This window comes from Streptomyces sp. NPDC055506 (genome assembly GCF_053643595.1).
This window is the reverse complement of record NZ_JBSHKH010000069.1, coordinates 1-43,457: the sequence shown is the minus strand read 5'-3', so window position 1 is coordinate 43,457 and position 43,457 is coordinate 1. Positions and strand designations below refer to the sequence as shown.

At 71.8% G+C, this 43,457-nt stretch carries 46 protein-coding genes and 2 tRNA genes; 30 read left to right on the top strand and 18 right to left on the bottom strand.

Features of this window, described 5'->3' with window-relative positions:
- Window positions 1-419: 419 nt before the first annotated feature.
- The 12 genes from ACWIF2_RS24730 (at window position 420) to ACWIF2_RS24675 (ending at window position 9,665) form a co-directional block, all read left to right on the top strand.
- Window positions 420-2,429 carry a sensor histidine kinase gene (locus ACWIF2_RS24730; protein WP_454362826.1) on the top strand — a complete coding sequence of 670 codons (2,010 nt, stop codon included), beginning with the start codon at window positions 420-422 and terminating at the stop codon, window positions 2,427-2,429.
- 68 nt (window positions 2,430-2,497) lie between these two features.
- The gene (locus ACWIF2_RS24725; RefSeq protein ID WP_382591125.1) at window positions 2,498-2,932 is read left to right on the top strand and encodes a roadblock/LC7 domain-containing protein; all 435 of its coding nucleotides are present in this window, start codon (window positions 2,498-2,500) and stop codon (window positions 2,930-2,932) included.
- Between the two features lie 2 nt (window positions 2,933-2,934).
- The gene (locus ACWIF2_RS24720; RefSeq protein WP_382486274.1) at window positions 2,935-3,306 is read left to right on the top strand and encodes a DUF742 domain-containing protein; all 372 of its coding nucleotides are present in this window, start codon (window positions 2,935-2,937) and stop codon (window positions 3,304-3,306) included.
- Window positions 3,284-3,913 carry a GTP-binding protein gene (locus ACWIF2_RS24715; protein WP_382486272.1) on the top strand — a complete coding sequence of 210 codons (630 nt, stop codon included), beginning with the start codon at window positions 3,284-3,286 and terminating at the stop codon, window positions 3,911-3,913. The genes ACWIF2_RS24720 and ACWIF2_RS24715 overlap by 23 nt, the downstream gene beginning before the upstream one ends.
- A 61-nt stretch (window positions 3,914-3,974) precedes the next feature.
- A complete protein-coding gene (locus ACWIF2_RS24710) occupies window positions 3,975-4,547 on the top strand; it encodes a GAF domain-containing protein (protein WP_454362825.1) in 573 nt (190 codons plus the stop codon).
- 181 nt (window positions 4,548-4,728) lie between these two features.
- Entirely contained in the window at window positions 4,729-5,757 is a 1,029-nt protein-coding gene (gene tdh, locus ACWIF2_RS24705; RefSeq protein WP_454362824.1) for an L-threonine 3-dehydrogenase, read from the top strand.
- 34 nt (window positions 5,758-5,791) lie between these two features.
- Complete coding sequence (locus ACWIF2_RS24700; RefSeq protein WP_454362822.1) at window positions 5,792-6,994, top strand: glycine C-acetyltransferase; 1,203 nt, start codon at window positions 5,792-5,794, stop codon at window positions 6,992-6,994.
- 26 nt (window positions 6,995-7,020) lie between these two features.
- Window positions 7,021-7,938 carry a LysR family transcriptional regulator gene (locus ACWIF2_RS24695; RefSeq protein WP_454362820.1) on the top strand — a complete coding sequence of 306 codons (918 nt, stop codon included), beginning with the start codon at window positions 7,021-7,023 and terminating at the stop codon, window positions 7,936-7,938.
- A gap of 46 nt (window positions 7,939-7,984) precedes the next feature.
- Window positions 7,985-8,563 carry a helix-turn-helix domain-containing protein gene (locus ACWIF2_RS24690; RefSeq protein ID WP_454362818.1) on the top strand — a complete coding sequence of 193 codons (579 nt, stop codon included), beginning with the start codon at window positions 7,985-7,987 and terminating at the stop codon, window positions 8,561-8,563.
- Entirely contained in the window at window positions 8,560-9,093 is a 534-nt protein-coding gene (locus ACWIF2_RS24685) for a GNAT family N-acetyltransferase (RefSeq protein ID WP_454362816.1), read from the top strand. Before ACWIF2_RS24690 ends, ACWIF2_RS24685 begins: the two co-directional genes overlap by 4 nt.
- 30 nt (window positions 9,094-9,123) lie before the next feature.
- Window positions 9,124-9,483 (top strand): MmcQ/YjbR family DNA-binding protein, encoded by a 360-nt coding sequence (locus tag ACWIF2_RS24680; protein ID WP_454362814.1) that lies wholly within the window; start codon window positions 9,124-9,126, stop codon window positions 9,481-9,483.
- A 108-nt stretch (window positions 9,484-9,591) separates the two neighbouring features.
- Window positions 9,592-9,665 (top strand) — tRNA-Pro (locus ACWIF2_RS24675).
- 54 nt (window positions 9,666-9,719) lie between these two features.
- Here ACWIF2_RS24675 and ACWIF2_RS24670 read toward each other — a convergent pair.
- The 7 genes from ACWIF2_RS24670 to ACWIF2_RS24640 form a co-directional block, all read right to left on the bottom strand.
- Window positions 9,720-10,721, bottom strand: coding sequence for a glycoside hydrolase family 43 protein (locus tag ACWIF2_RS24670; protein WP_454362812.1), 1,002 nt, complete (start codon window positions 10,719-10,721; stop codon window positions 9,720-9,722).
- A 31-nt stretch (window positions 10,722-10,752) separates the two neighbouring features.
- On the bottom strand, window positions 10,753-11,289 hold the full coding sequence (locus tag ACWIF2_RS24665; RefSeq protein WP_215117242.1) for an NUDIX hydrolase family protein: 537 nt from the start codon (window positions 11,287-11,289) through the stop codon (window positions 10,753-10,755).
- Window positions 11,290-11,365: 76 nt separating this feature from the next.
- Window positions 11,366-12,505, bottom strand: a complete 1,140-nt coding sequence (locus ACWIF2_RS24660) for an amidohydrolase family protein (RefSeq protein ID WP_454362810.1) — start codon at window positions 12,503-12,505, stop codon at window positions 11,366-11,368.
- 1 nt (window position 12,506) lies between these two features.
- Window positions 12,507-13,910, bottom strand: coding sequence for a glutamine synthetase (locus ACWIF2_RS24655; protein ID WP_454362808.1), 1,404 nt, complete (start codon window positions 13,908-13,910; stop codon window positions 12,507-12,509).
- Between the two features lie 16 nt (window positions 13,911-13,926).
- Window positions 13,927-14,739 carry an SAM-dependent methyltransferase gene (locus ACWIF2_RS24650; protein WP_454362806.1) on the bottom strand — a complete coding sequence of 271 codons (813 nt, stop codon included), beginning with the start codon at window positions 14,737-14,739 and terminating at the stop codon, window positions 13,927-13,929.
- Window positions 14,740-14,879: 140 nt separating this feature from the next.
- Complete coding sequence (locus tag ACWIF2_RS24645; RefSeq protein WP_454362804.1) at window positions 14,880-15,704, bottom strand: hypothetical protein; 825 nt, start codon at window positions 15,702-15,704, stop codon at window positions 14,880-14,882.
- A 110-nt stretch (window positions 15,705-15,814) separates the two neighbouring features.
- Window positions 15,815-16,552 (bottom strand): response regulator, encoded by a 738-nt coding sequence (locus tag ACWIF2_RS24640; protein ID WP_454362828.1) that lies wholly within the window; start codon window positions 16,550-16,552, stop codon window positions 15,815-15,817.
- A 192-nt stretch (window positions 16,553-16,744) separates the two neighbouring features.
- On the opposite strand from ACWIF2_RS24640, the gene ACWIF2_RS24635 reads away from it, so the two are divergent.
- The 8 genes from ACWIF2_RS24635 (at window position 16,745) to ACWIF2_RS24600 (ending at window position 24,972) form a co-directional block, all read left to right on the top strand.
- Window positions 16,745-17,929, top strand: coding sequence for a sensor histidine kinase (locus ACWIF2_RS24635; protein WP_454362802.1), 1,185 nt, complete (start codon window positions 16,745-16,747; stop codon window positions 17,927-17,929).
- 99 nt (window positions 17,930-18,028) lie between these two features.
- On the top strand, window positions 18,029-18,667 hold the full coding sequence (locus ACWIF2_RS24630; RefSeq protein ID WP_454362800.1) for a helix-turn-helix domain-containing protein: 639 nt from the start codon (window positions 18,029-18,031) through the stop codon (window positions 18,665-18,667).
- A gap of 52 nt (window positions 18,668-18,719) precedes the next feature.
- Window positions 18,720-20,057, top strand: coding sequence for a M24 family metallopeptidase (locus tag ACWIF2_RS24625; RefSeq protein ID WP_454362798.1), 1,338 nt, complete (start codon window positions 18,720-18,722; stop codon window positions 20,055-20,057).
- Complete coding sequence (locus ACWIF2_RS24620; RefSeq protein WP_454362796.1) at window positions 20,057-21,034, top strand: thiamine pyrophosphate-dependent dehydrogenase E1 component subunit alpha; 978 nt, start codon at window positions 20,057-20,059, stop codon at window positions 21,032-21,034. The genes ACWIF2_RS24625 and ACWIF2_RS24620 overlap by 1 nt, the downstream gene beginning before the upstream one ends.
- Window positions 21,022-22,002, top strand: coding sequence for an alpha-ketoacid dehydrogenase subunit beta (locus tag ACWIF2_RS24615; protein ID WP_454362794.1), 981 nt, complete (start codon window positions 21,022-21,024; stop codon window positions 22,000-22,002). The genes ACWIF2_RS24620 and ACWIF2_RS24615 overlap by 13 nt, the downstream gene beginning before the upstream one ends.
- A 44-nt stretch (window positions 22,003-22,046) precedes the next feature.
- A complete protein-coding gene (locus ACWIF2_RS24610; protein ID WP_454362792.1) occupies window positions 22,047-23,408 on the top strand; it encodes an amidohydrolase family protein in 1,362 nt (453 codons plus the stop codon).
- Window positions 23,405-24,286 carry a cupin domain-containing protein gene (locus ACWIF2_RS24605; RefSeq protein ID WP_454362790.1) on the top strand — a complete coding sequence of 294 codons (882 nt, stop codon included), beginning with the start codon at window positions 23,405-23,407 and terminating at the stop codon, window positions 24,284-24,286. Before ACWIF2_RS24610 ends, ACWIF2_RS24605 begins: the two co-directional genes overlap by 4 nt.
- Window positions 24,283-24,972 (top strand): SDR family oxidoreductase, encoded by a 690-nt coding sequence (locus ACWIF2_RS24600; RefSeq protein WP_382486229.1) that lies wholly within the window; start codon window positions 24,283-24,285, stop codon window positions 24,970-24,972. The genes ACWIF2_RS24605 and ACWIF2_RS24600 overlap by 4 nt, the downstream gene beginning before the upstream one ends.
- A gap of 25 nt (window positions 24,973-24,997) precedes the next feature.
- Here the strand turns inward: ACWIF2_RS24600 and ACWIF2_RS24595 are convergent, their stop codons facing one another.
- From ACWIF2_RS24595 to ACWIF2_RS24580, 4 genes are read right to left on the bottom strand one after another with little or no spacing between them, the layout of a single operon-like run.
- Complete coding sequence (locus tag ACWIF2_RS24595) at window positions 24,998-25,645, bottom strand: endonuclease (RefSeq protein ID WP_454362788.1); 648 nt, start codon at window positions 25,643-25,645, stop codon at window positions 24,998-25,000.
- A gap of 2 nt (window positions 25,646-25,647) precedes the next feature.
- Window positions 25,648-25,992, bottom strand: coding sequence for a DUF3140 domain-containing protein (locus ACWIF2_RS24590; protein ID WP_454362786.1), 345 nt, complete (start codon window positions 25,990-25,992; stop codon window positions 25,648-25,650).
- Between the two features lie 35 nt (window positions 25,993-26,027).
- Complete coding sequence (locus ACWIF2_RS24585) at window positions 26,028-26,510, bottom strand: Dps family protein (protein ID WP_454362784.1); 483 nt, start codon at window positions 26,508-26,510, stop codon at window positions 26,028-26,030.
- On the bottom strand, window positions 26,507-26,764 hold the full coding sequence (locus ACWIF2_RS24580; protein ID WP_454362782.1) for a WhiB family transcriptional regulator: 258 nt from the start codon (window positions 26,762-26,764) through the stop codon (window positions 26,507-26,509). The genes ACWIF2_RS24585 and ACWIF2_RS24580 overlap by 4 nt, the downstream gene beginning before the upstream one ends.
- 116 nt (window positions 26,765-26,880) lie before the next feature.
- Here ACWIF2_RS24580 and ACWIF2_RS24575 point away from each other — a divergent pair, with 116 nt between their 5' ends.
- Both ACWIF2_RS24575 and ACWIF2_RS24570 read left to right on the top strand, forming a co-directional pair.
- Window positions 26,881-28,068 (top strand): thiolase family protein, encoded by a 1,188-nt coding sequence (locus ACWIF2_RS24575; RefSeq protein WP_454362780.1) that lies wholly within the window; start codon window positions 26,881-26,883, stop codon window positions 28,066-28,068.
- A gap of 73 nt (window positions 28,069-28,141) precedes the next feature.
- Window positions 28,142-28,915 (top strand): sulfite exporter TauE/SafE family protein, encoded by a 774-nt coding sequence (locus tag ACWIF2_RS24570; protein ID WP_382486218.1) that lies wholly within the window; start codon window positions 28,142-28,144, stop codon window positions 28,913-28,915.
- Here the strand turns inward: ACWIF2_RS24570 and ACWIF2_RS24565 are convergent.
- Genes ACWIF2_RS24565 through ACWIF2_RS24555 form a run of 3 tightly spaced genes read right to left on the bottom strand, consistent with a single transcriptional unit; the run spans window position 28,901 to window position 31,124 of the window.
- Window positions 28,901-29,701 carry an HAD-IIA family hydrolase gene (locus ACWIF2_RS24565; protein WP_454362778.1) on the bottom strand — a complete coding sequence of 267 codons (801 nt, stop codon included), beginning with the start codon at window positions 29,699-29,701 and terminating at the stop codon, window positions 28,901-28,903. The two genes, ACWIF2_RS24570 and ACWIF2_RS24565, sit on opposite strands and share 15 nt — an antisense overlap.
- A gap of 18 nt (window positions 29,702-29,719) precedes the next feature.
- Window positions 29,720-30,490, bottom strand: coding sequence for a precorrin-6A synthase (deacetylating) (gene cobF / locus ACWIF2_RS24560; RefSeq protein ID WP_454362776.1), 771 nt, complete (start codon window positions 30,488-30,490; stop codon window positions 29,720-29,722).
- Between the two features lie 49 nt (window positions 30,491-30,539).
- The gene (locus tag ACWIF2_RS24555; RefSeq protein ID WP_454362774.1) at window positions 30,540-31,124 is read right to left on the bottom strand and encodes a DUF309 domain-containing protein; all 585 of its coding nucleotides are present in this window, start codon (window positions 31,122-31,124) and stop codon (window positions 30,540-30,542) included.
- Window positions 31,125-31,224: 100 nt separating this feature from the next.
- Between ACWIF2_RS24555 and ACWIF2_RS24550 the strand changes: the two genes are divergently transcribed.
- The 7 genes from ACWIF2_RS24550 (at window position 31,225) to ACWIF2_RS24520 (ending at window position 38,189) form a co-directional block, all read left to right on the top strand.
- Window positions 31,225-31,298: transfer RNA gene (locus ACWIF2_RS24550), tRNA-Pro, on the top strand.
- Window positions 31,299-31,970: 672 nt separating this feature from the next.
- Complete coding sequence (locus ACWIF2_RS24545; protein WP_454362827.1) at window positions 31,971-33,476, top strand: B12-binding domain-containing radical SAM protein; 1,506 nt, start codon at window positions 31,971-31,973, stop codon at window positions 33,474-33,476.
- Window positions 33,477-33,539: 63 nt separating this feature from the next.
- Window positions 33,540-34,016 carry a hypothetical protein gene (locus tag ACWIF2_RS24540; RefSeq protein ID WP_454362773.1) on the top strand — a complete coding sequence of 159 codons (477 nt, stop codon included), beginning with the start codon at window positions 33,540-33,542 and terminating at the stop codon, window positions 34,014-34,016.
- Window positions 34,017-34,018: 2 nt separating this feature from the next.
- A complete protein-coding gene (locus ACWIF2_RS24535) occupies window positions 34,019-34,813 on the top strand; it encodes a hypothetical protein (RefSeq protein WP_454362771.1) in 795 nt (264 codons plus the stop codon).
- On the top strand, window positions 34,810-36,129 hold the full coding sequence (locus tag ACWIF2_RS24530) for an MFS transporter (RefSeq protein ID WP_454362769.1): 1,320 nt from the start codon (window positions 34,810-34,812) through the stop codon (window positions 36,127-36,129). The genes ACWIF2_RS24535 and ACWIF2_RS24530 overlap by 4 nt, the downstream gene beginning before the upstream one ends.
- A 263-nt stretch (window positions 36,130-36,392) precedes the next feature.
- Complete coding sequence (locus ACWIF2_RS24525) at window positions 36,393-36,830, top strand: hypothetical protein (RefSeq protein WP_454362767.1); 438 nt, start codon at window positions 36,393-36,395, stop codon at window positions 36,828-36,830.
- Window positions 36,831-36,884: 54 nt separating this feature from the next.
- Window positions 36,885-38,189, top strand: a complete 1,305-nt coding sequence (locus ACWIF2_RS24520; protein WP_454362766.1) for a DUF2087 domain-containing protein — start codon at window positions 36,885-36,887, stop codon at window positions 38,187-38,189.
- 69 nt (window positions 38,190-38,258) lie between these two features.
- Here the strand turns inward: ACWIF2_RS24520 and ACWIF2_RS24515 are convergent, their stop codons facing one another.
- Together ACWIF2_RS24515 and ACWIF2_RS24510 are read right to left on the bottom strand one after the other, a co-directional pair.
- On the bottom strand, window positions 38,259-39,257 hold the full coding sequence (locus tag ACWIF2_RS24515) for an MASE1 domain-containing protein (RefSeq protein WP_454362764.1): 999 nt from the start codon (window positions 39,255-39,257) through the stop codon (window positions 38,259-38,261).
- Between the two features lie 77 nt (window positions 39,258-39,334).
- Window positions 39,335-40,669 (bottom strand): PP2C family protein-serine/threonine phosphatase, encoded by a 1,335-nt coding sequence (locus ACWIF2_RS24510; RefSeq protein WP_454362762.1) that lies wholly within the window; start codon window positions 40,667-40,669, stop codon window positions 39,335-39,337.
- A 130-nt stretch (window positions 40,670-40,799) separates the two neighbouring features.
- Here ACWIF2_RS24510 and ACWIF2_RS24505 point away from each other — a divergent pair, with 130 nt between their 5' ends.
- Entirely contained in the window at window positions 40,800-41,615 is an 816-nt protein-coding gene (locus ACWIF2_RS24505) for a DUF427 domain-containing protein (protein WP_454362760.1), read from the top strand.
- A gap of 9 nt (window positions 41,616-41,624) precedes the next feature.
- On the opposite strand, the gene ACWIF2_RS24500 is transcribed toward ACWIF2_RS24505, so the two are convergent.
- Both ACWIF2_RS24500 and mmsA read right to left on the bottom strand, forming a co-directional pair.
- Entirely contained in the window at window positions 41,625-42,410 is a 786-nt protein-coding gene (locus tag ACWIF2_RS24500) for a GntR family transcriptional regulator (RefSeq protein WP_454362758.1), read from the bottom strand.
- A gap of 20 nt (window positions 42,411-42,430) precedes the next feature.
- The coding region (mmsA, locus tag ACWIF2_RS24495; RefSeq protein ID WP_454362757.1) for a CoA-acylating methylmalonate-semialdehyde dehydrogenase at window positions 42,431-43,457 on the bottom strand (1,027 nt) is incomplete at its 5' end.

The following is a 43,457-nucleotide window of genomic DNA, read 5'->3' as shown; positions in this document are numbered from 1 at the left end:
GGCGAGAGGCTCCCCGGCCCTCGCCGTTTCCGTGCGACCGCTTCTGACCAGGTCAGATCGAAACGTGTCCGTTCGTGGTCGGGTACGGGGCGGAGTTATCGGTCTGTCGTACGAGGCCTCATACCAGAGCAGGACGCTCACCGTATGAGTTTGTCAACTGCCCACCGCACATGATGCGCTGGCGACTACTGTCAGTGGCCGTCGGGAAACAGGGCGGATCAGGGAGCGGGGACCGGCACGTGCAGGCGCAAGGCGGACGAGGGAGTCGACGCGACGGGGATCCCCGCCGCCCGCGCACCACCGACGCCGGTACGTCCAGGCAGGCGGCCCGGAGGGCGCGGAAGCGGCCGCGCGAGCCCGATCGCCCGCCCGCGAGCCCCCCTGGCACCCAGCACCGACGGACCAGTACGAGGACACCGATGTCTCACCTCCGCGCCCCGGCCACACGCGCAGACCGCCGTGAGGGCGGGCGGCACGGAAGGCCTGCCGCCCGCACCGCACCCGCGCTGCCCGAGACCCACATACGGCCCCAGCTGCTGCGTCTCGCGGTGCTGCCGCCCGTCGCCGTCGCCCTCAGCGGCTGTGCCGCCGTCCTCTTCACCGTCCGGTCCACCGGAGCGCGGCCGGGCCTCACCCTGTGGGCCGTGCTCGCCGGGGCCGTCTCGGTCACCCTCGTCGGCATCGTCGTCGCCGCGGTGGCCGCCAACCGGGCCGCCCGGTCCGTGCACGACCGCATCGGCATCCTGCGCCGCGCCACCGCGCGGCGCGAGGCCGACCTGCGCGGCCTGGTCGAGACGCTGCGCCGCGGCGACGGCCCGCCACGGCTCGGTCCCGACGAGCAGCGCGGCGGTCCCGTCGAGGACGCCGACGACTTCGACCTGCTCTCGGCCGACCTCACCCGGGCGCACGACGGCGCCCTCACCGCCGTCGTCGAGGCCGCCCAGCTCTCCAGCCACGCGGGCAGCGAACAGAAGCTCGAGGTGTTCGTCAACCTCGCCCGGCGCCTGCAGTCACTGGTGCACCGCGAGATCTCCATCCTCGACGAGCTGGAGAACGAGATGGAGGACCCCGAGCTGCTCAAGGGGCTCTTCCACGTCGACCACCTCGCCACCCGCATCCGCCGGCACGCGGAGAACCTCGCCGTGCTCGGCGGGGCGGTCTCCCGCCGCCAGTGGAGCAACCCCGTCTCCATGACCGAGGTGCTGCGCTCGGCCATCGCCGAGGTCGAGCAGTACTCGCGGGTCAAACTCGTGCCGCCGATCGACGGCACCCTGCGCGGCCACGCCGTCGCCGACGTCATCCACCTGCTGGCCGAACTCGTCGAGAACGCCACGGTGTTCTCCGCCCCGCAGACCCAGGTGCTGCTGCGCGCGGGCCTCGTCACCTCCGGGCTCGCCGTGGAGGTCGAGGACCGCGGACTCGGCATGCCGGTCGAGGAGCAGAAGCGGATGAACGCTCTGCTCGCCGACCCGGACCAGGTGAACGTCGGCCGGCTCCTCGCGGACGGCCGCATCGGCCTGTTCGTGGTCTCACAGCTCGCCCGGCGGCACGGCATCAACGTCCGCCTCCAGACCAACATCTACGGCGGAGTGCAGGCGGTGCTCGTCGTGCCGCAGGCACTGCTGGGGCCGGAGCCTGGTGCGCCGACGGGCGCCGGGCAGCCGGAGGGCAGGCAGGCCGGGGCCGGAGCCGGAGGCGAGGCCGGGACCGGAGGCGGCGCCCGGACGGCGCCCGAGCTCGGAGCCCGAGCGGACTCCCGGAAGTCGTCCACGGCCGAGGCGTCGGTCCCCGTCGGCGTCGGCCCCGGCGCCACGCCCGATTCCGGATCCGCGCCCGCGGCAGGGCCCTCGACGATGTACGGGTTCTCGTCCGTGTCGGGTGCCGCTTCCGAGGCACGGCCGCCGGTTCCGCCCTCCGCACCCTCCGCGTCCCGAGTCCTCCAGCGCGACACCGAACCGGACTCGGGCGGAACCCCGAAGAACGGCCACCCCGCGCCCCTGCCCGTGCGCGGGACCCACCGGGAGCGCCCCACCCCGGCCGAGGCGCGTCCCGGGATCAGCCCGGACGACCGGCGCATCCTCGCCGGGAACGTGACCGAGCCACCCACCCCCCGCAACGGCTCCGTGCGCGGCACCATGGGCAAACCTCAACTGCCCCGCCGCCGCGCCCAGGAGCACATCGCACCCCAGTTGCGCGACGGTCCCACGCCGCGCCAGGACCCCGAGTACCTCGTCGGCCACGACCCCGGTCTGATGGCGGCCTTCCAGCGCGGCATCAGCCTCGCCGAGGCGCAACAGCACATGGAGTCCGGGGACCTGGGCCGGGGCGACAGGGAGCAGCCGACGCACATCCAGCCGGCACACCTTGAGCCGGTGCACACCGACCACAGCACCACCACCCGGCGGGACGGGAGCGCACCCGCCGGATGACCACCCCCGTTTCCACCCCCACGCCCAGCGCTCCCGCAGACCTTCGTACCCCAAGGAGTCGATCCACCATGGCGAGTGATGCGCCGACCGCGCAGGTATCCGATCTCGACTGGCTGATGAGCGGCCTCGTGCAGCGCGTACCGCACACGAACGCCGCCGTGCTCCTGTCCTGCGACGGACTCGTGAAGTCCGTCCATGGCCTCGACCCGGACAGCGCCGACCACATGGCCGCCCTGGCCTCCGGCCTGTACTCCCTCGGCCGCAGCGCCGGCGTCCGCTTCGGCGACGGCGGCGACGTACGGCAGGTCGTCGTCGAACTCGACTCGACCCTGCTGTTCGTCACCACCGCCGGCTCCGGGACCTGCCTGGCCGTGCTCGCCGGCCGCGAGGCCGACGCGGCCGTGCTCGGCTACGAGATGGCGATGCTCGTCAAGAGCGTCCGCCCCTACCTGGTCACCGCTCCCCGGCAGCAGTCCGTCGAATCCCCGGCGATGAGGCCTTGACCGTGACGGCGGCCGGTGACGGGCCCTGGCTCGACGACGCGGCCGGGCGGCTGGTGCGCCCGTTCACCGTCAGCAACGGCCGCACCCGTCCCACCGTCGCGCTCGACCTCATGTCGCAGCTGATGGCCACCGGGGCGACCCCCCTCGGCTACCTCGGGCCCGAGCACACCCAGGCGCTCGACCTGTGCCGCGCGCCCGTCGCGGTCGCCGAGGTCGCCGCCCATCTCAAACTGCCGGTGGCCGTCACCAAGGTGCTGCTGGCGGACCTCGTCGATTGCGGGGCGCTGACCACCAAGCCCCCCGCGTTCTACCACAACCCGACGGACCGGGCTCTTCTGGAGGCAGTGCTCGATGGACTACGACGACAGCTCTGACTACGCCGACGGACCGCGCGGCAGCGCCGATCCGTTCCCCACCGCGCTCAAGATCCTGGTCGCGGGCGGCTTCGGCGTGGGCAAGACGACCTTCGTCGGCGCGGTCAGCGAGATCGCGCCGCTCAGTACAGAGGAGCTTCTCACCACCGTCAGTGCCGCGACCGACAACCTCGACGGCATCGAGAACAAGGTCGAGACGACCGTGGCCATGGACTTCGGCCGCATCACCCTCGACCCCGCACATGTGCTGTACCTGTTCGGCACACCCGGCCAGGAGCGGTTCTGGTTCATGTGGGACGAGTTGTGCGAGGGCGCGCTCGGGGCGGTCATCCTCGCCGACACCCGTCGTCTGGAGGAGTGTTTCGCGGCGGTCGACTTCTTCGAACAGCGCGGCCTCGGCTTCATCGTCGCCGTCAACGAGTTCGACGGCTCTCACCGCTACGACCCCGAGGAGGTGCGCGCGGCCCTCGACCTGACGGCGGACGTCCCCGTCGTGTGCTGCGACGCCCGGATCTCCAGCTCCGGGGTCCGGACTCTGCTGACCCTGGTGCGCCACCTCATCGCCCACACCCCGGCCCCCACGACGGGGTACGGCGCCCATATGTGACCCCATAACACCTGCCACGGAGCCCATATATGACGCATGCCCACACTTCGCGAGTACGCCCATGAGCTACGACCCGCCGCGCCCGGCCGGTCGTCTGCTGCTCACCCCCGAGGACAAGGAGGCCCCCGCCCGCACCGACCGACTGCGCCGGCTGGGCCTCGGGGAGCGTCCCGAACCCGCCCTCGACGCCTTCGCGTACCGCCTCGCCGAGCTCACCGGGGCGCCGTACGCCATGGTCAACTTCCCCGACGAGCAGCGGCAGTTCTACGCGGGCCTGTACGTCCCGGCTGTCGCGCCGGTGGTGCGCGGTGACGGCACCAGCCCTCAGGTGGGCCGCGCCCTACCGCGCGACCATGGCTTCTGCCCCCATGTGGTGGCGCGACGCAAGGCCCTGGTCCTGGAGGACGTCCGCGACTATCCGCGGTTCGCGGGCAATCCGGTGGTCGACGAGTTCGGCATCCGCTCCTATCTGGGGGCGCCGCTCCTCGACGGCACGGGCCTGGTGCTGGGCACGGTCAGTGTCGCGGACGTCGAGCCGAGGCCCTGGGGGAAGCCGGGCCTGACGGCCATCAAGGAACACGCCGCGCAGCTCGTCCTGCGGCTGGAGGGCCTGGACGGCTCGCTGCCCTACTGAACGCCCGCGTTTCCCGGAGTCTCCCGAGGGCGTGAAGGAAAGCTGAGGCGGCGCTTAAGAAATCCTCGATGGACCGGTGCGGCCGCCGTACGGCAAATTGCAGTGCGATCCCACTCCTCTCCCGGCCCAGGGGCTGCTTCGGCATGCCCGGAGCCGGGACTCACCCACAGGAGCCCTAGCGGTGAAGGCGCTGGTCAAAGAGAAGGCGGAGCCCGGGCTGTGGCTCACGGACGTCCCGGAGCCCGCCGTCGGGCCCGGCGACGTACTGATCAAGGTGCTGCGCACCGGTATCTGCGGCACCGACCTGCACATCAGAGCGTGGGACGGCTGGGCGCGGCAGGCCATCAGCACCCCGCTCGTGCTCGGGCACGAGTTCGTCGGCGAGGTCGTCGGAACCGGGCGGGACGTCACCGACATCGGCATCGGCGACCAGGTGAGCGGCGAGGGCCATCTGGTGTGCGGCAAGTGCCGTAACTGCCTGGCGGGCCGCCGCCATCTGTGCCGGGCCACCGTGGGGCTGGGTGTGGGCCGGGACGGGGCGTTCGCCGAGTACGTGGCTCTGCCCGCCGCCAATGTCTGGGTGCACCGGGTGCCCGTCGACCTCGACGTGGCCGCGATCTTCGACCCGTTCGGCAACGCCGTGCACACCGCGCTGTCGTTCCCGCTCGTCGGTGAGGACGTGCTGATCACCGGCGCGGGTCCCATCGGTCTGATGGCCGCCGCCGTGGCCCGGCACGCCGGCGCCCGCAACGTCGTGATCACCGACGTCAGCCCGGAGCGGCTGGAACTGGCCCGCAAGGTCGGGGTGAGCCTCGCGCTCGACGTCTCCGGCGCCGGCATCGCCGACGGGCAGCGCGCGCTCGGTCTGCGCGAGGGCTTCGACATCGGCCTGGAGATGTCCGGCCGCCCCGAGGCCCTGCGCGACATGATCGCCAACATGACGCACGGCGGCCGGATCGCCATGCTCGGCCTGCCCGCCGAGGAGTTCCCCGTCGACTGGGCCCGGATCGTCACCTCGATGATCACCGTCAAGGGCATCTACGGCCGCGAGATGTTCGAGACCTGGTACGCGATGTCCGTGCTGCTCGAAGGCGGTCTCGACCTCGCGCCCGTGATCACCGGCCGGTACGGCTTCCGCGACTTCGAGGCGGCGTTCGCCGACGCGGCGAGCGGCCGCGGCGGCAAGGTCATCCTCGACTGGACCGCGTAACCCCCTGTCCCGCAAGCACCTTAGGAGCCCCCTCATGTTCGACTCCGTGCGCGACGACCTGCGCGCCACCCTCGACGAGATCCGCGCCGCCGGCCTGCACAAGCCCGAGCGCGTCATCGGCACCCCGCAGTCGGCCACCGTGAACGTCACCGCGGGCGGCCGCCCCGGCGAGGTCCTCAACTTCTGCGCCAACAACTACCTCGGCCTCGCCGACCACCCCGAGGTCGTCGCCGCCGCCCACGAGGCCCTGGACCGCTGGGGCTACGGCATGGCCTCCGTCCGCTTCATCTGCGGCACGCAGGAGGTGCACAAGGAACTCGAGTCGCGGCTGTCGGCGTTCCTCGGCCAGGAGGACACGATCCTGTACTCCTCCTGCTTCGACGCCAACGGCGGCGTGTTCGAGACGCTGCTCGGCCCGGAGGACGCGGTCATCTCCGACGCGCTCAACCACGCGTCGATCATCGACGGCATCCGGCTGTCCAAGGCCCGCCGCCTGCGCTACGCCAACCGTGATCTGGCCGAGCTGGAGGCCCGGCTGAAGGAGGCGTCCGACGCGCGCCGCCGGCTGATCGTCACCGACGGCGTCTTCTCCATGGACGGCTATGTGGCGCCGCTGCGCGAGATCTGCGAACTGGCCGACCGCTACGACGCGATGGTCATGGTCGACGACTCGCACGCCGTCGGCTTCGTGGGCCCCGGCGGGCGCGGCACGCCCGAGCTGCACGGCGTCATGGACCGCGTCGACATCATCACCGGCACCCTCGGCAAGGCACTCGGCGGCGCGTCCGGCGGCTATGTCGCGGCCCGCGCCGAGATCGTCGCCCTGCTGCGCCAGCGCTCCCGGCCGTACCTCTTCTCCAACACGCTCGCCCCGGTGATCGCGGCGGCGTCCCTGAAGGTCATCGACCTGCTGGAGTCCGCGGACGACCTGCGGGTCCGGCTCGCCGAGAACACGGCCCTCTTCCGCCGCCGTATGACCGAGGAGGGCTTCGAGATCCTCCCCGGCGACCACGCCATCGCGCCCGTGATGATCGGCGACGCGTCCAAGGCGGGCCGGCTCGCGGAGCTGCTGCTGGAGCGCGGTGTGTACGTGATCGGCTTCTCCTACCCGGTCGTGCCGCAGGGGCAGGCCCGGATCCGGGTGCAGCTGTCGGCGGCCCACTCGACGGAGGACGTCAACCGCGCGGTGGACGCGTTCGTGGCGGCGCGCGCCGAGCTGGATGCCGAGCAGGGCTGAGCGGCGCATTTGAGACAATCGATCGCATGATCGAAGCGCGGCGGCTCCACATCCTCCGTGCGGTGGCGGACCACCGTACGGTGACGGCGGCTGCCGCCGCGCTGTACCTCACCCCTTCGGCCGTGTCCCAGCAGCTTGCCGCGCTGGAACAGGAGACCGGGCACCGGCTCGTCGAGCGCGGCGCCAAGGGTGTACGGCTCACCCCCGCCGGCGAGATCCTGCTCAATCACACCAATGCGGTCCTCGCCCAGCTGGAGCGGGCCGAGGCCGAGCTGGCCGCGTACAGCTCGGGAGCGGCGGGCACCGTCGCCCTCGCCTCCTTCGCGACCGGAATCGCCCTGGTCGTGGCGCCCGCGGTGGCCCGGCTCGCCGAGTCCGCGCCCGGGATCCGTATCCGCGTCCAGGACGCCGAGGGCGACGCCAGTCTGCCCATGGTGCTGGACCGGCAGGTCGATGTCGCCGTCGCCGTCGAGTACCGCGGAGCCCCGCCCGCGGACGATCCGCGACTGGCCCACGTGCCGTTGTACGCCGAGCCCTTCGACGCGGTCGTGCCGGTCGCCCACCGGCTGTCCGGCGCGCCCGAGATCCCGCTCGCCGGACTGGCCAAGGACCCCTGGATCGGCCCGTACCCCGGCAACCCCTGCCACGACGTGGTGGTCCTGGCCTGCGAGAACGCCGGCTTCCAGCCCCGTATGGAGCACTCCTCGGACGACTTCCGGGCGGTCGTCGCCCTCGCCTCCGCCGACGCCGGCGTCGCCCTGGTGCCGCGCTCGGCGCTGCGCGGCATGGACCTCACGGGCGTGATCGTCCGCCCCGTCGACGGCACCGCCCCCACCCGGCGGGTGTTCGCCGCCGTACGCCGGGGAGCCGAGGAGCACCCGCTGATCCGCCCGGTGCTGGACGCGCTCGGCGCGGCGGCCCAGGCGCAGCCGCTGCCGGTGTGAGGACCCCGAAACCTGCTTGTCTCATATCCGGGATAGCGTCCCGGATATGAGAAACGACGGCGATGGCGCGGACCCCGTCGACACCCGGCTGGGTGTCCGCCTGGCCGAGCTGCGGGCCGAACACGGCTGGTCCCTGGGCGAGTTGGCCGACCGCAGCGGAGTCAGCCGGTCCACTCTGTCCCGGGCCGAGCGGGCGGAGATCAGCCCCACGGCCTCGCTGCTGAACCGTCTGTGTGCCGTCTACGGGCGGACCATGTCCCAGCTGCTCAGCGAGGTCGAGGCCGAGCCCGCGCCCGTGGTGCGGGCGACCGACCAGCCTCTGTGGCAGGACCAGGCCTCCGGTTTCGTACGGCGGTCCGTGTCCCCGCCGCACTCGGCCCTGCGCGGCGAACTCGTCGAGGCCCGCCTCTCGCCCGGCGCCGACATCGCCTACGACCGTCCGCCCGTCGCCGGACTGGAGCAGCACATCTGGGTCCTTGAAGGCGCCCTCGACGTGACCGTGCGGGACACCGGACACCACCTCGGCGCCGGCGACTGCCTCCGCATGCGCGTGTGGGGCCCGACCCGGTTCCGGTGCGCCGCTCCCGAGGGCGTGCGGTATCTGCTGGCGGTGGTGCGGCCATGATCGTCACCCGTCTCGGCGAAACCCAACTCCGCAAGGCGGTCCCGGAGTTGGCCGGCCTGCTGGCCGACACCGTCAACGCCGGCGCCTCGGTCGGCTTCCTCGCCCCGCTCGACCGCGCGGAGGCTCTCGTCTGGTGGGAGGAGCGGGCCGCCGACGTGGCCGCGGGCCGTCTCGCCGTATGGGCGGCGTACGACGGCGACCGGGTGCTGGGCACCGTGAGCCTGGCCTTCCCCGGCAAGGCCAACAGCCGGCACCGCGCCGAACTCGTCAAGCTCATGGTGGACCCGGAAGCCCGCGGGCGCGGCCTCGGCCGCAGGCTGCTCGCGACGGCGGAGGACGCCGCCGCGGCGGCCGGGGTCACCCTCCTGCACCTGGACACCGAGACCGGCAGCCCCGCCGAGGGGCTGTACCGGTCCGCCGGCTGGACCGCGATCGGCGCGATCCCCGACTACGCGGCGAGCCCCGACGGAGTGCTCCGGCCGACGACGATCTACTACAAGCACGTACCGGCAGACGCTCTCACCAGGTGATTGTCAGTGGGAGCGGCTACCGTGCCCACCATGCCGGATGCCGAAGACGTACGCCGTATCGCCCTCTCCTTCCCGGACACGACGGAGAAGATCGCCTGGAGCATGCCCACGTTCCGGGTCGCGGGAAAGATGTTCGCGACGCTGCCCGAGGACGAGACGTCCATCGCCGTGCGCTGCCCCAAGGTGGAGCGGGACGAACTGGTGCTCGCCGAGCCGAAGAAATTCTGGATCGCCGACCATGAGTCGTCGTTCGCCTGGGTGCGGGCCCGGCTGGACGCGCTGGAGGGCGAGGACGAACTGCGGGACATCCTCGCCGACTCGTGGCGCCAGGCCGCCCCGAACCGGCTCCTGGAGGCGCATCCCCGCCTGGGGCTCCCGGCGGCCGAGTGACGTCCCCCGGAGGCCGGCTCCCGGGAAACGGATGCGCGATCACCGGCGCGAGTGCGGTATTGTTTCCCTGCGCGTTCGGCCGGGGGAACCCCCAGGTCAGACGGGCAACGGGACGTGGCGCAGCTTGGTAGCGCACTTGACTGGGGGTCAAGGGGTCGCAGGTTCAAATCCTGTCGTCCCGACAGAATCGACCAGCGGGTCTGCCGGAAGGCAGGCCCGCTGATTGCGTTATGGGGTCAGCCGCCGCCGTCGAGGTCGTCCCGTCGGCGCAGTACCTCCAGCTCGTGACCGCGCAGCCCCATCTCGTACAGCTTGCCGCGGGCGTTCTCGAAGGGCCGGTGGAGGATCATCATCAGCCGGTCGTCGAAGGTGTGGAACAGCATGCCGTGGCCGCTGTCGTCGCGGACCAGGGGCCGGTGCTGCTGCCAGGGGCCTCGGACGTCCCCGGACCGGGACACGGCGTAGGTCTGGACGTAGCCGCCGCTGACGGTGCCGTCCCCGCCGGCCGTGTTCTTCTCGTAGGTCGACCACAGCATGAGCAGGGACCCGTCAGGGGTGCGGTACAGCTGGGGGCCGTCGGTGATGTAGGGCGGCAGCTGGTGCGGGACGCCGGCGGGGATCTGCTCGGCGGTCCAGGGCGCGTCCGAGGCCTTGAAGAGGTAGACCGGGTCGCCGGTCGTCCGGGACAGGTCCGGGGTCAGCCGGATCGCCTCCATCGTCCCGTCGATGGTCTGGAGCCACTCGTGCGCGTACACCATCCAGGGCTGCCCGGACGGGTCGACGTACAGCGTGCCGTCGAGGGTCATGAGGTGCTCGGGCGGCACGGGGCGCGAGGGGTCGAGCACGGTGAACGGGCCGAGCAGGGAGTCGGAGACCGCCGTGATCGTCCCGCGCATATGGGGCGGGGTCCGGAACGGGACGCCCCACTGATTGGGCGGCGGGACCGGGAGTGGTCTGTCCTCGTTGTGCAGCGTGGTGAACAGGTAGTACCTGCCGTCCCACGCGTGCACCTCCGGGGCCCAGGCGCCCTCCGTCGCCCAGATTCCCTCCTGCCCGGCGGTCCGGAACACCACGACGGGGTCCGTCCAGTCCAGCAGGTCCTGGCTGCGGTAGACCATCGTGCCGGTGCCGTCCACGCCCGACACGGACGGGACGTTGGACGTGTAGAGGTGATAGGTGCAGGACTCGCCGTCGGCGACGACGAACGGATCGTGCACCGGCATGTCGGGAAGCCGCATCAGCTCACCCCTTCGTCAGGGCCCGCCCCCGTCAGATGACACAGCCCGCATGGGCCAGCGCCTGCTTCAGCAGCACTCCGTGTCCGCCCGGCATCTCGCTCTGCACCGCCTCGGACACGGCCTCCTGCGGGCTGAACCACACCAGGTCCAGAGCGTCCTGCCGGGGCCGGCAGTCGCCCGTCACCGGCACGATGTAGGCCAGCGACACCGCGTGCTGGCGGGGGTCGTGGTACGCCGTGATGCCCTGGGTCGGGAAGTACTCCGCGACCGTGAAGGGCTGGAGCGACGCCGGGACGCGGGGGAGCGCGACCGGGCCGAGGTCCTTCTCCAGATGGCGCAGCAGGGCGTCGCGGACGCGCTCGTGGTGCAGTACGCGGCCGGAGACCAGCGTCCGGCTGACCGTTCCGTCGGGCCCGATGCGCAGCAGCACACCGACACTGGTGACTTCGCCGCTGTCGTCGACGCGTACCGGGACGGCCTCGACGTACAGGATCGGCATGCGGGCGCGTGTCATCTCCAGTTCGTCGGAGGACAGCCAGCCGGGCGTGGTATCGGTCATGTCAGACATTGCTTGATCATACTTTCAGCCGTTCGGACTTCCTGGATAGCCGCTCCAGGGGAACTGTGACCGGCCCCACGCCGTCCTAATCCCCTCCCGGCACGTCGTCCGGCAGCCGGTAGACCCGCAGGGCGTTGTCCCGCCCGGCCCAGCGCGCGATCCGCAGCGCGTCCGGCAGGGACAGCTCGTCGGCGTCCACCCGCTCCTGGAGCAGCCCCGAAAGCCCTTGCCGGAAGGCGAGCGCCCCGAGGTGGAAGAACTCGGCCACACCGTACGCGTCGGAGCTGTACAGCAGTTTGCGGAACGGTGTGATCTCCAGGGCCTCCGCGAGGACCGCACCGGCCCGGGCGGGGCCGACGTAGTGCAGGGTGAGACCGACGTCGAGGTACACCTGCTCGAAGACCGCCGCCAGGTAGGCGGCCTGCCGCTGGTAGGGCCAGCAGTGCAGCAGCAGGACGGGGATCGTCCCGGCGGTCAGATGCAGCCAGTCCGTGAGCCGGCTGGGGTCGGCCCGGTGCAGCCGGATGTCGTTGTCGCCGAACCCGGTGTGGAGCTGGAGCGGCAGGCCCAGGTCGACGGCCGTCCACAGCACGTGCCGTACGAGGACCGGGTCGGCCAGCCGGCCGCCGCGGGCCGCCCAGCGCCGGGCCGCCTCGGTGACGTCCGGGTCCGAGGGGCGGGCCGGGTGCAGGTCGAATCCGGTGCGGTAGGCCGCCACCGACTTCACGGCCACCACTCCGGGCCGTCCCACGGCGTCGAGCGCAGCCGCGCGGAAGGCGTCCGCGTACGCGTCCGGCTCGACCCCTGCGGCCCGCACCGACTCGGCGACGCTCTCCAGCCGTACGACCTCGTACGCGGCCGCGCCCGCGGCCTCGGCGAGTTGGGGCGGGGTGGTGAGGCGGTCGGGGTCGAGACCGGTGTCCACGCACAGGACGCCCGTGCCCGAAGCGCGGAGGAAACGCCGCTGCACCTCGTGCCGGCCCAGTTCGGAGCGCCGGGCGAGGTACTCCTCGGCGGGAGCGTGCCGGGGCAGGTCCAGCAGGGGAGCGCAGTGGCGGCGCACGGCCACGCCCACGGGGCTGTCGAAGGGCGAGACGCCCGGCCAGACGTCGCCCTCCGTGATGAGAGACTCGAAGGCCGCGCGGTCGAGGCCGGCGGTGACGGTGCCGTGGCAGTGGTGGTCGACCAGCCTCAGGGCGTCGAGCGTCTCGCGGACCGCGCTCACGTCAGTACTTCCAGCGGTACGCCGCCGCCACCTGGTCGTCGTCCAGACCGGCCACGGACGCCAGTTCGCCCCGCCGTACGGCGATCACCGCGTCGGCCAGGACCGGTCCCAGTGCCGCGCGCAGCACTTCGTCCGCGCGGAACTCCTCGACGGCCTCCTGCAGCGAGACGGGCAGCCGCCGCACGCCGCGGGCCGCCGCGTCCGCCTCCGCCAGCCGTGCCGGGTCCCCGGTGATCTCCCCGGGCAGGACGGCGGACGAGGAGAGGCCGTCCAGTCCGGCGGCGATCAGGGACCCGATCGCGAGGTAGGGGTTGGCGGCCAGGTCGACGGGTTTGATCTCCAGGTTGGCCGCCTGGTCGCGCAGGCCCGTGGTGCCGGTGATGACGCGCAGCGCGGTCTCCCGTGTCTCGCGGCCCCAGGCGGTGAACACCCCGGCCCACTGGGAGGGTTTGAGCCGCAGATAGCTCGCCGGGCTCGGAGCGGTCACGGCCGTGAGGCCGGGCAGACGGGCGAGGAGACCGGCCGTGAACGACTCCGCCTCGGCCGTCATGCCGTACCGGCCCTCGCCCCCGGAGTGCAGGCTGACGCCGTCACGCCAGGCGGAGAGGTGGACATGGCCGCCGTTTCCGACGCCCTGGCCCACGACGGCCGGGGCGAAGGAGACCCGGAGCCCGTGCCGTTGGGCCACCGCGCGGACGGTCTGCCGCACCAGCACGCTGCGGTCGGCCGCCGCCACCGGATCGACGGCACCCACCGAGATCTCGAACTGTCCGGCCGCGTACTCGGGATGGACCTGTTCGACGTCGATGCCCTGGGCCGCGCAGGCCGCCAGCAGATCGGCGGTGTAGTCGCCGAGCTCGACCTGCCGGGCGGCCCCGTAGGCCGGTCCCGTCGTCGCGGGCACGAAGGAGTCGCCGGGCGTGTCGCCCCGGGCCACGGTCCACTCGATCTCGATGGCAGCCCGGAAGGCGAGGCCGTGCCGCTCCGCCGCCTCGGTGACGATCCGGCGCAGGAACGTGCGTGTGCAGCCGGGATGTGGCTCCCCGTCCTGCGTGATCCGGTCGACCGGCGCCCACGCCCAGCCGGGCTGCCCGGCCAGCACCACCAGCTGGTCGAGGTCGGGGTAGAGGCGCAGGTCGCCGTCGGGGGAGCCGAGGACGTCCGTGGTGACGATGGAGTCGTTCGCCAGGAACGTGTCGAACACCGGGGACATGCCGACGCCCCAGGCCGCGGCGGAGGCCAGCCGGGCCGTCGGGACGGTCTTCACCCGGCCGATGCCGGCGGTGTCGACGTAGGCCAGCACCACGCCGTGCACGCTCCGGCCGGAGAGCTCGCCGCTCAGCGCGGTGGCCCGCTCGATGTCGCCGGGGCGGCCGCCGGGCACGGGATCGGCCAGGGTCGTCATACGCCTCTTCCTCTGGTCAGGGCTTCACGGCCACCGCGCCGAACTGCGGTACCAGCACGCCCGAGCCGGCCTCGGAATGCCACTGCCCGCACGACACCATGCCCGGTTCGAGCAGCTCGAGGCCCTCGAAGAACGCGGCGATGTCCGTGCCGCTGCGGGCGGTGATCGGGGGAGTGGCGTTCTCGTTCCAGAACTTCATGGCCGGGATCTGGCCCGCGCCGCCGAGCTCGTCGTCGAAGGTGGGGTGGGTGAGGACGAGGAAGCTGCCGGAGGGGACCGCTGCCATCACGCGGCGCACGATGTCCCGGGCCTTCTCGGTGTCCAGCACGAAGTTGAGGATGCCCAGCATCATGACGGCGACGGGCCGCGTGAAGTCGAGGGTGTGCCCGGCCCGTTCGACGATGGCGTCCGGGTCGTGCACATCGGCGTCGATGTAGGCGGTGACGCCGTCCGGGGTGCCCGTCAGCAGGGTGCGGGCGTGCACCAGCACGATCGGGTCGTTGTCGACGTAGACGATCCGCGAGTCGGGCGCGATCCGCTGGGCGATCTCGTGCGTGTTGTCCGCCGTCGGCAGCCCCGTGCCGATGTCGAGGAACTGCCGCACTCCGCGCTCGCCGGCCAGGTACGACACGGCCCGGCCCAGGAACTCCCGGTCCGCCCGGGCGATGTCCCGGATGATCGGGAACATGCCGGCGACGTGCTCGCCGACCCGCTGGTCGACCTCGTAGTTGTCCTTGCCGCCGATCCAGTAGTTCCACACACGCGCGTTGTGCGCCACACCGGTGTTCAGCCGCGCCGAGCCGCTCGGCGGGGTGTGGCTCTCACTCACGTCTCTTCCTCTCCTCGCACGAGCGGCCGGAGGACCGGCCATCGCCGCCATTGTGCCGTTGCGGTGATCACGCTGTCCCGGGAATCGGCAGAGGCGGGAAGTCGCGGAGGCGGTCGGCGTGCGGGAGAGAACGGCGGGCCCTACTCGACCTCGCTGGGTTCCGGCGAGGGCGTCTTGCCGGCCAGCGCGTCCTTCAGATTCTGGGTGCCGATCTTCACCGCCTGTTCGGCGGAGTCCTGCTCGTCCCCGTCGAGCCCGCCCGCCGTGACGGTGATGGCGTCGTTGCCGACGCGTACGGCCGCCACGGTCAGCGTCAGTGTGGCCTCCGCGCCCCCGGTCGTGCCCTGCACTGTCACGCGCAGGCCCTCACGGGCGTCGCCCACCTTCGGCAGCGAGGTCTCGATGACCTGGACGGTGCGCTGTTCGCCGTCCTCGGTGACGGTGAACTGGTCACACTTCTCCGGCAGGGTCGCCATCCAGTTCAGGGAGTCCTGCGGGTCGGTCCGGTCGTAGGAGGCGACCTGGTACAGCAGGCGTGAGTCGCCCTGCGCGAAGCCGCGCAGCGCGTTCGCTCCGGACGGCCTGCCCAGCAGATCGTCGTCGAACAGGGAGTTCATGAGGCGCTGGCAGTCGGCGGCGTCGGTCCTGGCGGTGAGGAAGTCGGAGACGTCGACCGTGCCGATGACCAGACTGTCGTTCCAGTTCTCGGCCTCCGTGTCCTTGACCTGGCTCCAGTTGTCCTCGATGTCCGCTTCGGTGATCAGCGCGGCCTGGGCGCCGTCCTCGGTGAGGGTGGCGGTGGGCGAGGGGGTCTGCTGCTTCCCGGCGACCTGTGTCGCCGAGATGCCCGACGCCCGCGAACCCTCTCCGTCGCCGTTGTCCGAGCAGGCGGCGGTGGTCAGCAGGGCGCCTGCCGCCAGGGCGGAGGAGACAACGCGGGCGAGCGGGGACGGACGACGGGCCATCGGGAGTGCCTCCTGAGAACGTGACGCGTGTCCTCAGCGCACCACCGGCACCGACGGCCCACCACCGGCACCGGACTGATCGGGTGAGCGCGCCCCGAAGCGCCGACGCCTCACGCCCCGGTCTGCGCGTGCCCGTTCTGCCAGGCCCAGGCCGCGATCTCGACGCGGTTCCGGGCGGCCAGTTTGAGCTGGACGCTGGACAGGTGCGTCTTGACCGTGGAGAGGGAGACGTACAGTTCGGCCGCGATCTCGGCGTTGGTGCGGCCGAGGGCGACCAGGCGGACCACGTCCAGTTCGCGTTCGGTCAGCGGCTCCCTGAGCGGGGCCGCGGGGGCCGGGGACACCGGGGGCGGGGCGCTGTCGGAGGCCGGCGCCGCGGTGATGTGCTTGAGCAGCCGGACCGTGACCGAGGGGGAGACCAGCGAGTCGCCCGCGGCGGCGGCACGGACGGCCTCCGCGAGCAGGGCCGGCCCGGAGTCCTTGAGCAGGAAGCCGCAGGCGCCGCCGCGCAGCGCGCCGTACACGTACTCGTCGAGATCGAAGGTCGTGACCACGACCACCCGCAGGGGATCGGCGACATCCGGTCCGGCCAGCAGCCGGGTCGCCTCCAGGCCGTCCAGCTTCGGCATCCGGATGTCCAGCAGGCACACGTCCGGCCGCTCACGGCGGGCCAGCGCCAAGGCCTCCTCGCCGTCCCGGGCCTCGGCGACCACCGTGATGTCCGGCTGGGCGTCGAGGAAGAAACGGAATCCGGTGCGGACCATGTCCTGGTCGTCCGCGATGAGCACCCGGATGGGAGCGCCGGAGCGACCGGCGGCGCCGGCCGGGCCCGGTGGGACGGGTGTCATCATGGGTCGATCATGCCTCAGGGTGGGGGCCGGGCAGGGGCGTCGGGTGGAAGAGGCCTCATTTTCCGGAAGGGGCTCCATCCTCGCCCGCGGTCCCGGGAGCCCGCCTCCGCCGAACGGCCGGGTCCGGGGGCCGGCCCTCGGCCGTTCGGCCGATCCCGCCGCGCGGGGGCCTCGCCTACCGTGATCCGCATGAGATCCACCTCCTCCCGGGGCTGCGCGCGGGGCTTCGGCGTCGGGTTCCTCGTGGCGGCCGCGGTCTACGACCTGTTGATCGCGGGCAGCTTCGGCCAGGGCCCATGGCTGCCGGCGGCCGTGCTCCTCGCCGGGTTCGCCGCGGTGCTGTGGCCCCTCGAGCGGCGGCCGCCGTGGCTCACCCCGCAGTTGCGCACCGCCGGGCCCGCCCTGCTCTCCGTGCTCTTCACCACGGGCGTGCTGCTGACGGACCGGGCGGAGGAGCCGTTCGGGCCGGGCGAGGTCGTGATCCTGCTGAGCCTGCTGTTCATCGCCGTACGCCACTGCCCGTGGCCGTGGGCGCTGCTGTGCGGTGTGCTCGACGGGGTGGCCCTGCTGCTGTTGCCGGTGCGGTACTTCCGGTCGTTGCAGGACGAGGTGCTGGCCTTCGCCGTGATCGGGCTGGTCCTGATCGGGCTCACCGCCGGACTCGCCGCGTATCTGCGCTCCCTGGACTACCGGCGCACCGTCGCGGTCAGCGAGACCCGACGCGGCGAACGCGTCGCGATCGCCGCCGATCTGCACGACTTCGTCGCCCACCACGTCACCGGGATCCTCGTGCAGACGCAGGTGGCCCGCATGATGGCCGACCGGCAGCCGCAGGAGGACCTGGACCCCGTCCTGGCCGGTATCGAGCGCGCCGCGACGGAGGCGCTGGCTTCCATGCGGCGCACGGTCGGCGTGCTGCGGGACACCGGTCCCGAGGCCGCCGACCGCCGCCCCGTCGGCGATCTGGCCGGCATCTCCGACCTGGTCGCGCGCTTCGCGAGCCCGGTCCAGAAGTCCGTCCTGCACCGCGACCCGGCCGTCTCCGACGACCTGCCGCACGAGGTGCAGGCGGCGGCCTTCCGGGTCGTCCAGGAGGCGCTGACCAACGTGCGGCGCCATGCGGCCGACGCCACGCGGGTCACCGTCCGGCTGGCCTGCCCCGGCGACCGGCTGGAGGTCACGGTGACGGACGACGGCCATGGCGGCACCCAGCTCCCGGAGGCCGCCCACGGCGGCGGCTTCGGCCTGGTCGGCCTGACGGAACGGGTGACCGCGCTGGGCGGCGAACTGCGCGCGGGGCCGCGCGGGGGCCCGGCCGGGGAAGTGGGTGCGGGCTGGCAGGTGCGGGCGGTGTTCCCGGCGGGGAAGCGGTGAGCGAGCCGCTCCGCACCTGGCTTCGGGGCTCCCGCGCGCTGTTCAATGAAGCTGTACACCCGCCGAGCGAAGCCGCACCGAGTGCGAGAGGAGCCGCCCGTGTCACCCGCCGTCGTGCCGCCCGTCGGCGCGCGTATCCGGCAGGCCCGCCAGGAGCGCGGCACGAGCCTGCGCGCTCTGGCCCGGGAGGTCGGCGTGTCCGCGAGCCTCGTGTCGCAGATCGAGACCGGCAAGAGCCAGCCGTCGGTCAGCACGCTGTACGCGATCACGACGGCCCTCGGGATCTCCGTGGAGTCCCTCTTCGACGCACGGGCCTCGTCGCCCGTGGTCGGTGCGAGCACGCCAGGTTCCCTCCCGAACGCCCTCGCGGCCTTCGCCGCCGACCCGGGCCGGCGTATCGGCCCGCTGGTCGGCGCGGGTGAGCGCGAGACGCTGGAGCTGGACTCGGGGGTCGTGTGGGAGCGCCTCGGACGGGTGCCGGGCGCGGACGTCGACTTCCTGCTGGTGACCTACCGGCCCGGCGGCTCCTCCGCGGGCTCCGGCGGGCTGATGCGGCACGGGGGCACCGAGTACGGCTATCTGACCTCCGGGGAGCTGATCCTCACCCTCGGTTTCGACGAGTACACGGTGCGCCCGGGCGACGCCGTCTGCTTCGAGTCGACGACTCCCCACCGTTACCGCAACGATGGAGAGGTACCCGCTGTGGGCGTCTGGTTCGTGTCCGGCGATGTTCAGTGACACTTGACACTCCTGTCACCCGGGCGTTCACTCCGAAGTGGGGGTGGTCGCCATGGCGATCCGCACATACGGCCCCAACGCCGTCGACTGGGAAGAGCGCATCGACCTGGACCGGCTGCGCGGGCAGCGGCTGGCCCGGCTGCACGAGTCCCTGAACCGGTCCGCGCTGGGCGCGGTGCTCAGCTTCGACTTCGCCAACATCCGCTATATGACGGCCACCCACATCGGCACCTGGGCGATGGACAAGCTGATCCGCTTCGCCCTGCTGGTGCGCGACGGCGAACCGGTCGTCTGGGACTTCGGCTCCGCCGCCCGCCACCACCAGCTGTACAACCCATGGCTGGACTACAGCGACGGCAAGGGCGGCCCGCCCACCGGCGCCCGCGCCGGCATCTCCACCCTGCGCGGCGCCTTCCACCCGGACGCCGGGATCGCCGAGGACGTCGCCGCCAAGATCGCCACCGAGCTGCGCGAGCACGGGCTGGCGAACGAACCGCTCGGCGTCGACGTCGCCGAGATGCCGATCCTGGCCGCCCTGCGGGCCGAGGGCATCGACGTCGTCGACGGACAGCAGGTCTTCCTGGAGGCCCGCCGGATCAAGACCGGTGACGAGATCGCCCTGCTCACCCAGGCCTGCGCCATGGTCGACGCCGCCTACGAGGAGCTGTACGGCTACCTGCGTCCGGGTGTCCGCGAGAACGAGTGCGTCGGGGTCGTCAGCAAGGTCCTCTACGACCTCGGCAGCGAGTACGTCGAAGGCGTCAACGCCATCTCGGGCGAGCGCTGTTCACCGCATCCGCACGTCTACAGCGACCGCCTGATCCGCCCCGGCGACCCGGCCTTCTTCGACATCCTGCACAGCCACCTCGGCTACCGCACCTGCTACTACCGCACCTTCGCCGTGGGCAGCGCCTCCCGAGCGCAGCGGGACGCCTATGTGCGCTGCCGGGAGTACATGGACCAGGCGATCGCGCTGGTCCGGCCCGGGGCCACCACCGCCGACATCGTCCGGGTCTGGCCGCGCGCCGAGGAGTTCGGCTTCGCCGACGAGACGGCCGCCTTCGCCCTGCAGTACGGGCACGGCGTCGGCCTGTCCATCTGGGAGAAGCCGATCTTCAGCCGTCTGGTCTCCCTCGACCACCCCGAAGTCCTCGAGGAGGGCATGGTGTTCGCCCTGGAGACCTACTGGCCGGCCGCCGACGGCTGGTCCGCCGCCCGGATCGAGGAGGAACTGGTCGTCACCGCCGACGGCTGCGAGGTCATCACCAAGTTCCCCGCCGAGGAGTTGCTGGTGGCCGGGCGCAAGTACTGGACGGTGGGCGGCCAGCTGAACACCCGCCGTGAGGCGCAGTCCCATCTCAACACCTCCCGTGGGGACGGGGCGGGCTGATGGAACCGGCCGGACTCCTCGCCGCCTACGAGCAGATGGCCGTCATCCGCCGTACGGAGAAGGCCGCCCACGACCTGTTCCTGCAAGGCCTGGTGAAGGGCACCACCCACCTCGCCGCCGGGCAGGAGGCGATCGCCGTGGGCGCGAGTGCCGCCCTGCGCCCCGACGACTATGTGTTCGCCACCTATAGAGGCCACCACCATGCCCTCGCCCGGGGCGCCACCCCCGAGGAGTGCCTGGCCGAGCTGATGAGCCGGGCCACCGGGCTGTGCCGGGCCAAGGGCGGCTCCATGCACCTGACCAAGGCGGCCACCGGCATGCTCGGCTCCTACGCCATCGTCGGTTCCCACCTCCCGATGGCGGTCGGCGCGGCCTGGTCGGCCCGGCTGCGGGGGACCGACCAGCTCGCGGTCGCCTTCTTCGGCGACGGCGCCACCAACATCGGCGCGTTCCACGAGTCGCTCAACCTGGCCGCCGTGTGGAAACTGCCCGTGCTGTTCGTGTGCGAGAACAACCTGTACATGGAGTACACGCCCATCGCCGACGTCACGGCGGTGCCCCGGCCCGCCGCCGACCGGGCGCCCGCGTACGGCATCCCGGGCGAGGTCGTCGACGGCAACGACGTGGTGGCCGTGGCGGAGGCGGTGGAGCGGCTCGCCGGGCGGGCCCGGGCCGGAGACGGGCCCGCCGTGCTGGAGGCGGAGACCTACCGGCACTTCGGGCACAGCCGCTCCGACCCGGCGACCTACCGCCCGGCCGAGGAGGTCGAACGGTGGCTGAAGCACGACCCGTTGGACCTCGCCCGGGGACGGCTCGCCGAGCTGGGCATCGGGGCGGCGGCGGTCGACGAGGCCGACGAGCGGGCCCGGACCGTCGTGGAGCGGGCCGTCGAGGCGGCGAAGGCCGCGCCGCCGCCCGACCCGCGGGAGGCACTGACCGATGTGTGGGCCGACGGGGGTGCCGCATGGCGGACGTGATCACCTACCGGGACGCCGTCGCCGAGGGCATCGCGCGCGAGATGCGCCGGGACGCGTCGGTGGTGTGCCTCGGGGAGGACATCGGCGCGGCCGGCGGGGTGTTCAAGACGACCGTCGGGCTGCACAAGGAGTTCGGGCCCGAGCGGGTGTGGGACACGCCCATATCCGAACAGGCCATCGTGGGCGCGGCGATGGGCGCCGCCATGACGGGGATGCGGCCCGTCGCGGAGATCATGTTCTCCGACTTCCTGGCCTGCTGCTGGGACTACCTCGCCAACGAGATCCCCAAGGTCCGTTACATGACCGGCGGCCAGGTGACCGTGCCGCTCGTCGTGCGCACCGCCAACGGCGGCGGACTCGGCTTCGGCGCCCAGCACTCCCAGGCCACCGAGAACTGGGCGCTCACCGTCCCCGGCCTGAAGATCGCGGCACCGGCGACGCCCGCCGACGTCATCGGCATGCTGGCGGCGGCGATCCGCAGCGACGACCCCGTGGTCTTCTTCGAGCACAAGGCTCTCCTGGCCACCAAGGGCGCCCCGCCACCGCCCGGTCACCTCGTCGAGCTGGGGCGGGCCGCCGTCGTGCGCGAGGGCGCGGACGTCACGCTCGTCGCGCTGGCCTCGATGGTGCCGCCGGCCCTGCGGGCCGCCGACGTGCTGGCGGGGGAGGGGATCGAGGCGGAGGTGATCGACCTGCGCTCGCTGGTCCCGCTGGACACCGCGACCGTCCTCGGCTCACTCGGCAGAACCTCGCGGCTCGTCACCGTGGAGGAGAACCCGTACCAGGGCGGCTGGGGCGCCACCGTCGTCTCGGTCGTCGCCGACGAGGGCTTCGGCCTGCTGGACGCGCCCGTGCGGCGGGTGACGGGGGAGTGCGTCCCGCTGCCGTTCGCCGACGCGCTGGAGGAGCAGGTCATCCCCACCGTCGACAAGGTCGTCACGGCGGTCCGAAGACTCGCCGCCTACTGAGCTGCCCGCCGGCCCGTACCGAACAGCCCATGGGAGGAAGCGCGATGACCACAAGGACACTGCTGCGCTCCGGTCACGTGATCTCGATGGACCCCGACATCGGGGACCTGCCCCAGGGGGACGTCCTCGTCGAGGACGGCAGGATCACGGCCGTGCGGCCCGAGATCAGCGCCGACGCCGAGGTCCTCGACATGACCGGCCGCATCGTCGTCCCCGGTTTCGTCGACACCCACCGCCACACCTGGGAGGCCCCGATCCGGGGCGTCGCACCCGACGCCACCCTCGACGACTACTTCGTCGACGTCCTCGACAGCTTCGCCCCCCTCTACACCCCGGAGGACGTCTACGCCGGCAACCTCGCGGGCACGCTCGAATGCCTCAACGCCGGCATCACCACGCTCGTCGACTGGTCGCACATCAACAACACCCCCGAGCACCCGGACGCCGCGATCCAGGGCCTGAAGGAATCCGGCATCCGGGCGCAGTACGCGTACGGCAGCGCCAACACCTCCCTCGCCGAGTACTGGTTCGAGAGCAAGATCGCCATCCCGGCGGACGACGTGCGCAGGATCCGGTCGACGCACTTCGCCTCCGACGACGGCCTGCTGACCATGGGCCTCGCCACCCGCGGACCCGGCTTCTGCGTCAACGAGGTCGTCGCCGCCGAGTGGGCCCTGGCGCGCGAGCTGGGCATCCCGATCACCGTGCACGTGGCCATGGGGCGTCTCGCCGGCCGCTTCGGCATGGTCAAGCAGCTCCACGGCATGGGGCTCCTCGGCCCGGACACCACCTACGTCCACTGCTGCTACTTCAGCGAGGAGGAGTGGCGGATGGTCGCCGACAGCGGCGGCACGGTGTCGGTCGCCCCGCAGGTGGAGCTCCAGATGGGGCACGGCTGGCCGCCCGTGATGCAGGCGATCGAGCACGGGCTGCGGCCCTCGCTCAGCATCGACGTCGTCACCACCGTGCCCGGCGACATGTTCACCCAGATCCGCGCCGCCTTCGGCGCCGAACGCGCCCGCGTCAACGCCGACTGCTGGCAGGCCAACATGCCGGTGCCCAGCACCATGCTGACAGCACGTCAGATGCTGGAGATCGCCACCCTCAACGGCGCCCACGTGGCCGGGCTCGAGGACCGTACCGGCTCTCTGACGCCCGGCAAGCGCGCCGACATCGTCGCGATCGACGCCACCGCGCCGAACGTCTCCCCGGTGCACGACGCGGCGGCCGCGGTGACCCTCTGCGCGGACGTGTCCAACGTGGACACCGTCCTGGTCGACGGTGTGATCCACAAGCGCGACGGGAGGCTGCTCGCCGACACCGGGCGGGCCCGCCGGCTCGTCGAGGAGTCCCGCGACCGGCTCCTCGCGGCGAAGGAGGCGAAGGGGGAGAGGGCCACGGCATGACGAACCACCTGGTGCGCCGCGCCGCCGACCGGCCCGATCCGCCGTACGACGGGCACGGCCACCGGCGGCGGACGCTGGTCGGCGAGGACGACGGCAGTGTGCACACCGGCTTCGGCCTCTGCGAACTGCGGCCGGACGGCCGTGTGCCCGCCCATGTGCACTCGTACGAGGAGACCTTCCACATCCTCGACGGGGCCGTGATCCTGGACGTGCCCGAGGGGGCGTACCTCCTGCGGCAGGGCGACTACGGCCTCCTGCCGACCGGCGTCCCGCACGCCTGGCGCGGGGCAGGGGACACCGGCGGGCGCTGGGCGGACATGCTGGCCCCCGTGCCGCGGGCGCGCTACGGGCACGACACCCAGGCGGTGCCGGAGCTGCCCGCTCGCGACCCGGTCCCCATCGACGTCCGCGACCCGCGCACCAGGACCTTCGGGCACTTCGAGCCCGACCAGATGGATCCCGCCAAACAGTCCCAGGACCTGCTGGCCGTGACGGCGAGCATGCGGACCGCGCTGCTGGTCTACAGCGGGATCACCGTGAAGATGATGATCGACGGCGACCTTGGCGCGGTCGCCTCGACGATGTTCATGGTGCGGTACGCGTCCGACGGCGTCATCGGCACGCACGACCACCCCTTCGAGGAGACGTATCTGATCCTCGAAGGCGTGGCGGAGGCCACCCTCGACGGCGAGCGGTACCGGCTGGAACCCGGGGACCTCGCGTGGGCGGGCGCCGGATGCGTGCATGGGTTCGTCAACGCCGGGCAGGGGCCCCTGAGGTGGCTGGAGACCCAGGCGCCGCAGCCGCCGTCGCGACACTCCTACCGGTTCACGCGGGACTGGGACTACCTGCGCCAGGCGCTTGAGGAGGAGTCATGAGCAGTGTCCTTGTCGTCGGAGGCACGTCGGGGATCGGCCTCGAGTTCGCCAGAACCCGGGCCGAATGCGGGGACGACGTGGTCCTGACCGGCCGCGACGCCCACCGGGCCGACACGCTCGCCAAGGAGTTCGGTGCCCGGGGCCTCGCCCTCGACCTGGCCCGACCGCTGGAGGTCGCGGCGTCGCTCGCCGAGGTGGGGCGCGTCGACCATCTGGTGATCGCGGGTGTCTCCCGGGACGACAACAAGGTGACCGAGTACGACATCGACGCCGCCCTGCGGCTGGTCACCCTGAAGCTCGTCGGCTACACCGAGGTCGTGCACACGCTGCGCACCCGGCTGCACGACGACAGCGCCATCGTGCTGTTCGGCGGACAGGCCAAGGAACGCCCCTATCCGGGCGCGACGACGGTGGCGACCGTCAACGCGGGTGTGCGCGGCCTGATGAACTCCCTCGCCGTCGAACTCGCCCCGGTCCGGGTCAACTCCGTGCATCCGGGTGTCGTCGGCGACAGCCCGTACTGGCAGTCCAAGCCGGAGAAGGTGCTCACCACTCTGCGCACCGAGACACCGACGGGTCGCCTCGCCACCATGGCGGACGTGGTGGACGCGGTCGACTTCCTGCTGCGCAACCGCTCGGTCAACGCTGTCGAACTGAGCGTGGACGGGGGCTGGCTGCTGGGGTGAGTTTCCGGCCGGGGACCCGGCGGGGTCACCCGGCCCGCCGCAGGGTGTCCTCGGCGATCTCCTTGTCCACGGCCGCCCGCACCAGCGCGGCGGCGAGGACGGCCGGGTCGGTCTTCCCGGCCAGTTCGGCGAGGCGCCCCGGATCCTTCGGCAGCTTCAGGCGCTCGGCGCCCTGGAGGGCTTTGCCGTCCAGGTAGGGAGCTGCCTCGGGCCAGACGCCCTGGGCCTCGCGGAGGAAGATGTCGCTGCCGGCCGGGCCCATCCCGGGGAACTCCCGGAGAAGGCGGCGCAGTTCGGGAACCTTGCCGTCCGCTTCCCGGCGCAGCCGCCGCAGATCGCCGCCCCACCGCTCGTTCAGCAGCTCGGCCGCGTCGCCCAGTTGGGTGGCCGTACGCTCGTCGTAGCGTCGGTAGCCGCCCCGGCCGAGCGCGTCCACCCGCTCCTGCCAGTCCGCCTCGGCCATGCGGCGGGGATCGCGCAGCCCCGCCTCGTGCAGGGCACGGGCGGTGGCCAGCGCGATCGAGCCGCGAATGCGGGCGCTGAGCAGATGGGACAGCACCAGCAGCCGGTACAGCGGCTGCGGGGTGTCCTTCAGCCGGATGCCCGCCTCGTCGGCGTACGTCCGGCCGTGTGCGCCGAGGAGTTCGCGGACCACGCGCTCCTGGCGGGCCACGGCTATCCCTTCAGCGGATCGTGGCCGACCGTCATCAGCCGGTGCCGGCGGCGCGTGTCCTCGGCCGTCACCTCCGGCAGTGGTTCGTTCTCCAGGTCCACCTGGGAGGTGACCCTGTCCACGACGTTCCGCATCACGCGCAGATCGTCCTCGGTCAGGTCGGTGCGCCGCTTCTGGAGAATCGCCAGGACGTGCTGTCCGGTCTCGCTCCCCGCCTGGTCGGGCAGCGGCTCCGCGTCCTCGTCGGCGTCCCGCGTCCGCAGCCAGGCCGCGAGCTCCTGCGAGGTCATGTTCACCACGCGGTGGAAATCCTCCCACAGCGCGTCGAGTTCAAGGGCGTCGGTCATCGGGTGCCCCTTTCGTACGTTCGTGCGCGCGCCGGTCAGCCTTCGCGGGGGAAGTTCTCGGCGTCGAACATCCACCGCTGCTTCTCCAGCTCCGCGGTGATGCCGATCAGCAGGTCCTGGGTGACCAGGTCCGCCTTCTCGGTCGCGTCGATGCGCTCGCGCAGCCGGCCGACGGCGTCCTGGAGGGACTCCACCATCACCCGCACGGCGTCCGAGTCACGCACCCAGCCCTCGTGGGGGGCGGGCAGCGTGAAGGTCTTGGCGATGGTCTCCGGCCGGCCGTCCGGCGGCACACCGAGCGCCGCGGACCGCTCCGCGACCGTGTCGGCGAAGTTCCGCGCGGCCGTCACCACCTCGTCGAGCTGGAGGTGGATGGACCGGAAGCGCGGTCCGACCACGTTCCAGTGGGCCTGCTTGCCGATCAGCGAGAGTCCGAGCAGGTCGACCAGGGTGTCCTGGAGTGCCTCGCAGGAGACCCGGCGGGCCTCGTCGGGCAGTGTGCTCCTCACGGCCGTCATAGGGCGCTTCTCCTTCTCGCGTCGTTCCTCGTGGTCCGGAGCAGTGCGTCGCGCTCCTCCTCGCAGGTCCCGCCCCACACGCCCGAGGCCTGGCCGCTGCCCAGCGCGAAGCTCAGGCACTGGTCGGTCACCGGGCAGCGCGCGCAGATCCGCTTCGCGGCCGCGACGTCCCGCAGGGCCGGACCCGCCGTGCCCACGGGAAAGAACAATTCGGGGTCCTCGTCCACGCAGGCGGCGTTCCGCAACCACTCCATGCCCGCGCGGGTGCCCCGGGCGCACTGGTGCAAACGCGACCCGTGACGCCGGCCGATCGAGGCGCTATAGTCCGAAACTAGCAGTGCTAATTAATGTGCGGTGTGAGGAGCCTCTCGTGCGTCCCGTCCACTTCGCGGCCGCCCGCCGCACCCCCATCGGCAAGCTCAGGGGATCCCTCTCCGCGGTACGGCCCGACGACCTCGCCGCGACCGTGATCCGCACGCTGGTCGGCGACGTGCCCGCGCTGGATCCGGCCCGTGTCGACGACGTCTACTGGGGCGCCGCCAACCAGGCCGGCGAGGACAACCGCAACGTCGCCCGCATGGCCGCCCTGCTCGCCGGCCTCCCCGAGTCCGTCCCCGGCGCCACGGTCAACCGGCTCTGCGCCTCCGGTCTGGAGGCCGTGACCACGGCCGCCCGCACCATCGCCGCAGGCGAGGCCGACATCGTGATCGCGGGCGGCTCCGAGTCGATGAGCCGCGCCCCCTTCGTCCTGCCCCGCCCCGACGAGGCCCTGCCCCACCGCATCGAGACCGTCGACACCCGCCTCGGCTGGCGCCTGGTCAACCCCGCGATGCGGGACCTGCACGGCCTGCTGTCCATGGGCGAGACGGCGGAGGAGGTCGCCGCGCGGTACGGCATCGGGCGCGAACGCCAGGACGACTTCGCCCTGCGCAGCCACCAACGGGCCGCCCTCGCCCGCAAGGACGGCCACTTCGACGACGAACTCCTGCCCGTGGAACGCCCCGACGGCGTGGTCGTCGACACCGACGAGTGCGTCCGCGAGGACACCTCGTACGAGAAGCTGTCCCGGCTGAAGCCGGTCTTCCGGAACGGCGGCACGGTCACCGCGGGCAACGCCTCCCCGATGAACGACGGCGCCGCCGGTCTCCTCCTGGTCAGCGAGGAGGCCCTGAACGAGCTGGGCCTGCGGTCCCTGGGCCGCTACGTCGCCGGCGCCTCCGCAGGTGTCCACCCAGACGTCATGGGCATCGGCCCGGTCCCCGCCACCCGCAAGGCCCTGACCCGCGCCGGCTGGAGCGTCGGCGACCTGGAGGAGGCCGAGTTCAACGAGGCCTTCGCGGCCCAGGCCCTGGCCTGCGTGGACCAGCTCGGCATCGACCCCGACCTGGTCAACCCGAGCGGCGGCGCCATCGCCCTCGGCCACCCCCTGGGCTGCTCGGGCGCCCGCATCCTGACGACGCTGCTCCACCGGATGCGCCGTACGGGGGCGGGGCGGGGGCTGGCGACGATGTGTGTGGGAGTCGGCCAGGGAAGCGCGCTTCTCGTAGAACGGGCGTAGTACCGGGGCCCGCAACCACCAGGCGAGACGGCACTGTGGCGCCCCGTTCGATGCACATAGCATCAGTGTCCGCATGAACACGATGACGCTCTGGAACATCACCGGCTGGGAGTTCGCCGCACTCGCCTTCGCGGCCCTCCTCGTCGGTTTCTCGAAGACCGCCGTGAGCGGGGCCAACACGGTCAGCCTCGCCATCTTCGCCGCGGTGCTGCCCGCCCGCGCCTCCACCGGCGTCCTGCTGCCGGTCCTGATCGCCGGGGACCTGCTGGCCGTCGCCACCTACCGGCGGCACGCCCACTGGCCCACCCTGTGGCGGCTGTTCCCGGCGGTCGCCGCCGGCGTCGTCGTCGGCACGGTGTTCCTGATGTGGGCGGACGACGCGATCGTACGGACCTCGATCGGCGCGATCCTGCTGCTGATGGCGGCCGTGACGGTGTGGCGCCGGCGCACCGCGGACGCGGAGCAGCAGCCGGACTCGGTCACCAGCCGGGCCGGCCGGGTCAAAGCCCGCTCCTACGGCGTGCTCGGCGGCTTCACCACCATGGTCGCCAACGCGGGCGGCCCGGTGATGTCGATGTACCTGCTCTCCGCGGGCTTCCGCAAGCTCGGCTTCCTCGGCACGTCGGCCTTCTTCTTCCTGATCGTCAACGTCTCCAAGCTGCCCTTCAGCGCCGGACTCGGCCTGATCGACGGCCGCTCGCTGCTCCTGGACCTGGCGCTCGTGGTCTTCGTCGTGCCCGGCGCCCTTTTCGGCAAGTGGGCGGTGAACAAGATCAACCAGCGGCTGTTCGAGCAGCTGGTCATCGCGGCGACCGTCGTGGGCGGCCTGCAACTACTGCTGCGCTGACCCCCGCAGCAGCCCGGGCAGGTCCGCGAAGGAGTCGATCACGTGGTCGGGCGTTCCGTCGGCGGCCCGGAGCGCCTCCGGCTGGAACTTGCCGGTGCGCACGAGAACCCCGGTGACACCGGCCCGCTGCGCCGCGAGCACATCGGACTCCACGTCGTCGCCCACCATCACGGCCTCGCCCGCACCGGCGCCCACCCGGGCGAGCGCCGCCTCGAAGAACGCCCGCGCCGGCTTGCCGGTGATCTCGGCCTCCACCCTGGCGGCCCGCTCGAGACCGGCCAGGAACGCACCGGCATCCAGCCGCAGCCCCTCGTCCGTACGCCAGTACAGGTTGCGGTGCATCGCCACCAGCCGGGCCCCGCGCTGCAGATGCCCGAAGGCCCGGTCCAGCGCCGCCCAGCCGAACTCGGGACCGGCCCCGCCGACCAGCACGACATCCGGCACGGTCCCGGTGTCCGCCGCGTCCACGAGGGTCACACCGTCGAGGTCCTCCTCGATGTCGCCGCTGTTCAGCAGGGCGCACCGGGCGCCGGGACAGTGCTCGGCGAGATACGCCGCGGTGGCCGCGGGGGCGGTCAGGATGTCCTCGGCGGACACCGGGAACCCCGCGTCCGCCAGTGTCCCGGCGATCGAGGCCCGGGTACGGGAGGTCGTGTTCGTGACCAGCAGCACGGCGAGCCCGGCGTCCCTGATCTCCCGCAACGCCTCCACGGCCCCGGGCAAGGGCCGCCACGACACGGTGAGCACCCCGTCGATGTCGATCAGCACGGCACGCACGGACTCCATGTCCGGACGATAGCCGGGTCAGCCCCGGGGGCGCCTGCGCAGCAGATAGGTGTCCATGATCCAGCCCTTGCGCTCACGGGCCTCGGCACGCAACCGCTCGATGCGGGGCCCGGCCTCGGCGATCGGGCCGGAGACGAGAATCTCGTCCGGAGTGCCGATATAGGCGCCCCAGTAGATGTCGACGTCCTCCTGCGCGTACCGCCGGAAGGTCTGGTGGGCGTCGAGCATCACCACCACGTCGTCCACGCCCTCCGGGAAGCCCTCGGCGAGCCGCCGCCCGGTGGTGATCTGCACGGGCTGCGCGACGCGGTTGAGCCCCGTCCGGTGCCGGGCGACGAGCGCCGAGACGCTGCTGACGCCGGGGATCACGTCGTACTCGAACGTCACCGCGTCGCGCTCCAGCACCTCCTCCAGGATCCCCAGCGTGCTGTCGTACAGCGAGGGGTCTCCCCACACCAGGAACGCGCCGGTCTCCTCCTCGCCGAGTTCCTCCGCGATCAGCCGCTCGTAGATGCCGGCGCGGGCGCTGCGCCAGTCCCCGACGGCGGGGGAGTAGGCCGCGCCGTCGGCGGTCCGGTCCCGCTCCGGGTCACGCGCCTCGACGACGCGGTACGTCCCCTGCGGGAGGTGCGTGCCGAGCATGTCCCGGCGCAGCCGGGTGAGGTCCGCCTTCACCTCGCCCTTGTCCAGGACGAAGAACACGTCCGTGCTCCGCAGCGCCCTGACCGCCTGCAGGGTCAGCTGCTCGGGGTCGCCCGCGCCGATACCGATGACATGAATCCTTCGCACACCCCGAGTCTGCCGCACACCAGTGCCGGCACCAGCACCGTGCCCCGGGTCAGCTCCCCGCCCCCGCTCCCCGTAGCCGGGGCGCCCGAGCTCCCGCGTCCACGGCGCGGCCGTCGCGTTCCACTGCCTCGGCCAGTTCCCGGGCCCATGTGGCCACGGCCTCGAGGTCGACGCCGTGCGGCAGCGGCTGCCCGGAGCCGGAGGCCCAGGTCTCGGTCGCGCCCGCCCCGCGGCGCAGCAGCCGTGCCCCGCCCGTGAGGTTGCCGCGGGCGGCGTGGGTGAGGCCCACGGCGAGCTGGGCGAGACCGCGCCACAGCTCCCGCTCCGCGTCGGGGCCCGACTTCCAGGCGTCCTCGAAGACCTCGTGCGCGTGGAACGGCTTGCCCTCGTCCAGCAGCCGCTGCGCCTCGGCGACGGTCTCCTCCGGCGTGCGGACCACGCCCTCGGGCTGCCGGGCCACGCCGTCCGCGCCGTACGGCAGGGGCCGCCCGAGACCGTCCCGGGGCCGGGCGTTGCGCGCCCGCCCCTCGCTGTCGCGGTCCCGGGCGTCGCCCGACCGCTCCACGGAGGCGCTCCCCGGGGCTCCTGTGTCTCCGGTGTCTCCCGTGCTTCCCCTGCTGTCTGTGCTGCCCATACGCCGATTGTCCCGCCCGGGCCGTTTTCGGCGCGGCCTGGGGTGTGGGGTAAGGTGCTGTTCGCGCGATCACGCGGTTTCACCGCGAGTGGGCGCGCATCGGGACGTGGCGCAGCTTGGTAGCGCACTTGACTGGGGGTCAAGGGGTCGCAGGTTCAAATCCTGTCGTCCCGACTTTGCGAATCCGCAGGTCAGGGGCCGCTTCAGAGGAGATCTGATGCGGCCCCTAAATCATTCTCGGGAACCGCTGGGGGAGAGGTATCACCGCATCGCTGGTGTCATCGACGCCGTCGAGTGAATGCGTCGCGCGTGGCCGAAGACGGCCGTCTGGTGGACGAAGCCGTCGAACCCTCGGGAGCCGCCTCCTCACCGGGGGGACCCCGCTCAGGTCCTGCGCACTTGCCGGCGCGGGGCCGGGTGCGGGTGTTTGGGGCGCCGATGGCGCCGACCCACGGCCCCGGGACCCCGCGATCCCCAGGGCGGCTCGCATCTGATAGCCGGTCCCGCCCCGAAGAGCAGCCGGCTTGCGGGTCGCGTCCACGGCGTCCGGGACGGCGACGCCCACTCCGGAGCGGCGACAGACAACGCGAAGTCCCGCTCGGTCTGTCACACACAATCGCTCGCCTGAGCAAGGCCGAAGACGGCTCCGACGGGAACACCGGTCTGCCTGCATCCCGGTGAGGCACTGTCTCATCCGGGAATGCGTGTTATGACTCTTTTGTGTCCTACGAAGGTGAGGACACGCTGCCCGCGCTGTGCGACCGGATCACGGGTGCCGATGACAGGGCCGTCCCGGGGCTGCTGGAGCGCGACGGCCGCGGCGGGCTTCTGCGTACCCCGGCAGCCATGGTCGACGTCTCCGATCTGCCCACGCCGGACTTCGACGGTCTGCCGCTCGACTCATACTTCGCGCCCGGACCCGTCCTGCCGCTTCAGGCCTCACGGAGCTGCGCTTGGGACTGCGCCTTCTGCTCGATCCCGTTCGCCAGCAACAAGTTCCGAATCCGCCGAGCCGACCAGGTCGTCCACGACATGGCCGCTCTCGCGGCCAAGCACGGCAGCGACACCTTCATGTTCGTCGATGAAATCATGACGCTCACGTCGCTGCGCGGGGTTTCACGGCAACTGATCGACGGAGGGCACAGGTTCTCCTGGTACGGGGAGACCCGGTTCAGCAAGGGCCTCGACGCAGAACTGGCCAAGGCACTGCGAGACTCCGGGTGCCGACGTCTCGACCTCGGCCTCGAGTCGTACAACCAGCGCGTTCTGGACCTGATGCGCAAGGGCACCAAAGTCGCTGACATCGAGCCGTCGCTCCAGGCTCTCCTGGGGAACAAGGTGCCTGTCCACCTCTTCTGCATGACCGGGTTTCCAGGAGAGACGGAGGAAGAGGCCCTGCGCACACAGGAGTTCGCTGCGGAGACACTCCGCCGCTCTACAGAGGAGTTCGGCGTGCCGTACTCCACGGCCGCCAACGGACCCTTCATTCTTGACGTGCTCTCCCCAGTCGGTGAGCGTCCCGATCTTTTCGGCGCCGAGTTGATTCCACCCGGCGAGGGCGAAGACCTGGCGTTCGACCTCGACTACACGGTCGCCGAGGGACTTACGCAGGAGGATGCCGTTCGACTCACCTCCAGTGGACCGGGTGCGGTCGCGGGAACCGCGTTCCACCAGGGGACCTGGATCGGGGACGCGGAGGAGTGGTCGTTCCTGTGGGCGATGGCTGAGGCGGAGCTGCCGACCCGACGGGTGACCGCGCCTGCTGCCCTGTGCCCCGATGTGGACTCTGGGACCATGGTGCGGCTCGCGGATGGTGTGAGTGCTCGGACGTCGGTCACCGGGAGGGGCATCCTGCTGCACGTGCCGTCGGGTGATGCCCTGCTGTCGGTACCGCGGGAGTGGCATCCGTTGCTCGATGGGCGGTGCCACGCGGTGGCGGATCTGTGGGCCGACTTCGCCTCCGCCGGACTGGCCGCGACCACACTTCTGCGGCTCGCCGCCCACGGGGCCATCACTCTTGAACCGGCCGGCGCTTCCGGCGTGTGTCGCCCACTGTGGTACGCCGCTCACCTCCACGAGGTGGCAGACAGCCGGGCCGACGGCAGCTGCCTGCTCACCTCTCCGGAGACGGGGAACCGTGTCAGGGTCTCCGCGGCCGGCCGACTCCTGTGGTTGCTCTCGGCCGAGGGCGCGACGGCTTCGGAACTGGCGGCCCGATCACGGCTGCGGGAACAGCAACTGCAGTCGCTCCTGCAGGATTTGATCAGGCATCATGTGATCGCCGTGGCCGCCCTCCACCCGGAGATTCTCGGGATGCCCCTCCCGACCGCTGTGGCGCAGCGCGTTCACTGACGGGCCCACCCGAGTCCACCGTCGAATCGCCGCACGCCGCGGCCCGAGTACAGGAGTTCCCCCGTGCCTCACCCGGTCACTCTGTCAGGCGCCGAAACGGACGGCTTCTGGCAGGAGTTCGCCTCCTGTCACTGGGAGAAGCGGCCGCTGTCCCTTCCCGCCGCTCCCGTTCAGCTGGACATCGGTGACGACGAACTGCTTCGAGCCCTGGTTCTGGCCGGCGACAAAGCCAACCGTCCCAAGGTGTCGGGGCTTCCCAAGGTCGTGGTGACGGTGGACGGCCGGACACAGCCGATCGATACACGGCCCTTCCTCCCCCTGCCTGAGGACCGTTCGCTGGACGACTACACCGCTCGGGTCGACGAGCGGATGCGAGATCACGAATGGAGCGTCGCCGTGTCCGGCCTGCACGCGGTCGACGCGCCGCTGTGGGACCGGGCCAAGCGCCTGTCGACGACGTCTACCGCTACACGGGCACACGGGTCGCCGGTCGCGTGGACATGGACACGTTTATCGGCCGGTACACCTCCACCAACGTAGGCGTGCACGTCGACCACGCCGGGAACTTCGGTTTCACTTTGCGTGGTCGCAAGATCCTCCTCACGTGGCCGCCGGAGCGGGCCGGGCAGGTTCCTCAGCACACCGCCGACTACGCTGCGGCTCGTGACTCGGCCGACGTGCTGGTCGGCGTGCCCGGTGCGTTGACCTACTTCCCCTCTGAGCAACGGCATGTGGGCGAGTCTCCAGACGCCGTGGCCGTCAACGTCAACATCGCCTTCTTCACCAAGAGCGATCCGTCCGCCCTCGTCGTCAATGCCGTCGGTGGCCTGCTCGCACGGACACGCGCCTACGAGGCCGACGCCCGCGCGCATGCCTCGGACGGCATTCCGGCCGCAGCGGTGGCCACGCTCGCGGCTCTGACGGAACTGTCCGCCGGCGAGGTCGAGGACGTCGTCTGGGAGCACCACATGCGTTCGGTGACGTCCGGTGGACTGGATATAGGCAGGCCTGCCGGACCCCCCGTTGCCGTTCCGCGCGGTGCCCAAGTCCGGACACACGAAGACGTCCTGGTGCGGCAGCGGCTGCTCACCGATGGCCGCCGCGCCGTCGCCACGCAGGGGCACACCCTGAAAGTCGCCGGTCACCCGCAGGTCGAGGCAGCGGTGACCGCCCTGATCGCGGGAGACACGCTCGACCTTGCGGAGTGGGAGCGCCGGGCGGACAGCGCGGCCGTCCCCCTCCTTCACGCCGTGCTGTTGCGGCTGTGGACCTGGCGGGCCATCGACGTGGAGGCCGCCGTCCCCGCTCCCGCACACCAGATGGAGTCCCTCCGGTGACATCCCTGCGGCAGGGCAGGGCGGCGACACTCATGGTGATCGCCGCTCTGCTCGTAAGTACGGTGGGTGACGAGGTAGCCATGGTGGCGCTGGCCCTGCGAGGCGCCGACCGCACGGGGCTGACATCCGTGGTGTCGGCCCAGATGCTCGCCGGCCTGGTTCCCGGCATCGCCCTGGGCGGCGTCATCGGACGGATCGTCGACCGATTTCGCGCGGACGCGGTCTTGGGCGTGACCCTGGCCCTGGAGTGCCTGATCGCAGCGGCCGCCGCCGCGGTCGCGGACGGCGCGGTGCTGCTCATCGCGACGATGCTGCTGCTGGGTGCCTTGGGAGCTGTCGCCCAGACCTGCGTGATGGCACTCGTGCCGCACCTGTTTCCGGCCTCGGACGCCCAGCTGCGGGTGAACAGCCTCATGGAGTCGGTGAGGAACGCCGGCTACATCATCGGCCCGCTGCTGGTCGGCCTGCTGACGGCGCACGGCGGTACCGGGCTGGCACTGGCGGTCGATGCGGGTACCTTCGCCTTCGCCCTGCTGGCCGTACCGGTGATCAGCCGCTGGCTGGTCACGGCGGCCCGGGAACGTGCGGGGACAGTCGGCCCGGCCGAGGCTCCTGGCGCCGGAACGGCCGAAGCGGTCACAGGCGGACCGCAGACCCCCGGGAAGACCGGGGGAGGCCTGCGGGTCGGGCTGGCCCTTCTCTGGGCGGGGGCACAGCGCCGGACCACGCTCGCCACGATCGTGGTCACCGTCGCGGCGACCTCGGTCGTCAACGTGCTGCTGCCCTTCTTCGCGGACGACATCCCTGGGGGCACCGCTGTCTACGGCGTGCTGCTGGCCACCTGGAGCGTAGGTCTGGTGCTGGGGCCGTTCGCCCTACGAGGCAGGCTCCGTCATCGGCCTACCGCCGTCGTCGCCGTCGGAGCCGCGGCGATCATCGGACTCAGCTATCTCGGGGCCGGCGCCTTCCCTGTGGTGCCGCTGATGCTGGCGGCCTTCCTGTGCGGTGGCATGGCCAACGCCGTGCAGAACGTGGCGCTCCGCACGCATGTCATGGCCGACTGCCCCCAGGACGTGCGAGGCCGTGTCGGCGCCGCGTACGGAGCCACGCTGCAGACCTCGGTGGCTGTGGGCTTCGCCCTGGCAGGGCTCGCTCCTGCCGACTGGGCCCGTTGGGGCATCCTCACCGGAGGGGCGGTCGCATTCCTGGCCGGCTCGATCGGCTGGCTTCGCACGCGCGCCGTGGCCCCTGCTCCGGTGCCGGAGGAGGACGTGTCGGTGGCCGCCGGGCAGGTATCGCAGGGCGGCACGCCGTGAGCAGCCGAGGCACGGAGCTCGACCCGGTCCTCCCTCGGTTCTGCGCACAGACAGGGGCCTCACTACCACTCGCCTGGGAACTCGCCTGGTCGGAGCGGCAGGACGAGGCCGTGGTCAGACTGACTCCACCGCCGGGCCCCCGGGCAGTCGACCGTGCCACCTGGCCCCGCCGTCTTTCTCCCGATAGCAGGCTTTGCCTGCCGTCCGGAATCCGGCTCCAGAACACGCCCGTCCCCTTCCTGCACGAGGGAGGGCCCGTCGCGGTGCTGTTCGGTACGGATCCCCCGGCCTTCGCCGAGGTACCCGAGCCGGTCGGTGAGCTACTGCTGCACGGCACTTCGGTGGCCGACGTCCGCCAGGCATGGGGACAGACGGAAGGAGTCGCCGACCACCTCCTGGTGGGCATGATGCGCTGCGGCCTGGTGAGCGGCGACACCTTGCCCACGGCCCAGCAGGCACCGGAGAGCGCACGGGTGTTGGTCCAGGAGGCTTGGGTGTCGGTTGTGGAGCCGGAATCCGGTGTGCATGTCCTCGCCCACACCGCGACGGGCAACTGCCTCAAGGTCGGCGCGGCCGTTCTCCAGCTGTGGCGGTGGGCAGGGCACGAGGACGGGGTCGCCATCGACCGGCTTCCCGCGAAGCTGCGTGATGCGGCGGACCAACTGATGACCGCCGGCATGCTCCGGGCTGTCCGGAGCTGATACACGGACAGCGTAACGGCTGAAGAGAGAACAGCCGAAAAGGAAGGACGATCCATGCACGATCCGGTCGGCGAGGCGCTGAGCGCTCTTAAACGCCCCGGTATGGGAACCGAGAACGCAGGCCCCGCGCTGCGCGTGCTGGCCAGGATGCTGCGTCCGCGCACCGTGGTCGAGGTGGGGGCCGGTTCTTCGACACTGCACCTGCTCCTCGGGCTGCACGACGCCCTTGAGGAGGCCGCCGAGGACCGGCGAATCGTCCGTGGAGAGGTCACGGCGGACGAACGAGCGTCGGTCCTGCGCCCGCGTGCCGTACTCGACGACTACGCACCGAGACTCCTCGTCGTCGACGACCTCTCCGTACCCGGCACGTCCGCGCATCAGGTGCGGGAGGCAGCGTGTTCGCTCGGCCTCGACGGCATGCTCACCTTCATCGAGCGGGACTTCTTCCACCTGGCAGACCATGAGCTCGACAGCTGGGGACCGTTGGACCTGGTCTGGCTGGACGCCGGCACACAGGCCGACGACGCCAGGTTCCTCACGTCGCTCTGGCCTCGTGTGGCGCCTGGCGGCACGGTCGTACTGCACGAGCCCCACCTGGCCACGACGGTCGAGACGGACTCCGGGCAGGGCCACGGCCGGGTGGCGTGCCGGGTCGTCCCCACACCGCTCCTGCAGGAACTACGCCGCCAGGCCGCCGTGCCGACCGGTGGATTCGACGTGCTCGCACTGGGTGAACCCCACAAGCACCGTCAGACGGGCCTGCTCCTGTTGCGCAAACACGGTAGGGAGGAGCGTGACCGGGGCGTCCCGTTCCACGAGGAACTGCGGGCCCTGGGCGAGACCGACTCCGCCCGGGCTCCCCGGCTGGGCTCAGTGCCTGCACGGGCGGCAGCCGACACGACAGACGCCGCGAGTGGGATCCTCGCTGTACTGGCTGACGACACCCGGCGCACCGTCTACAGCGCCGTAGTCCTCCAAGCCGATACCACCCAGGGGATCGCAGAGCGTCTCAGGGTGACTCCCGGGCGCTGTGCCAAGTCCCTCGCCGCGCTGGAACAGGCGGGATTGGTCGCGCGCGAGGAAAAGCTCTGGTCCGCTGTCAACGACGTATGGCGGCACGCGGCGCCTCGCCGTCCGAGACCACGGCCGCAGGCCTCCATCCCCTCGAAGCAGAGCAAGCGCAGGTTGTTCCTGGAAGGGCTGGTACCGCTCTTCGAACCACAACGGCGTTACCCGGAAGCCGAAGTCAACGAAGTCCTGCGTGGAATCCATCCGGACGTGGCCGCGCTGCGCCGGTATCTGGTGGAGGAGCATCTGCTCGTGCGAGCCGAGGGGCAGTACTGGCGGCCGCCCAGGTGAAGCTGAGGGGCGGTGTTCCCGCTCGGGACCGGCACCGTTACGGCGTTCTCCCAGGGGCAGGGCCTTGCTTCACTTCGGTGGGGCGGGGCCCTTCGTCATTTCGGGGTCCAGGGCGGGGCGGCGGTCGCTGGCGGCGATTCTCGTGACCATCTCGGCGAGCTGTCCGCACGCCAGCGCGATCTCCCGCTCGGTCTGGGCGCGTTCGTTGACCGCCGCTCCGAGCAGGAGGGCGGTCAGCGAGACGGAACCGTTGAACGCCTGCAGGGTGATCATGTTGGTGAAGAGGTCATGACCGGCGAACGGGCCCGTTTTCTGCGCGGCCGCGATGATCGCGAAGGTCGACACGGCGAGGGCGCAGGGCGCGGCCCCGGCCAGCCCGAAGCGGAAGGCCGCCCAGACCAGCAGCGGGAAGCCGAGGAACAGCAGCGGCGTGGTGCTGGTCTCGACGAAGCCGATGCAGACCGTGGCGGCCAGGAGCAGGACCCCCTCCGCCCACCGGGACGGCGGAGCGGCCCTGGGCCATCGCGCCGAGCGGAGCAGGAGCACGACCGGTGTGACCGCCAGGACACCCACAGCGTCGCCGGTCCACCAGACCGACCACGTCGGCCAGAAGTCGCCGGTGTCCAGCACACCGGTGAGGATCAGTGTCCCGGTGCCCACCGTGGCGCTGACCAGCATGCCGGTGAACGCGCCGAGAAAGATCAGGGCGAGGGCGTCCCGCAGGCGGTTCATCTCCCCGCGGAACCGGGCACGGCGGAGCAGGGCGTACGAGCAGACAGGCGCGAGCGTGTTGCCCGCCGCGATCGCGAGTACGGCCAGGAACGACGGCCCCAGTGAGATGTTGACCAGGAACGCCCCGAGCGCGATCCCCGGCCAGACCCGCGGCCCGCGCAGGAGCAGACTGGCCAGCGCGATACCGCTCGGCGGCCACATCGGGGTGACCTGGCCCCGTACCTGTTGCTGGAGCAGTCCGATCTCGGCCGAGCCCCAGTACAGCGCGGCGACGACGCAGATCTCCAGGGCGACCGCGCCGCCGCGCCGGGCCCCGGCAAGCCGCGCGACACTCATCGGGGACCTCCGCATCGACGCCCCCCGACAGCCCTTCGACCATCATCCGCCGGATCCATCCGAACCTCCACGCCACGTCAGGCGGGCGGGGTGCGCAGCGCCAGGACGGCCATGTCGTCGTGACCGTCGCTCGGGTGGTCATCGGCCAGGGCCCGCACGAACTCGTGCAGGGGCCGGTGCGCATGGGCGATGGCGAGCCCGGAGAGCTCGTCCAGGCTCTCGTCGATGGGGTGGGCGGGATGTTCGATCAGCCCGTCGGTGAAGAAGACGACGGTGGCGTCCGGGGGGAGGAACCGGGAGTGGTCGGGGCGTGGTTCCTCCAGGTCGACGCCGAGGGGCAGTCCGGGCTCGGCGGTCAGGTACTCCGGTTGTCCGCCGGGGGTGATCAGCAGGGGCGGGACATGGCCCGCGGTGCTCCAGTGGATGCGCCAGCCCGGTCCCTCCGGTTCGATGCGGGCCAGGGCGGTGGTGGTGACGGGGTTGGTCGTGATGGCCTGGAGGGTGCGGTCGAGCCGGGCCAGGAGCGCGCCCGGCGTACTGCCCCGGTCGAACAGCAGGGCCCGCAGCATGTTGCGGGTGGACGCCATGGCGGCCGCCGCCTTCAGATCGTGGCCGACCACGTCACCGATGACGACCGCCACGATGTCGCCGGACAGCGGGATCGCGTCGTACCAGTCCCCTCCGAGCTCGCTGGGCTCGGTGGCCGGCCGGTAGACGGCGGCGGCGCTGAAGGGGCGCAGGTCGGGCAGCGCGGGCAGCAGGAGCCGCTGGAACTGCTCGGCTCCGACCCGCACCTGTTCGAAGAGGCGGACGTTCTCGATGGCGATGCCGGCGGCGCTGGCCAGGGCGGTGACGACGTTCTCGTCCTGGACGTCGAAGGGCTGTCCGTCACTCCGCTCGGCGAGGTACAGATCGCCGTAGATCTCACCGCGGACGCTGATGGCGACGCCGAGCAGGGTACGCAGACGCGGATGGCCGGGCGGGAAGCCGACGGAGGACGGATGGGCCAGGATGTCGTCGATGCGATGGGGTTCGGGGTGGCTGATCAGGTGGCCGAGGACGCCCAGGCCGCGAGGCAGCTCGGTGTCGGCCAGGTCGTCGAGTTCCCGCTCGGACAGACCGGCGGTGATGAACTCCTCCAGGCGCTCGCCGGACGCGTTGAGCACGCCCAGCGCGCCGTAACGGGCACCGACCAGGTCCATGGCGGTGGTCACGATGCGGTGCAGCACCGCGGTCAGCTCCATCTCCCGGCTGATGGCGACCACCGCGTCCAGCAGGCCCTGCATCCGGTCCATGGCGTCCAGCAGGGCGCGCAGCTGCTCGTCGATCCGGCTCAGCTCGGTACGCAGGCGCACATGCAGGTCGGGCAGCTGCGGCTGCCTGGGATGCTGCCCTCGCCTCTCTCCTGCCATCACGAGCGCCTCGTGGCCTGGAGTACGGTCCCTACAGCTTAGTGCGGTCCGCCCGGCCCGACCCCGGGCGCCGGGACCGTGGGACCGTGGTAGGAACCGGACACCCGGACCTCCGGAAGGAGCACCGGCCATGACCATCCGCCCGGCGCACACTCCCGCCCCGACGATCAGGACCACCCCCGAAGGCCTCATGTGGGAGCCCAGCGACCGCTGGGTGCGCGGCCGCAAGGGCGACGTCACCGTCGTCGACAGCCGGCACCCCGTGCTCGTCTGGGAGCCGCACCTGCCCGTGCCGCAGTACGTCTTCCCGCGCGCGGACGTCCGCACCGACCTGCTCCGCCCGGCGAAGAACCCGCCCACCGGCAAGCACACCGGCTCCCGGATCTTCTACGACCTCGACGCGGAGGGCGAGGTGCGCTCCAACGCGGCCTGGACGTTCCCCGCCGACGACCTGGCCGGTCACATCGCCTTCGAGTGGTTCCTGCGCACCGACACGGGCCTCGACCACTGGTACGAGGAGGACGAGGAGATCTTCATCCACCCCCGTGACCCGCACAAACGCGTGGACGCGCTGCCGAGCAGCCGCCATGTCCGGGTGGAGATCGAAGGGCAGGTCGTCGCGGACACCCGGGACCCCGTCCTGCTCTTCGAGACCTCCCTGCCGACCCGTTACTACCTCCCCCGCGAGGACGTCCGCCTCGACCTGTTCGACGCCACCGACCACAGCACCGGCTGCCCCTACAAGGGCACCGCCGAGTACTGGTCCTGGCGCGGCGAGGGCGATGTGCCGCCCAACATCCTCTGGAGCTACGCCGCCCCGCTGCCCGCGGTGGCCGCGGTCCAGGGGCGCGTCGCCTTCTTCAACGAGGCCGTCGACATCACGCTGGACGACGAGCGCCTGGAGCGCCCGGACACACCGTTCAGCCGGATGCTGCGCAAGAGGTGACCGGTCCCCTCACGGCCGCACCAGCAACTGGAAGTCGAACGTGTAGCGCGACGCCCGGTAGATGTGCGTGCCGTACTCGACCGGACGGCCGGTGTCGTCGTACGCCGTGCGCTGCATGGTGAGCAGCGCCGCGCCCTCCTCCTCGTCCAGCCGGGCGGCCTCCTGCGCGTCGGCCGCGCGGGCGCCGACGGTCTGGCGGGCGCTGTGCAGGGTGATGCCCGCCGAGCGCATCATCCGGTACAGGCCCGTCGACTCCAGGCGGGCGCTGTCGAGATCCAGCAGGGCGGACGGCAGGTAGTTGCACAGCAGGGCCACCGGCTGGCCGTGCGTGCTGCGCAGCCGTTCCAGTGCCGTGACCTCGCTGCCCTCCGCGACACCGAGCGCGGCCGCGACGTCGCAGGACGCCGGGACGACCTCGTTGCGCACGACCTGGGTCGTCGGCCCCTGCCCGGCCTCCTCCAGGTCGTCGTAGAGGCTGCTCAGCTCCAGCGGGCGCTTGACCTGGCTGTGCACCACCTGGGTGCCCACCCCGCGCCGCCGGACCAGCAGCCCCTTGTCGACGAGGGACTGGATGGCCTGGCGGACGGTGGGGCGGGACAGACCGAGACGCACCGACAGGTCGACCTCGTTGCCCAGGAGGTTGCCCGGGATGAGGACCCCGTGCTCGATCGCGGCCTCCAGCTGCTGCGCGAGCTGGTGATACAGCGGCACGGGACTGCCCCGGTCCAGGGCGAAGTCCAGTGAGCGATGCGCAGGGGCGGCCGTGGTGCGGGCCCGGTCACCGGTCTTCGCCATGGATGAACCCCCTCCGGGTGTCAGGAGTTGCTCGGGAAGCCGAGGTTGATACCGCCGTCGGACGGGTCCGGCCAGCGGGTGGTGATGACCTTGCCCTGGGTGTAGAAGGCGATGCCGTCGTTGCCGTAGATGTGCAGGTCGCCGAAGAGCGAGTCCTTCCAGCCGCCGAAGGAGTGGTAGCCGACCGGGACCGGGATCGGCACGTTCACGCCGACCATGCCCGCCTTCACCTCGAGCTGGAAGCGGCGGGCGGCGCCGCCGTCCCGGGTGAAGATCGCGGTGCCGTTGCCCCAGCGGGAGTCGTTGATCAGCTTGATGGCCTCTTCGTAGGTCTCCGCGCGCACCACGGCCAGCACCGGGCCGAAGATCTCGTCCCGGTACGCGTCCGCCGTCAGCGGCACCCGGTCCAGCAGCGAGACGCCGAGGAAGAAGCCGTTCTCGTGCCCGTCCACCGAGTAGCCGGTGCCGTCGACGACGACCTCGGCGCCCTGTTCGGCCGCGCTCGCCACGTACGAGGCGACCTTGTCACGGTGCTCGCGGGTGATCAGCGGCCCCATCTCGGAGGCCGGGTCGTTGCCGGGGCCGATGCGGAGGTTCTTCGCCCGCTCGGTGATCCGGCCGACCAGGTCGTCACCGATGTCGCCGACCGCGACCACGACCGACACGGCCATGCAGCGCTCGCCGGCCGAGCCGTAGGCCGCGTTGATCGCCTGGTCGGCGGCGAGGTCCAGGTCCGCGTCGGGCAGGACGAGCATGTGGTTCTTGGCTCCGCCGAGGGCCTGCACGCGCTTGCCGTGCTCGACGGCCTTGAGCTGGATGTACTTGGCGATCGGGGTCGAGCCGACGAAGGAGACCGCCTCGACGTCCGGGTGCTCCAGGATGCGGTCCACCGCGACCTTGTCGCCCTGCACGATGTTCAGCACGCCCTCCGGCAGCCCTGCCTCGGTGGCGAGTTCGGCCAGCCTGAAGGAGGCCGACGGGTCCTTCTCGGACGGCTTCAGCACGAAGGTGTTGCCGCAGGCGATGGCCAGCGGGAACATCCACATC

Coding starts and splice junctions, on each gene's coding strand:
- ACWIF2_RS24605 (WP_454362790.1), top strand. CDS start 23,405: ATGACGAACCACCTGGTGCGCCGCGCCGCCGACCGGCCCGATCCGCCG.
- ACWIF2_RS24620 (WP_454362796.1), top strand. CDS start 20,057: ATGGAACCGGCCGGACTCCTCGCCGCCTACGAGCAGATGGCCGTCATC.
- ACWIF2_RS24730 (WP_454362826.1), top strand. CDS start 420: ATGTCTCACCTCCGCGCCCCGGCCACACGCGCAGACCGCCGTGAGGGC.
- ACWIF2_RS24555 (WP_454362774.1), bottom strand. CDS start 31,124: ATGGGCAGCACAGACAGCAGGGGAAGCACGGGAGACACCGGAGACACA.
- ACWIF2_RS24505 (WP_454362760.1), top strand. CDS start 40,800: ATGACCATCCGCCCGGCGCACACTCCCGCCCCGACGATCAGGACCACC.
- ACWIF2_RS24700 (WP_454362822.1), top strand. CDS start 5,792: ATGTTCGACTCCGTGCGCGACGACCTGCGCGCCACCCTCGACGAGATC.
- ACWIF2_RS24640 (WP_454362828.1), bottom strand. CDS start 16,552: ATGACACCCGTCCCACCGGGCCCGGCCGGCGCCGCCGGTCGCTCCGGC.
- ACWIF2_RS24580 (WP_454362782.1), bottom strand. CDS start 26,764: ATGGAGTGGTTGCGGAACGCCGCCTGCGTGGACGAGGACCCCGAATTG.
- ACWIF2_RS24570 (WP_382486218.1), top strand. CDS start 28,142: ATGAACACGATGACGCTCTGGAACATCACCGGCTGGGAGTTCGCCGCA.
- ACWIF2_RS24680 (WP_454362814.1), top strand. CDS start 9,124: ATGCCGGATGCCGAAGACGTACGCCGTATCGCCCTCTCCTTCCCGGAC.
- ACWIF2_RS24625 (WP_454362798.1), top strand. CDS start 18,720: ATGGCGATCCGCACATACGGCCCCAACGCCGTCGACTGGGAAGAGCGC.
- ACWIF2_RS24610 (WP_454362792.1), top strand. CDS start 22,047: ATGACCACAAGGACACTGCTGCGCTCCGGTCACGTGATCTCGATGGAC.
- ACWIF2_RS24510 (WP_454362762.1), bottom strand. CDS start 40,669: ATGGCAGGAGAGAGGCGAGGGCAGCATCCCAGGCAGCCGCAGCTGCCC.
- ACWIF2_RS24645 (WP_454362804.1), bottom strand. CDS start 15,704: ATGGCCCGTCGTCCGTCCCCGCTCGCCCGCGTTGTCTCCTCCGCCCTG.
- ACWIF2_RS24710 (WP_454362825.1), top strand. CDS start 3,975: ATGAGCTACGACCCGCCGCGCCCGGCCGGTCGTCTGCTGCTCACCCCC.
- ACWIF2_RS24520 (WP_454362766.1), top strand. CDS start 36,885: ATGCACGATCCGGTCGGCGAGGCGCTGAGCGCTCTTAAACGCCCCGGT.
- ACWIF2_RS24655 (WP_454362808.1), bottom strand. CDS start 13,910: ATGACGACCCTGGCCGATCCCGTGCCCGGCGGCCGCCCCGGCGACATC.
- ACWIF2_RS24695 (WP_454362820.1), top strand. CDS start 7,021: ATGATCGAAGCGCGGCGGCTCCACATCCTCCGTGCGGTGGCGGACCAC.
- ACWIF2_RS24515 (WP_454362764.1), bottom strand. CDS start 39,257: ATGAGTGTCGCGCGGCTTGCCGGGGCCCGGCGCGGCGGCGCGGTCGCC.
- ACWIF2_RS24715 (WP_382486272.1), top strand. CDS start 3,284: ATGGACTACGACGACAGCTCTGACTACGCCGACGGACCGCGCGGCAGC.
- ACWIF2_RS24670 (WP_454362812.1), bottom strand. CDS start 10,721: ATGCGGCTTCCCGACATGCCGGTGCACGATCCGTTCGTCGTCGCCGAC.
- ACWIF2_RS24600 (WP_382486229.1), top strand. CDS start 24,283: ATGAGCAGTGTCCTTGTCGTCGGAGGCACGTCGGGGATCGGCCTCGAG.
- ACWIF2_RS24635 (WP_454362802.1), top strand. CDS start 16,745: ATGAGATCCACCTCCTCCCGGGGCTGCGCGCGGGGCTTCGGCGTCGGG.
- ACWIF2_RS24590 (WP_454362786.1), bottom strand. CDS start 25,992: ATGACCGACGCCCTTGAACTCGACGCGCTGTGGGAGGATTTCCACCGC.
- ACWIF2_RS24565 (WP_454362778.1), bottom strand. CDS start 29,701: ATGGAGTCCGTGCGTGCCGTGCTGATCGACATCGACGGGGTGCTCACC.
- ACWIF2_RS24585 (WP_454362784.1), bottom strand. CDS start 26,510: ATGACGGCCGTGAGGAGCACACTGCCCGACGAGGCCCGCCGGGTCTCC.
- ACWIF2_RS24725 (WP_382591125.1), top strand. CDS start 2,498: ATGGCGAGTGATGCGCCGACCGCGCAGGTATCCGATCTCGACTGGCTG.
- ACWIF2_RS24685 (WP_454362816.1), top strand. CDS start 8,560: ATGATCGTCACCCGTCTCGGCGAAACCCAACTCCGCAAGGCGGTCCCG.
- ACWIF2_RS24690 (WP_454362818.1), top strand. CDS start 7,985: ATGAGAAACGACGGCGATGGCGCGGACCCCGTCGACACCCGGCTGGGT.
- ACWIF2_RS24615 (WP_454362794.1), top strand. CDS start 21,022: ATGGCGGACGTGATCACCTACCGGGACGCCGTCGCCGAGGGCATCGCG.
- ACWIF2_RS24500 (WP_454362758.1), bottom strand. CDS start 42,410: ATGGCGAAGACCGGTGACCGGGCCCGCACCACGGCCGCCCCTGCGCAT.
- ACWIF2_RS24665 (WP_215117242.1), bottom strand. CDS start 11,289: ATGTCTGACATGACCGATACCACGCCCGGCTGGCTGTCCTCCGACGAA.
- ACWIF2_RS24545 (WP_454362827.1), top strand. CDS start 31,971: ATGGTCGACGTCTCCGATCTGCCCACGCCGGACTTCGACGGTCTGCCG.